General features: G+C 64.8%; 51 protein-coding genes (2 of these 51 cut by a window edge). 15 read left to right on the top strand and 36 right to left on the bottom strand.

Translation table 11 applies throughout. The features are described 5' to 3' along the window. A protein-coding gene (locus tag WF331_RS14520; protein WP_016499496.1) for a helix-turn-helix transcriptional regulator crosses the window boundary here: on the top strand, positions 1–82 show its end. 737 nt of this gene lie to the left of the window's left edge; only the last 82 of its 819 coding nucleotides appear in the window; its start codon lies beyond the left edge, outside the window; its stop codon occupies positions 80–82. 198 nt (positions 83–280) lie between these two features. Beyond that, positions 281–895 (top strand): LysE family translocator, encoded by a 615-nt coding sequence (locus tag WF331_RS14525; protein ID WP_016499495.1) that lies wholly within the window; start codon positions 281–283, stop codon positions 893–895. Here WF331_RS14525 and WF331_RS14530 read toward each other — a convergent pair. Next, positions 843–1574: a metallophosphoesterase gene (locus WF331_RS14530; RefSeq protein WP_041167703.1), complete on the bottom strand. Its 732-nt coding sequence runs from the start codon at positions 1572–1574 to the stop codon at positions 843–845. The genes WF331_RS14525 and WF331_RS14530 overlap by 53 nt on opposite strands. A 75-nt stretch (positions 1575–1649) precedes the next feature. Here WF331_RS14530 and WF331_RS14535 point away from each other — a divergent pair, with 75 nt between their 5' ends. From WF331_RS14535 to WF331_RS14545, 3 genes are all read left to right on the top strand, one after another. Further along, positions 1650–2165: a DUF3016 domain-containing protein gene (locus tag WF331_RS14535; protein ID WP_059395346.1), complete on the top strand. Its 516-nt coding sequence runs from the start codon at positions 1650–1652 to the stop codon at positions 2163–2165. Between the two features lie 76 nt (positions 2166–2241). Next, positions 2242–2985, top strand: a complete 744-nt coding sequence (locus WF331_RS14540; RefSeq protein WP_016499491.1) for a carbon-nitrogen hydrolase family protein — start codon at positions 2242–2244, stop codon at positions 2983–2985. Then, positions 2982–3224 (top strand): hypothetical protein, encoded by a 243-nt coding sequence (locus WF331_RS14545; RefSeq protein ID WP_016499490.1) that lies wholly within the window; start codon positions 2982–2984, stop codon positions 3222–3224. The genes WF331_RS14540 and WF331_RS14545 overlap by 4 nt, the downstream gene beginning before the upstream one ends. Before the next feature lie 3 nt (positions 3225–3227). Here WF331_RS14545 and WF331_RS14550 read toward each other — a convergent pair whose 3' ends face one another. Together WF331_RS14550 and WF331_RS14555 are read right to left on the bottom strand one after the other, a co-directional pair. After that, a complete protein-coding gene (locus WF331_RS14550; protein ID WP_340623032.1) occupies positions 3228–3728 on the bottom strand; it encodes a methylated-DNA--[protein]-cysteine S-methyltransferase in 501 nt (166 codons plus the stop codon). A gap of 72 nt (positions 3729–3800) precedes the next feature. Beyond that, positions 3801–4601, bottom strand: a complete 801-nt coding sequence (locus WF331_RS14555) for a hypothetical protein (RefSeq protein ID WP_016499488.1) — start codon at positions 4599–4601, stop codon at positions 3801–3803. 369 nt (positions 4602–4970) lie between these two features. On the opposite strand from WF331_RS14555, the gene WF331_RS14560 reads away from it, so the two are divergent. Continuing rightward, on the top strand, positions 4971–5177 hold the full coding sequence (locus tag WF331_RS14560; RefSeq protein ID WP_041167701.1) for a hypothetical protein: 207 nt from the start codon (positions 4971–4973) through the stop codon (positions 5175–5177). A gap of 92 nt (positions 5178–5269) precedes the next feature. On the opposite strand, the gene ilvA is transcribed toward WF331_RS14560, so the two are convergent. Next, complete coding sequence (gene ilvA, locus WF331_RS14565) at positions 5270–6829, bottom strand: threonine ammonia-lyase, biosynthetic (protein ID WP_080889223.1); 1560 nt, start codon at positions 6827–6829, stop codon at positions 5270–5272. 180 nt (positions 6830–7009) lie between these two features. Continuing rightward, positions 7010–7441, bottom strand: a complete 432-nt coding sequence (locus WF331_RS14570) for a PACE efflux transporter (RefSeq protein WP_016499485.1) — start codon at positions 7439–7441, stop codon at positions 7010–7012. 192 nt (positions 7442–7633) lie between these two features. On the opposite strand from WF331_RS14570, the gene nfrB reads away from it, so the two are divergent. The 4 genes from nfrB to WF331_RS14590 all read left to right on the top strand — a co-directional run bounded on the left by nfrB (position 7634) and on the right by WF331_RS14590 (position 14860). Further along, entirely contained in the window at positions 7634–9808 is a 2175-nt protein-coding gene (gene nfrB, locus WF331_RS14575; RefSeq protein ID WP_284364294.1) for a cyclic di-3',5'-guanylate-activated glycosyltransferase NfrB, read from the top strand. Beyond that, positions 9805–12810 carry a phage receptor gene (locus tag WF331_RS14580; protein ID WP_340623033.1) on the top strand — a complete coding sequence of 1002 codons (3006 nt, stop codon included), beginning with the start codon at positions 9805–9807 and terminating at the stop codon, positions 12808–12810. Before nfrB ends, WF331_RS14580 begins: the two co-directional genes overlap by 4 nt. Then, complete coding sequence (locus WF331_RS14585) at positions 12810–13649, top strand: DUF4434 family protein (RefSeq protein WP_340623034.1); 840 nt, start codon at positions 12810–12812, stop codon at positions 13647–13649. The genes WF331_RS14580 and WF331_RS14585 overlap by 1 nt, the downstream gene beginning before the upstream one ends. 119 nt (positions 13650–13768) lie before the next feature. Continuing rightward, positions 13769–14860, top strand: coding sequence for a GGDEF domain-containing protein (locus WF331_RS14590; protein ID WP_016499481.1), 1092 nt, complete (start codon positions 13769–13771; stop codon positions 14858–14860). A 116-nt stretch (positions 14861–14976) separates the two neighbouring features. Here the strand turns inward: WF331_RS14590 and WF331_RS14595 are convergent, their stop codons facing one another. Both WF331_RS14595 and WF331_RS14600 read right to left on the bottom strand, forming a co-directional pair. Next, positions 14977–16275: an ATP-binding protein gene (locus tag WF331_RS14595; protein ID WP_016499480.1), complete on the bottom strand. Its 1299-nt coding sequence runs from the start codon at positions 16273–16275 to the stop codon at positions 14977–14979. Positions 16276–16281: 6 nt separating this feature from the next. Next, complete coding sequence (locus tag WF331_RS14600) at positions 16282–16983, bottom strand: response regulator transcription factor (RefSeq protein WP_016499479.1); 702 nt, start codon at positions 16981–16983, stop codon at positions 16282–16284. 216 nt (positions 16984–17199) lie between these two features. On the opposite strand from WF331_RS14600, the gene WF331_RS14605 reads away from it, so the two are divergent. The 3 genes from WF331_RS14605 (at position 17200) to mobA (ending at position 22152) form a co-directional block, all read left to right on the top strand. Next, a complete protein-coding gene (locus WF331_RS14605) occupies positions 17200–18375 on the top strand; it encodes an efflux RND transporter periplasmic adaptor subunit (protein ID WP_016499478.1) in 1176 nt (391 codons plus the stop codon). An 11-nt stretch (positions 18376–18386) separates the two neighbouring features. Next, entirely contained in the window at positions 18387–21515 is a 3129-nt protein-coding gene (locus WF331_RS14610; RefSeq protein ID WP_084967046.1) for an efflux RND transporter permease subunit, read from the top strand. A gap of 61 nt (positions 21516–21576) precedes the next feature. Then, positions 21577–22152, top strand: coding sequence for a molybdenum cofactor guanylyltransferase MobA (gene mobA / locus WF331_RS14615; protein ID WP_340623035.1), 576 nt, complete (start codon positions 21577–21579; stop codon positions 22150–22152). A 129-nt stretch (positions 22153–22281) separates the two neighbouring features. Here mobA and WF331_RS14620 read toward each other — a convergent pair whose 3' ends face one another. The 5 genes from WF331_RS14620 to peaA form a co-directional block, all read right to left on the bottom strand. Next, on the bottom strand, positions 22282–23955 hold the full coding sequence (locus tag WF331_RS14620; RefSeq protein WP_340623036.1) for a fatty acid CoA ligase family protein: 1674 nt from the start codon (positions 23953–23955) through the stop codon (positions 22282–22284). A gap of 140 nt (positions 23956–24095) precedes the next feature. Beyond that, a complete protein-coding gene (peaD, locus tag WF331_RS14625) occupies positions 24096–25217 on the bottom strand; it encodes a quinohemoprotein amine dehydrogenase subunit beta (RefSeq protein WP_340623037.1) in 1122 nt (373 codons plus the stop codon). Between the two features lie 32 nt (positions 25218–25249). Further along, positions 25250–25573, bottom strand: coding sequence for a quinohemoprotein amine dehydrogenase subunit gamma (qhpC, locus tag WF331_RS14630; RefSeq protein WP_016499473.1), 324 nt, complete (start codon positions 25571–25573; stop codon positions 25250–25252). 1 nt (position 25574) lies between these two features. Next, entirely contained in the window at positions 25575–27005 is a 1431-nt protein-coding gene (gene peaB / locus WF331_RS14635) for a quinohemoprotein amine dehydrogenase maturation protein (RefSeq protein WP_284398543.1), read from the bottom strand. Between the two features lie 48 nt (positions 27006–27053). Continuing rightward, entirely contained in the window at positions 27054–28619 is a 1566-nt protein-coding gene (gene peaA / locus WF331_RS14640) for a quinohemoprotein amine dehydrogenase subunit alpha (protein WP_016499471.1), read from the bottom strand. Positions 28620–29112: 493 nt separating this feature from the next. Here peaA and WF331_RS14645 point away from each other — a divergent pair, with 493 nt between their 5' ends. Continuing rightward, positions 29113–30606, top strand: a complete 1494-nt coding sequence (locus WF331_RS14645; protein ID WP_016499470.1) for an aldehyde dehydrogenase family protein — start codon at positions 29113–29115, stop codon at positions 30604–30606. Positions 30607–30732: 126 nt separating this feature from the next. Then, positions 30733–32046, top strand: coding sequence for a hypothetical protein (locus tag WF331_RS14650; protein WP_061204102.1), 1314 nt, complete (start codon positions 30733–30735; stop codon positions 32044–32046). A gap of 37 nt (positions 32047–32083) precedes the next feature. Here the strand turns inward: WF331_RS14650 and qhpG are convergent, their stop codons facing one another. From qhpG to mnxG, 24 genes are all read right to left on the bottom strand, one after another. Continuing rightward, positions 32084–33376, bottom strand: a complete 1293-nt coding sequence (gene qhpG / locus WF331_RS14655; RefSeq protein WP_284398547.1) for a flavin-dependent monooxygenase QhpG — start codon at positions 33374–33376, stop codon at positions 32084–32086. After that, positions 33369–34046: a subtilisin-like serine protease QhpE gene (gene qhpE, locus WF331_RS14660; protein WP_340623038.1), complete on the bottom strand. Its 678-nt coding sequence runs from the start codon at positions 34044–34046 to the stop codon at positions 33369–33371. Before qhpE ends, qhpG begins: the two co-directional genes overlap by 8 nt. After that, positions 34036–35769: an ABC transporter ATP-binding protein gene (locus WF331_RS14665; RefSeq protein ID WP_340623039.1), complete on the bottom strand. Its 1734-nt coding sequence runs from the start codon at positions 35767–35769 to the stop codon at positions 34036–34038. Before WF331_RS14665 ends, qhpE begins: the two co-directional genes overlap by 11 nt. A gap of 2 nt (positions 35770–35771) precedes the next feature. Next, positions 35772–37682 (bottom strand): sigma-54-dependent Fis family transcriptional regulator, encoded by a 1911-nt coding sequence (locus WF331_RS14670; protein ID WP_284361094.1) that lies wholly within the window; start codon positions 37680–37682, stop codon positions 35772–35774. Between the two features lie 281 nt (positions 37683–37963). Continuing rightward, entirely contained in the window at positions 37964–38200 is a 237-nt protein-coding gene (locus WF331_RS14675) for a hypothetical protein (protein ID WP_029380666.1), read from the bottom strand. 505 nt (positions 38201–38705) lie between these two features. After that, positions 38706–39557, bottom strand: a complete 852-nt coding sequence (locus tag WF331_RS14680; protein WP_016499464.1) for a CsgG/HfaB family protein — start codon at positions 39555–39557, stop codon at positions 38706–38708. A 34-nt stretch (positions 39558–39591) separates the two neighbouring features. Then, the gene (locus tag WF331_RS14685) at positions 39592–40005 is read right to left on the bottom strand and encodes a curli assembly protein CsgF (protein WP_016487339.1); all 414 of its coding nucleotides are present in this window, start codon (positions 40003–40005) and stop codon (positions 39592–39594) included. Then, complete coding sequence (gene csgE, locus WF331_RS14690) at positions 40002–40403, bottom strand: curli production assembly/transport protein CsgE (RefSeq protein WP_063423783.1); 402 nt, start codon at positions 40401–40403, stop codon at positions 40002–40004. Before csgE ends, WF331_RS14685 begins: the two co-directional genes overlap by 4 nt. Continuing rightward, positions 40400–40927 (bottom strand): type II secretion system protein, encoded by a 528-nt coding sequence (locus WF331_RS14695; protein ID WP_174371291.1) that lies wholly within the window; start codon positions 40925–40927, stop codon positions 40400–40402. Before WF331_RS14695 ends, csgE begins: the two co-directional genes overlap by 4 nt. Then, positions 40902–41276 carry a type II secretion system protein gene (locus WF331_RS14700; protein WP_012272103.1) on the bottom strand — a complete coding sequence of 125 codons (375 nt, stop codon included), beginning with the start codon at positions 41274–41276 and terminating at the stop codon, positions 40902–40904. Before WF331_RS14700 ends, WF331_RS14695 begins: the two co-directional genes overlap by 26 nt. 5 nt (positions 41277–41281) lie before the next feature. Beyond that, on the bottom strand, positions 41282–41761 hold the full coding sequence (locus tag WF331_RS14705; protein WP_174371292.1) for a type II secretion system protein: 480 nt from the start codon (positions 41759–41761) through the stop codon (positions 41282–41284). Continuing rightward, on the bottom strand, positions 41758–43623 hold the full coding sequence (locus WF331_RS14710; protein WP_156858793.1) for a secretin N-terminal domain-containing protein: 1866 nt from the start codon (positions 43621–43623) through the stop codon (positions 41758–41760). Before WF331_RS14710 ends, WF331_RS14705 begins: the two co-directional genes overlap by 4 nt. Further along, positions 43620–44129, bottom strand: coding sequence for a hypothetical protein (locus tag WF331_RS14715; protein ID WP_156858794.1), 510 nt, complete (start codon positions 44127–44129; stop codon positions 43620–43622). The genes WF331_RS14710 and WF331_RS14715 overlap by 4 nt, the downstream gene beginning before the upstream one ends. Continuing rightward, a complete protein-coding gene (pilO, locus tag WF331_RS14720) occupies positions 44129–44692 on the bottom strand; it encodes a type 4a pilus biogenesis protein PilO (protein ID WP_016499458.1) in 564 nt (187 codons plus the stop codon). The genes WF331_RS14715 and pilO overlap by 1 nt, the downstream gene beginning before the upstream one ends. Next, positions 44679–45221: a pilus assembly protein gene (locus tag WF331_RS14725; RefSeq protein WP_340623040.1), complete on the bottom strand. Its 543-nt coding sequence runs from the start codon at positions 45219–45221 to the stop codon at positions 44679–44681. The genes pilO and WF331_RS14725 overlap by 14 nt, the downstream gene beginning before the upstream one ends. Before the next feature lies 1 nt (position 45222). Beyond that, positions 45223–46002: a hypothetical protein gene (locus tag WF331_RS14730; RefSeq protein ID WP_016499456.1), complete on the bottom strand. Its 780-nt coding sequence runs from the start codon at positions 46000–46002 to the stop codon at positions 45223–45225. Next, positions 45986–47659 carry a GspE/PulE family protein gene (locus WF331_RS14735; RefSeq protein WP_016499455.1) on the bottom strand — a complete coding sequence of 558 codons (1674 nt, stop codon included), beginning with the start codon at positions 47657–47659 and terminating at the stop codon, positions 45986–45988. The genes WF331_RS14730 and WF331_RS14735 overlap by 17 nt, the downstream gene beginning before the upstream one ends. Before the next feature lie 184 nt (positions 47660–47843). Beyond that, positions 47844–48377 (bottom strand): response regulator, encoded by a 534-nt coding sequence (locus tag WF331_RS14740; protein WP_049273640.1) that lies wholly within the window; start codon positions 48375–48377, stop codon positions 47844–47846. 249 nt (positions 48378–48626) lie between these two features. Further along, a complete protein-coding gene (locus tag WF331_RS14745; RefSeq protein ID WP_340623051.1) occupies positions 48627–49268 on the bottom strand; it encodes a SurA N-terminal domain-containing protein in 642 nt (213 codons plus the stop codon). 12 nt (positions 49269–49280) lie between these two features. Next, positions 49281–50765: a cytochrome c/ABC transporter substrate-binding protein gene (locus WF331_RS14750; RefSeq protein ID WP_340623041.1), complete on the bottom strand. Its 1485-nt coding sequence runs from the start codon at positions 50763–50765 to the stop codon at positions 49281–49283. A gap of 209 nt (positions 50766–50974) precedes the next feature. After that, on the bottom strand, positions 50975–51640 hold the full coding sequence (locus WF331_RS14755; RefSeq protein WP_016499451.1) for an SCO family protein: 666 nt from the start codon (positions 51638–51640) through the stop codon (positions 50975–50977). Beyond that, positions 51637–52293 carry an SCO family protein gene (locus WF331_RS14760; protein ID WP_016499450.1) on the bottom strand — a complete coding sequence of 219 codons (657 nt, stop codon included), beginning with the start codon at positions 52291–52293 and terminating at the stop codon, positions 51637–51639. Before WF331_RS14760 ends, WF331_RS14755 begins: the two co-directional genes overlap by 4 nt. Beyond that, positions 52290–54266 carry a cytochrome D1 domain-containing protein gene (locus tag WF331_RS14765; RefSeq protein WP_016499449.1) on the bottom strand — a complete coding sequence of 659 codons (1977 nt, stop codon included), beginning with the start codon at positions 54264–54266 and terminating at the stop codon, positions 52290–52292. Before WF331_RS14765 ends, WF331_RS14760 begins: the two co-directional genes overlap by 4 nt. 18 nt (positions 54267–54284) lie before the next feature. Further along, on the bottom strand, positions 54285–57671 hold the 3' portion of the coding sequence (gene mnxG, locus WF331_RS14770; protein ID WP_016499448.1) for a manganese-oxidizing multicopper oxidase MnxG. The gene runs 2463 nt beyond the window's last position; 3387 of the gene's 5850 nt are visible here — the last part of the coding sequence; its start codon lies off the right edge, out of view; its stop codon occupies positions 54285–54287.

The following is a 57671-nucleotide window of genomic DNA, read 5'->3' on the forward strand; positions in this document are numbered from 1 at the left end:
CGACCAAAGCCATTTCCAGCGGGTATTCAAGGCCCATGTGGGCGTGACGCCAGGCCAGTATCGGGATGTGCGCAGCCCTTGACATCCTGGGGGCGCTCTGCGCCCCGATCGCGACGCAAGGCCGCTCCCGCATTGAACGGCATACGCAGTACCTGTGGGAGCGGCCTTGTGTCGCGATAGGGCTGCGCAGCAGCCCCAAGGCACTACCACGCAATATTCTTCAATACGCCTGACAAGCCCGGCAGCAGACTGCGGTTTTTCCCGCAGAGCCGCGCCGCCCATGCAACAGTTCCTGATCATCGCCCTCGCCCACTTCCTCGCCCTGCTCTCACCTGGCCCGGACTTCTTCCTGGTCGCACGCAGCTCGATCAACAGCGGCTGGCGCATCGCCAGCGGCGCCTGCCTGGGCATTGCCCTGGCCAATGGCGCGTTCATCGCCATCGCCTTCACCGGCCTGTCGGTGTTGCAGGAAGGCAGCCTGCTGTTTACGTCCCTGCAACTGGCCGGCGCCAGCTACCTGCTGTACATCGGCGTGCTGTTCCTGCGCCATGCGGGGCAAACCAGCCTGCGCTCAGTCACGGACAACCAGCGGGTTCAAGGCTGGTGGCACAATCTGGGCATGGGCTTCTTGTCCGGCATCCTCAACCCCAAAAACGCGCTGTTCTATGCCAGCCTTGCCAGTATGGTAGCCAGCGCCAGCACCGGCTGGAAATCGGCCTACGCCGTGTGGATGTTCAGCATCGTCCTGCTCTGGGACCTGCTGGTGGCCGTGGCCATCGGTAACCAGCGGGTACTGCGGCGTTTCGCTCGCAGCCTGCCGTGGCTGGAGCGGGCCTCAGGGCTCATGTTGGTGATATTGGCTGCGGCGCTGGTGCTGCATCTGGCCCGGGGCTGACCAGTTGCAAGGTGCGCATGTCCATCAAGGTAAAGTGGCCACTCGCCCACCCCCCCGTGTCCAGGTGCCAGACATTACCCAGCAGCTTTGCCTCCAGCACCGGCGTGTGCCCGACCAGCAAAGCACGCAGGCCCTGCACCGGTTGGGTATCGCCTTCCTTCAGGCGCCGGCGCGACCACTGGCATACCTCGCGTACCTTCGGGTCGTGATCCAGCTCCAGCTCCAGCCATGAACGCAGCACTGCCCAATCAGCAAACGGGCTGTCTGCATGCAGCAACCCGACCAGGCCGGCCGCGCTTTCCACTTCGATGGCAATCGGTAACTGCTCGAAGCGCTCCACGAAGCGCAATTGTGCGGCCCGCGGCAGGTCCAGGAACCAGCTGCCACCCGCTGCGCGGTACATGTCCAGGTCAAGCCGCCCCCCACGCACGCGAGTGATTGCCAGCGCCTCATGGTTACCTTGCACCGCATGGAACCAAGGCTGCGCGAGCCACTCCAGCACGACCTCGCTGTGCGGCCCCCGGTCGACCAGGTCACCCACACTGAACAGGCGGTCTACCGCGGGGTCGAACCCCACCGCTTCAAGGCACTGTTCCAGGCGCTGGAAGTGACCATGGATATCGCCCACCGCCAGGTCACGCCCCCGGATATTGGCGAGCAACCGCCGAAACCGTCCCATTACAATCTTCCTCTGCAGGTGCTGCCATGGCGGGCGTAAAATGGAAACACCCCCAATCTACCCCGGAGGTGCATCATGCGTACCGCCCTCGTGTGTGCCGTGCTCATGGCGCTATCACTGAACAGCATGGCACAAGGCTCCCCGGCCGCGCAGGTCGAGGTGCGTTTCGACCACCCGGAACAATTCCGCGACGCCAGCCTGGACAGCCACGGTTATGAGCGTGGCGCCGACGCCTATGTGATGAAATCCCTTACCCAGTACCTGCAAAAGCTCGGTCAGCGTTACCTGCAACCGGGCCAGCAGCTGGTCATCGATATCCGCGACATCGACCTGGCCGGGCGCTTCGAGCCCTGGCACAGCCAGGCCTACGATGTGCGTTTCATGCGCGAGATCACCTGGCCGAGCATCGACCTCACCTACACCCTCAGCCAGCCGGGCAAACCCGCCCAGCAGGCCGAGGAGCGGGTCAGCGACAAGATGTACCTCAGCCGCCCCGGCCGGGTCGCCAGCAGCAGCGACCGCCTGTATGCCGAGAAGGCCATGCTCGACGACTGGTTCCGCCAGCGCTTCGCGACGCACCCGGCAACCTGAAAAAGCCTTCACTGGTGCAGGCGTTGGTGCCGATAGTATGCTCGACCCTTCAACCTGTACCAGGGAAGGGTATTTCATGAAACTGTGCGCCGTACAACTGGCGTCGCTCAAGGGCGATTTGCCAGGCAACCTCCAGCGTCATCTGGCCTGCATCGAGCAGGCCGCGGCCCTTGGCGCGGCGCTGGTGGTGTTCCCCGAACTCTCGCTGACCGGCTATGAGCCAAGCCTTGCGCGCCAGGCCGCCTTGCCGGTCAGCTCCGAGCGACTGGGCCCGCTGCAGGCAGCCTGTGACCGCCTGGGTATCACCGTGGCCGTTGGCCTGCCGTTGCCGACACCCGACGGTATTCGCATTGGCATGCCCATCTTCAGCCCCGGGGCACCGCGCCAGGCCTATGCCAAACGGCGCCTGCATGATGACGAGCTGCCCTACTTCACCCCTGGCGATCAGGCACTGCTGCTGCAAGTAGGCGATCATCGGGTGGCACCGGCGATCTGCTACGAATCGATGTTCATGGCCCACGCGGCCGCCGCCCGCGAGCACGGCGCCGACCTGTATCTGGTCAGCGTGGCGAAAACCGCCAAGGGCATCCGCGAGGGATACGCACATTACCCGGAGGTGGCACGTGAACTGGGCATGCCGATACTGATGGCCAACTGCGTGGGGCCAGCCGACACCTTCATCGGTGCGGGCGGTTCGGCAGCGTGGGACAGCCAGGGGCGCTTGCTGGCCAGCCTGGACGACCACAGTGAAGGGCTGATCATGCTGGACACTGGCAACGCCAGCGCAATGGCCCTGCCTTTGGACCCACACCCGGCATGATCTATCTGTTTCTGGCGTTGCTGAGTTACACCTGCACCTACTACCTGGTCGGCTTGCTGATCCAGGGCCAGCTTGCCGATGTGGCCGAGGGTTTGCGCCATCGGCCCGATGCACCGACACCGGGCGAGTACCTGCGTGCGGTCAAGGCCCATGCACGTCGGGCCCATCGGCAGTACACCCTGATGGCTGGCTCGGCGCTGGCGTTGCTGGCCTGCCTGGTCGCCAGCTGGTTCAGCTGACGCCTACAGGTCCAGCGCGAGGCTTTGCCGGCCCTCCAGCGCCAGCAAGTACTGCTTGGCCGCCAGGCCACCGGCAAAGCCGGTCAGGCTGCCCGAAGCGCCGATCACGCGGTGGCACGGGGCGATGATCGAGATCGGGTTGCGGCCATTGGCGGCGCCTACCGCCCGCACCGCGCTGGGGTTGCCGATCTGCCGGGCGATGTCGCCGTAGCTGCGGGTTTCACCGAAGGGTATCGCCAGCAGCGCGGCCCACACCTTGCGCTGGAACTCGGTACCGGCGAAATCCAGCGCCAGCTCGAAGCGCTGGCGTTTGCCCGCAAAATATTCGCCAAGCTGCCGCGCGGTGTCCAGTAGCACCGGGCACTGGTCGTCACGGTGCAAGGCACCGAGGCGCACGCGGTTTTCCCGCTCCTCTTCCCACAGTACGGCTGCCAGGCACTGGCCCCGGGCAACCAGGGTCAGGGTGCCGACGGGCGAATGCATGAAGGTGAATGCGCTGGACATGAGCGGGTTCCTGCCTGTTTGCGTTCGGCGTACTGTACGCATCCACAGCCCTGCACGCACCCGCTTTCTTGCTCAGGTAATTGCACAACCGGCAATCCGGCGCGCCTCCCTGAGGTTGACCCTGGGGATCAGCTCGGCTGGAATCCGCGAGATCGACGACAGGTTGTAAACGTGGAAGTGCTCGTTCACGACCTCCCTGGCCATCAGCGTCAACGACGGCAGGATACGGCTGTCCCAATGCTGGTCGAGCCCACAGGGCGAACACTGCCCCTGGCCGTTCTCGTAGAAGCGGCCGACGCTCTGATCCAGGTCCACCCCCACCAGCAACACTTCTTCGAAGCCCAGGTGGTAGGCCAACTGCAAGGCCACGTACGCCACTGTGCGGGCGTCGAAGAAACCCTGCGCCAAGTCTTTGCTGAAGGCAATCGAGCGGCTGCGTTTGCTCCACAGGGTGCGGTTGCACACGCAACTGTCACCATGGCCACGCAACCCGTCCAGCAGGCCCGGCGTATCCGCTTTATGCAAGGCATAGCACTCGGTGCCTACCGGCACATCGGCACCCGCATACTGCTCGGGCCAGAGCGCCAGGCGCTCGCTGTCGCGCAAGGCAGTGGCGAACAGGGCCGGCTGTTGCTGGCGAAAGCTTTTGTCGGTGCACACGTAGAAGAATGGCTGGATGCCGTGTTCGGCGGTCATCGCAACCGAACCGTTCATGGCGATGATGGGTAAATGGGCGAATTCGCCCAGCGGAAAATGCTTGGCAGAGGCGCCAGAGGCAAGGATCACCACGGGGCCCTGTTGGGTGTTGCGACACGCCTCGAAACTGGAGAACGCCCCGCGTTCAGCGCTTGGCTGCGACGGAAGTGTGTTCATCAATGGCATCTTTAACTGGACAGTACAAACCACAATACTGATCCGTGTATATGCCGTGGCCGCTTTTACCTAACTTTACCTACCTGAACATAATCGACCGCCATGTCCCTGACTGGCGGGGTTCTGAAGCGCTGCAAAGCGCTCAGACGGTGCATGTTCAATGCCGCCTGGTTCGACTTAGGCCATCTCAGCAGACCACTTGGCCCAAGGGTTGTTCCCCCCACTTTGGATCAGGAATACCGATTACCACTCTGGAGGCGACAGACGGGCCGCCGCCTTTTCATCAAACGCGGTTTTATTCATGAGCCTGCTTGATGCTTATCACGGGCGAGACTAATACTTAAGTCTCTGCCTGGGGAGGCACAAAACATGCAAACCAGATTCGTTATCGTTCCTGCGGTGCCGATAGAAAAGGAGTCGTTCCGCGTGGGTAGCCGCTACTACGCCGCTACCGTGTGTGGAGGGTTCGACATTTATGACAACCAGGCGAAGGAGCGGCTCACGCCGAGCTACCCGAGCCGGACGGATGCGCAGGTGCAGTGCGAGCAATTGAACAAGCGAAGTGAAGTGGGGTGATCGTGGGCGCTCGACATACAGGCGCCCGTGCGATCCCTGCGGGCGCAACCGGGGGCCGCACAGCGGCCCCCGGTGTCTACTCAAATTAACTGTCAGCCCAGGAACAGCTGGTACGCCGGGTTGTCAGTCTCATCCCAATACCGATACCCCATCTCGTCCAGCGCCAACGGCAAGCCTGCCAACTCATCCCCGGGCACCTCCAGCGCGGCAAACACCCGCGCCTCCGCCGCGCCGTGGTTGCGGTAATGGAACAGGCTGATGTTCCAGCGCTTGCCCAGCCGCTCCAGGAAGCCCAGCAACGCCCCTGGGCGCTCGGGAAACTCGAAGCGCAGCACCCGCTCATCAGCGCCCGGCGCTGCGTGGCCGCCCACGGTATGGCGCACATGCAGTTTGGCCAGCTCGTTGTCGGTCAGGTCCAGCACGCTGTAGCCCTGCTCACGAAGGTTGGCCAACAGCTGATCACGCGGGTCGTGCACCGGGTGAGTCTGCACCCCGACGAACAGGCGCGCTTCCTTGCCTGGGTAGTAGCGGTAGTTGAATTCGGTGATCTGACGCTTGCCCAGCGCCTGGCAGAAGGCGCGGAAGCTACCTGGCTGCTCGGGGATGGTCACGGCGATGATCGCCTCGCGCTGCTCGCCCAGCTCGGCCCGCTCGGCCACATGGCGCAGGCGGTCGAAGTTGACGTTCGCCCCGGAGTCAATGGCCACCAAGGTCTGCCCTTGCACGCCTTCGCGTGCCACGTACTTCTTGATCCCGGCTACGGCCAGGGCACCAGAAGGCTCGGTGATCGACCGGGTGTCGTCGTAGATGTCCTTGATCGCCGCGCACAACTCGTCACTGCTGACGGTTACTACTTCGTCGACAAAATGCCGGCACAGCTCGAAGCAATGAGCGCCGATCTGCGCCACCGCTACACCGTCGGCGAAGGTGCCGACCTGCGGCAGGATCACCCGCTCGCCGGCGGCCATGGCGGCCTGCAGGCAGTTGGAGTCCTCCGGTTCGACGCCAATCACCTTCACCTCGGGGCGCAGGTACTTCACGTAGGCAGCGATACCGGCGATCAGCCCGCCACCGCCCACCGGTACGAAAATGGCGTCCAGCGCGCCCGGGCGCTGGCGCAGGATCTCCATGGCCACGGTGCCCTGCCCGGCGATCACGTCCGGGTCATCGAACGGCGGCACGAAGGTGGCGCCTTCGCTGTCGGCCAGCGTCAGGGCATGGGCCAGGGCGTGCGGGAAGCTCTCACCGTGCAGCACCACATGCCCGCCGCGCGACCGCACCCCCTCCACTTTGAGTGACGGCGTGGTGGTCGGCATGACGATGGTGGCCTTCATGCCCAGGTGCGACGCCGCCAGGGCCACGCCCTGGGCATGGTTGCCCGCCGAGGCGGTGATTACCCCACGCTCGCGCTGCACAGCACTCAGGCGTGACAAACGGGTGTAGGCGCCGCGGATCTTGAACGAGAAGGTAGGTTGCAGGTCTTCGCGCTTGAGCAGCACCTGGTTACCCAGGCTGGCAGACAGTGCAGGCGCGGCTTGCAGCGGCGTTTCGATGGCCAGGTCGTACACCGGCGCGGCCAGAATGCGCCGCACCTGCTCCGACAGCAGTTGCTGGGGGGTGACGGTAGGACGAGGGACGCTGAAGCTGGTCATCGATGACTCCTTGGCTTTTTTATGTTGCCCAGGAGTCAGAGAGAAAAAACCCGCCTCCAGGGCGGGTTCGGTGCACGTACGCGCTAGCCCGCCAAGCTGATAATGGCGGTAATAATAATGGCGTTCACATGCGGGAATGTATTCATGGGGTAGGAACTTAGCCGTTAGTGCGGCACAAAGTCAACACTTGGCTTGCTGCGCCGAAAGCGGCACATCGAACACCTTGTCGAAGCCCCACTGGAAGGCAAAGGCGTAGACGAAGAAGAACACGAACAACGCCAGGTTGGTCAGCAGCGCCGCCCACAGGCTCACATCCAGCCAGTACGCCACCAGTGGCAGCAGGATCACCACCAATCCGCCCTCGAAGCCCAAGGCGTGCAGCAAGCGCCGCATGAATGTGCGCTCACGCTGGCGCTGGCGCGCTTCCCAGCGCTCGAACACCCAGTTGTAGCCCATGTTCCAGCTCATCGCGATGCCTGACATCAGCACCGACAGCACCGTCGACTGCGCCATGCCGGCACCGAACGCCAGCTCCAGCGCGGGCGCCACGCAGGCAACCGCGATGGCTTCATAGAGAATGGCCTGGACGATCTTGCGGGCCTTGCCTTGCATGTTCAGCTCCCTGAATGAACGACCTGTAAAGCTACAAGATGTAGCTCACAAGAAAAAGCCCGAAATTTGGACAACAGCGTATAGGGCTGCTTGTATCTATCCCGTACAGAAGTGACATTTCGTACAACTTCGTCGAGGGAAGCGAGCGAGGATAAAGACGATGGCCCACTCTGCCATGCCGGTGCCTGCCATATGAGCCTGGCATTCATCGATTTTCTCACCTACGTGCTGTTCGGCCTGAAGATCCTGGCCATCATCCTTGCCTCGCTGATGTTCCTGCTGGGCCTGGACGACCTGTTCATCGACCTGTGCTACTGGGTCCGCAAGTTGATCCGGCGCTTTCGCGTGTATGACAAGTACGAAAAGGCCGACGAAAAGCGCCTGTACGAAGTGCCGGAAAAACCCCTGGCCATCATGGTCCCGGCCTGGAACGAAGTGGGCGTGGTCGGTGAAATGGCGCGCCTGGCGGCCTCCACCATCGACTACGAGAACTACCAGATTTTCGTCGGCACCTACCCCAACGACCCACAAACCCAGGCCGACGTCGACGCGGTGTGCCTGCACTACCCCAACGTGCACAAGGTGGTGTGCGCACGCCCTGGGCCCACCAGCAAGGCCGACTGCCTGAACAACATCATCGACGCCCTGCTGCGCTTCCAGCAGGACGCCGGCATCGAGTTCGCCGGTTTCATCCTGCATGACGCCGAAGACGTGATCTCGCCCATGGAGCTGCGCCTGTTCAACTACCTGCTGCCGAACAAGGACATGATCCAGATCCCGGTCTACCCCTACGCACCGGAATGGAAAGGTTTTACCGCCGGCCACTATGTCGACGAGTTTGCCGAAAACCACGGCAAGGACGTCATCGTCCGCGAAGCGCTGACCGGCCAGGTGCCCAGCGCCGGTGTCGGTACCTGCTTCAGCCGCCGCGCCATCAGTGCGCTGCTGGAGGACGGCGACGGCATTGCCTTCGACGTGCAGAGCCTCACCGAAGACTACGACATTGGCTTTCGTCTGAAGCAAAAGGGCATGAAGTGCATTTTCGCCCGTTATTCCATCACCGACCCGGCGCTGACCCTGAAGCAGGAGTGGCGCCCGGGCATGAGCCGGGAATTCTCCCAGGTGATCTGCGTGCGCGAGCACTTCCCGCGTGACTGGCAGCATGCCATCCGGCAGAAGTCGCGGTGGATCGTCGGCATCGTGTTCCAGGGCACCAGCAACCTCGGCTGGAGCCGCAAGGGCGCACTCAACTACTTCCTCTGGCGCGACCGCCGTGGGCTGTTCGCCTACCTGCTGAGCTTTTTGGTCAACATGTTGCTGCTGGTGTTGCTGGCCATGTGGCTGGTCACGATGATTGCGCCGGACTCGTGGCGCTTCATGTCGATCCTTAGCGACAGTTGGCTGCTGTCTACCCTGCTGTGGCTGAACGGGCTGATGCTGTTCAATCGCCTGTTCCAGCGCGGCTGGTTCGTCACCCGTTTCTACGGCATCGGCGAAGGCCTGCTGTCGGCACCGCGGATGATGTGGAGCAACTTCGTCAACTTCTTCGCCAACCTGCGTGCCCTGCGTCAAGTGATGGAAATGGGCGACTCACGGCGCGTGGCCTGGGACAAGACCACCCATGAATTCCCCGCCATCGCAGCCCCTGCCCGCACGCCGCTGGGCCAGCGCCTGGTGGCCAAAGGGCTGATCAGTGACGAGCAGCTGCAACAGGCAATCACCAGCCCGGTACGCCGGCGCCTGGGCCGCGAACTGCTGCTGCGGGGCTGGGTGAACAGCGAACAACTGGTGGCCACCCTGGCCGAGCAGCTGGACCTGCCCTGGGCGCCGCTTAACCCGTTCAAGCTCGACCCGCAACTGATTGCCACACTGCCACGCAAACTGGCGACGCACTATGGCGTGCTGCCCGTTGCCGAAGACGGCGACACGCTGATCCTTGCCAGCGAAAGCCCGGTCAGCCAAGTGTCGCTGGGGGTGATCAGCCGCTACCTGAAACGCCCGGTCCGCGTGCGACTGGCGCCGCAGGGCCGGGTAACCCTGGGCCTGCGCTACCACTACCCAAGCCCTTGGCAGAAGCCGGAAACCCGCGACATGCTGGCCATTCTGGAGCGCCATCAGGACGATGAAGCGCTGCTGGAGCGTGTCAGCCACCACCAGATCATGCTCGGTACGCTGTTGCAGGTGCGCGGCATGGTCCCGGTCACCCTGTTCAACCAGGCGCTGATCGACTTCGACCCCGAGCACCAAAGCCTGGGCGAGCACCTGATCGCCCGCGGCATCATCACCGCACAGGTGTTGCAGCAGGCGCTTGACGAACAGGCCATCGAGCAGCAGGCCGCCCTTGACCTGACCCGGGAGGTGGCATGAAGCCGCGCTTTTCCCTCACTTTCACTGGCCTGTTGCTGTGCTGCGCCGCGCTGCCTGTCGACGCCTCGGCACCGATGACCGACTTCCAGCGGTTCACCAGCTTCCCGTTCATGGACCGCGGCTATCGTGAGGCCAAGAAAGACAACTGGGCCGAGGTCGAGCGCCTGACCCGTCACGTGCTGGGCCGGGTGCCGAACAACGACGAGGCCCGCGCACTGCTGGTAGAAGCCCTGGCCCATCAACGCCGCTACGAGGAAGCCGAAGCGCTGGCCGCACAGCTCGACGGCAGCCCCGAATACGCCGACGCCCTGCTCGAACTGCGCCTGACCTGGATCGAACAGGACCCACCGCCGGCAAGCCAGGTGGAACAATGGCTGGCTGCCAGTGAGGGCAATCAACGCGTGCGCCTGTGGCAGGCCTACAGCCTGAGCCTGGCCAAATTCGGTGGCGCGGGCAAGGCGCTGGACTGGCTCAGCCAGTTGCCGCCCAGGGATGATGGCCAGGTATTGCGCCTGGTCCGGGCCAACTTCGCCGAACAACTGCGCAACTGGAAGGAAACCATCGAGCAACTGCAGCCGCTCGCCGACAAGGGCCAGTTGCCCGCCGAAGACTGGCAACGCCTGGCCAATGCCTATGTCCAGCAGGTGGATGAAAAAGGGTTGAACAAACTGCTGCCCAGCGCGCCCTCTCCTCAAGCAGCTGACCAGGCGCGCCTGGCCATGGCCAACCGCGCCATTGCCATGGGCCACAACCAGCAAGCCCAGCGCTGGCTGCAGTCGCTGCCGCCAGATCAATTGAATCAGCCCGACCAGCGCCAGCAACTGTGGGAGCTGGCCCGCGAAGGTAATGATGCGGCACTGGTGCGCCGCCTGAGCAACGACCTGCAACGCCCCTGCCTGGACACCGTCGACTGGCTGTCACGCCATGACCCGGACCTGGCCCGCGAACAGTTCAAAGGCTGCACACCCACTACCGACACGCGCGCCTACGCCGTGCTCAAGCAACGCCTGTATGGTGACCCGCCGCAACCCCCACAACCGCGCACAGCCAGAGAATGGGAAGACCGCTACCGGCAAAGTGGCGACCTGGCCGCATTGGAGCAAGCTACGTTCCTGCTGGTGGAACAGGGCCAGACCGGTCACGCCCGGCAACTGCTGGAACAGGCCTACGAGCGCCGTCAGGGCCGCCTCAGCCCATCGCTGTTGCAGCGCCTGGGCAACCTGTATGCCCGCAACGATGGGCCTCTGGACAGCCACCGCATGCTCGGCCTGATCCCGCGGGTCGATGCCAATACCCGTGCCCAGTTGCTCGGCCGCCTGGCCGAGGCCGGCCAGTGCGACGCCGTTCGCCAGGCGGTGCCGTCCACCCCCCGCGAGCCCGGCCAGTACCGCGCCCTGGGCCGCTGCGCCATGCCCGACCAACCCGGTGAAGCGGTGGTCTACTACCAGGCCGCCGAGCGCCTGGGCGACGCCGGCAACCGCCTGGCGTTGGCCTATGCACTTGAAGCGGCCGGCGACTCCGAGGCCGCGCTGCCTATCTGGCGCAGCCTGCCGGACAGCGCCTGGACCGACAACGCCCGCCTCACGGCCGCCGGTGGCGCGCTGAACGCAGGCGACGCTGACGCGGCCCGGCGCTATTGGGACGCTGCCGCACACCACAGCGCCGATGACTGGGCACTGGGCGCAGCCATTGCCCAGCGCCAGGGCAATTACCAGGCGGCCTTGGGTTTCCAGCGCCATGCCTTGGCAAGCAACCCCCGGGCCGACCACTACTACGCCGCGGCCAGCACCGCGCAACTGGCCGGCGACAGCGCCCAGAGCATGGCCTGGCTCGCCGAAGCCGTGCGCCTGGCCCCCGATCAGCCGCGTTACCGGGCCGACTACGGCATGCGCCTCGCCGGCTCGACAGACAGGGCCCAGCGCCGCCAGTCGATCCCCTACCTGGAGCGTGCCACGCATGACTTCCCCGAGGATTACCGCCTCGGCGAAACCCTGGCCTTGCGCTACGACGAAGCCGAAGACAGTGCCTCGGCACGCCGCGAGCTGCGCCGCATCCTCGATGTGGAGCAGAACCTGGTCGACGGTGACGACGAATACGGCAGCCTGGAAGCCCGCAAATACCGCCAGCGCCGAGCCCACGAAAGCTTGTCACGGCGTGACACCATCACCCTGGCCAGCACCTGGTCACCCGCCGGCACCTCGACCAACGACAAGTTCCTCGACAACGGCCAGCGCAGCGGCAGCTCACGCCGTGCCCAATCGCAGAACGTGCAGTTGGCCATGTGGGACCATGCCCTGGGCGAAGAACCCAGCCGCAACGGCAGCACCCTGTCGGTGTATGGCCGGGTACTGTTCGGTGGCCAGAGCCGCACCGACTATGCGCAAAGCATGGGTACCGGGGTCGGCCTGCGCTACAAGCCGCTCGGCCAGGCCAACCTCAACCTGTACGCCGAGCTGTACCACCAGCGGCAGATCGACGAAGCGCACTACCGCGGCCTGAGCCTTGGCCAGCTGCTGAGCCCGGCCAAGGTCGGTGGCAACTGGGGCGACCTGCGCCACCATGCCGAATCGAGCAACGACCTGCTGTTGCGCGCCACCGCCTCGGTCCTCGACCAGGGCGACTGGCGCAATGACTGGCGGGTGGATGAAGACGACTGGAACGAGCGCTTCCTCTACCTCGACGCGGCCTGGTGGACCCGCGCCGGCGATCACGCCTGGCTGTCGCGCTACCAGCAAGGCCATGCCTGGAAACTTCCCGGCAGTACCCCGCAAACCCTCATGCCCTATGGCTTTTTCGAGTTTTCCAGCCAGGACCCGAGCAACGACTGGCGCCAGGACGCCCGGGCCGGGGTTGGCGTGCGCTGGCAATGGTGGTTCGATGACGACCGCTACAACGCCTACCGCGGCTCGCTGAAAGTGCGTGCCGAGTATCAGCAGTCGCTGGGCGGCAATCTTTATGAGCGCGCCAACGGCGTGCTGGTCGGTGCGGAGATGACCTTCTGATGCGTACGTTCCTCGCCGTCTGCCTGCTTGCCCTGTGCCTGCCCGCCACGGCCGACCAGCGCCTGTTCTACCAACCGCTCAACCGCGACGCCAATGTCAGTCCCGCCCAGTGGCAACAGCTGTGGCATGCCACCGTGGCCCAGGGGGGCAAGGCCCTGATCGTGCAATGGAGCGCCTATGGTGACAGCGACTTCGGCGGCGCCCAGGGCTGGCTGGCCAACAGCCTGCGCAGCGCACGTGCCCAAGGCCTGCAGGTGGTGCTGGGGCTGTACATGGACCCGGCCTACTACCAGCGTCTGGATGAACTGGACGGCGAAGGCCTGAGCAGCTATTGGAAAGCGCAACTGGGGCGCTCCCTCACCCAGTACCAGCAACTGCGCCAGGCCTGGCAGTTGTCGGTGGAGGGCTGGTACCTGCCCATGGAGCTGGACGACCAGCATTTTCGCGACCCCGCGCGGCGCGAAGCGCTGTTCAGCCAGTTACAGGCTTTCAACCGCCAACTGGACAAGCCTCTGCACATCAGTGCCTTCAGCGCAGGCAAGCTGTCGCCTCGGGTCAACGCCGCCTGGCTGGATCAACTGGCAGGCCTGGGCTTGACTGTGTGGTGGCAGGATGGCGCCGGCACCGGGCGATTGCCGCCGTTGGTGCGCCAGGGTTACGAACAGGCCTTGCCGTGCCGAATAGGCGTGGTGCGCGAGGCGTTCCGCCAGGTGAGCGCACCTGGGCAGGTATTCAGGGCTGAGCCTACGGAGCCGAAGCTGGTTGGCGGGTGCCATCTCGAGGCGGTGTTTGACTTGCGCTACCGGCCCTGGGCCCAGGGTGTTTTGCCACAGAATTGAGTCGCCAGGGCTGGCCCTTTCGCAGCACGCTCCTGCAGATAGCGCACGCCTCCTGTAGGAGCAGCCTTGTGCTGCGAAAGGGCCGGGCCTGGCAAAGCAGTACCCCCAGGAGCTCACCCATGTTCAAAACCATCGAGGAGCACGTACGCAAGCAGGTCGCCCCCGCCGCCCTGCGCGCCGAGTTCCGCCAGCACGAATTCGAGTCCATGCGCCCGTTCTGCCTGCTGGTAATCTGCGTCAGTATCCTGGTCTGGCTGGTCTTCGACCTGATCGTCAGTTTCCTCGCAGGCCAGGGCTTCACCTGGCTGTCCTACCTGTTCATCTCCCTGCTCGGCTGCCTGGCCGTCGTGCTGAACTTTACCCGCCGCAGCCATCACTTCGACGTGCTCAACCTGCTGTTCATCACCGTCATCACCTTGGGCATGCGCCTGGTAATCGAAGGCCTCCCGGTGGCCCTGCGCCCGGTATGGCTGATCCTCGGGGTCTCCACCGTGCTGTATGCCATGTCGGTGCTGCCGGTGCGGCGCTGGTCATTCTTCTGCGCCATGGCCATCACCTGGGTGATGCTCAGCCCGTTCTACCACACCCGCATGGAGCCCGACGCGGTCGAAGGCGCCATGTTGATCAGCTACGCGGTGTTTCTCAGCGGCCTGGTCAGCTACAGCTACCTGCAGATCCGCAAGACCAAGCTGCACAACTTTTACCTGTCCAAGGTACTGCTGGAGCAAGCATACGTCGACGCCCTGACCGAAATCCCCAACCGCCGCTCGTTCATGGCCAAAGCGGAGCAACAGTTGCATCAGGCAACCCCCGGGCAGTACCTGGCGATGGTCGACATAGACAACTTCAAGAAGGTCAACGACCGTTTCGGCCACGACATCGGTGACGAAGTACTCAAACGCGTTGCGCTACACATCAAGGCAGCCATGGTCGACGCCGAGTTTGCGCGGTTGGGCGGCGAGGAATTCGCAATTTTTCTTGAGGGGCTGGACCAAAAAGGCGCTGAACAGCGGGTGGAGGCATTGCTACGCAGAGTGCGTGAAGATCCAGGTGCTCATCCGGTGACTATCAGCATCGGCCTGGCACAGGTGAGCGCGGGCGATACGTTAACCATGGCGCTGATCAAGGCCGACCAGGCGTTGTATGAAGCCAAACACACCGGCAAGGACCGGGTCGTGCTGTGGACTACACAGTTGGCGGAACAGGGTTAGCAGGCCCGGCCTCTTCGCGGGTGAACCCGCTCCCACAGGGACCGCACAGATTTTGAACGCTGTGGCGTACCTGTGGGAGCGGGTTTACCCGCGAAGAGGCCGGCACAGGTACCCCATCACCCCGCAGGCAAGCGAATCCTGAACTGCGCCCCACCCAGCGCCGACTGCGCCACAGTCAGGGTCCCGCCCTGCCCTTCGATCGCCCGCCGGCTGATCGCCAGCCCCAGGCCAAAACCGCCGGTGTTGCGGTCGCGGCTGCGGTCCAGCCGGTAGAACGGCTGGAAAATCCGCTCCCGTTCCTCCACCGGAATACCAATCCCGTCATCCTCCACCGTCAGCAGGCAAGCGCCATCGTCCTCCAGACGCAAGCGCAGCAACAGGCTTTCGTCGCAGTAGCGCATGGCATTGCGCACCAGGTTCTGCACCGCCCGCGCTGTCAGCCGTGGGTCCAGCACAAACCGGGGCAAATTGCCCTCGGCCCGGACTTCCCACTGGATACCCCGGCCATCAAGCTCTTCGGCAAAACCGCCGAGTACGCTGTCGACCAGTTCCAGCAACGACACCTCGACACGCTCGCGGGCCTGGTCGGCGTTATACAGGCGGCTGTAGGACAACAGTTCAAGCACCAGCTCATCCAGCTCGCGCACATGCCCCACCAGCTCCAGCAGCCGCTTGCGGCTGGCCTGCGGCACTTCGTCGAACAGCAGCACAAGGCCGAAGTCCAGGCGGGTCAGCGGCGTGCGCAGCTCATGGGACACCGCATTGAGCAGCTCGCGCTGCTGGTTGACGTGGCGCTCCAGGTCACTGGCCATGGTGTCGAACACCCCGGCCAACTCACCAATGTTGGAATGCGGCGAAATGTGAGTGCGCTCGGCCATCTGCCCCTGGCCCAGGCGCCGGGCGGTTTCCTTCAGGCGCTCAAGGTCGCGCCAGTGCGGCCATACCCATAACAGCAGGCAGCCCAGCATGGCCGCACCGATCAGCACGGTCACGCCCCACGACAGCACATTGATGTCCAGCGGGTCTGGCGGTGCATGCAGGCGCACCAGCCACTCCTTGTCCAGCGGTGCCAGCACCGTTTCGTAGTAGCCCCACTCGGCAATTCTCACCGCGTACTGGCCGTGCTGCAGCCGCGCTTGCTCATCCGCGCTGAGTTCGGCCTGGCCCATGCGCAGCAGCTTCACCTCCAGCGGGGCGAACGCATTGGCCAGGTCTTTCTCCACGGCCGGCCACTGCTCGCGCGGGGCTTGGTGGAACTGGCGCACGATCAACGATTGCACACCTTTGGCCTGGTCCAGGTTGTAGGCCATGAAGCGTTCCTGGAACAGGCCAACGATGGTATCGGGAATGAACAGCAACGCACCGGCGTAGGCGACGATGATCACCAGATACAACCGCACCAGGATTTTGAGCATGGCCGGTCAGCACTCCCACTCGACGCGGCTGAACAGGTAGCCCTTGCCCCACACGGTCTTGATCTTGCGCGCTTCGCCGGCGTTATCGTCGAACTTGCGCCGCAGCTTGGAGATGGCCACGTCCACCGAACGGTCGGTGCCGTTGAACTCGATGCCGCGCAGCTGCTGCAAAATGCGGTCGCGGTTCAGCACTTCGCCGGCATTGCGCGCCAGTACCACCAGCAGGTTGTACTCACCGCTGGACAGCTCCACCTCTTCGCCGCGCCAGCTGACCGTGCGCTCGGCCAGGTCGATGCGCAGGCCTCCGATCAGGATCAGGTCGTTATCCAGCCGCGGCTCGTTGACGCTGCTGCGGCGCAGCAGGGTACGCACGCGGGCCAGCAACACGCGGGGCTCGCAGGGCTTGGTCACGTAGTCGTCGGCGCCCATTTCCAGGCCCAATACCTGGTCATGGCTGTCGTCGCGGGCGGTCAGCATCAGGATAGGCAGGGTCTGTGACTCCTGGCGCAGCAGGCGGCACAGTTGCAGGCCATCGATACCCGGCAGCATCAGGTCGAGGATGACCAGGTCGGGCTTTTGCCGACGATATTCGTCCAGCACATGATCGCCCCGGGCGATCACCTGGACATGGAAGTCGTTGCGTTGCAGGTAGCTGGCGATCAGCTCGGACAGGGCGCTGTCGTCTTCGACCAGGAAAATATTCGGCATAGGTGCTTGGGAATCTGGGTTGAGGTAGGCCTGTACGCGATCCCTGTGGGAGCGGGTTTACCCGCGAAGAGGCCGGCACAGGCATACGCAGAATATAGAACCCAGCCGCACGAAAGGATTGTTCTTCACACTTTTTCACACTCGCCCTACAGGTGTTAACAGCCGCATGGGCAGTACCTGCCGTACCATAGGCGCGGTCATCATCGGAAGATCCGCATGCCTACTACCCTCCCCCCTCGCCTGCGCCCATTGGCGCTCATGGCGTTTCTGAGCCTGTCCCTGGCCGGCTGTGGCGACAGCGCCGAGCAAGACGAAAAAGCCCCCACACCGCAAGTGCGGGTAGAAACCCTGCAACTGCAGCCACTGGCCATCAGCAGCGAACTCAGCGGCCGCATCCTGGCGCCGCGCACCGCCGAAGTGCGCGCGCGCGTCGAGGGCGTGGTGCTCAAGCGGGTGTACCGCGAAGGCAGTGACGTCAAACAGGGCGATGTACTGTTCCTGATCGACCCAGCGCCATTCAAGGCTGACCATGACAGCGCCCGCGCCACCCTGGCAAAGGCCGAGGCCACCTTGTACCAGGCGCGTTTGCAGGAGCAGCGCTACCGCGATCTGGTCGACGACAAGGCTGTCAGCCGCCAGGAATACGACAACGCCAAGGCCAGCTTCCTGCAGGCCGATGCCGAAGTGGCCGCCGCCAAGGCTGCCCTGGAACGCACCCGCCTGAACCTCGGCTACGCCACCGTAACGGCACCGATTTCCGGCCGTATCGGCCGTGCCCTGGTCACTGAAGGCGCACTGGTCGGCCAGAACGAGACCACCCCGCTGGCGACCATCCAGCAGCTGGACCCGATCCATGCCGACGTTACCCAGTCTACCCGCGAGCTCAACGCCCTGCGCCGCGCCTTGCGCGCAGGCGAACTGCAGCAGGTGGGCGACGGCCAGGCCCGCGCCACGCTGATCCAGGACGACGGCAGCGCCTACCCGCTGCCCGGCAAGCTGCTGTTCTCCGACATCAGCGTCGACCCCACCACCAACCAGATCACCCTGCGCAGCGAGTTCCCCAACCCGGACCTCGACCTGCTGCCCGGCAGCTACGTGCGCGTACGCCTGGAGCAGGCCGTGCAACCCAAGGGCCTGAGCGTGCCCCAGCGCGCCATCCTGCGCGACAGTGCCGGCGTGCCCAAGGTGCTGGTGGTCGACCAGCAGGCCCGGGTCAGCGATCGCCAGGTGGTACTGGGCAGCGCCCAAGGCGACCGCTGGGTCGTCAGCGAAGGCCTGGCCCCCGGCGAGCGGGTGGTGGTCGAGGGGCTGCAACACGTCAAGGCCGGTGACCAGGTGCAGGTCGACAACGCATCCGGGGCACCGCCCATCGCACAGCACACCGGCCAGTGAGGGCCTGATTCATGCCGCAATTCTTCATCGACCGCCCGGTGTTCGCCTGGGTGGTCGCGCTGTTCATCCTGCTGGCCGGTGCGCTGGCCATCCCGCAGCTGCCGGTGGCCCAGTACCCCAACGTGGCACCGCCGCAGGTGGAAATCTACGCCGTGTACCCGGGCGCCTCGGCGGCGACCATGGACGAAAGCGTGGTGAGCCTGATCGAGCAGGAGCTCAACGGCGCCGACAACCTGTTGTACTTCGAGTCGCAGAGCAGCCTGGGCAGCGCCACCATCACCGCCACCTTTGCCCCGGGGACCAACCCGGACCTGGCCCAGGTCGACGTGCAGAACCGCCTGAAGGTGGTCGAGTCGCGCCTGCCGCGCCCGGTCACCCAGCAGGGCCTGCAAGTGGAAAAGGTGTCCACCGGCTTCCTGCTGCTGGGCACCCTCACCTCTGAAGACGGCAAGCTCGACGAAACCGCACTGTCGGACATTCTCGCGCGCAACGTGATGAACGAAATCCGCCGCCTCAAGGGCGTCGGCAAGGCCCAGCTGTACGGTTCGGAGCGCGCCATGCGCATCTGGATCGACCCGGGCAAGCTGATCGGTTTCAACCTGACGCCCAACGACGTGGCCGAGGCCATTGCCGCGCAGAACGCCCAGGTCGCGCCTGGCAGCATCGGCGACCTGCCCAGCCGCGACACCCAGGAAATCACCGCCAACGTGGTGGTCAAGGGCCAGCTGAGCACCCCCGAAGAATTTGCCGCCATTGTCCTGCGCGCCAACCTGGATGGCTCCACGGTCACCGTCGGTGATGTCGCCCGGGTCGAGATCGGCGCCCAGGAATACCAGTACGGCACGCGCCTGAACGGCAAGCCGGCCACCGCGTTCAGCGTGCAGCTGTCGCCGGGTGCCAATGCCATGGAAACCGCCACCCTGGTGCGGGCGAAAATGCAGGAACTGGCGCGTTACTTCCCGGAAGGCGTCAAGTACGACATCCCCTACGACACCTCGCCGTTCGTCAAGGTGTCCATCGAGCAGGTCATTACCACCCTGTTCGAAGCCATGTTGCTGGTGTTCGCGGTGATGTTCCTGTTCCTGCAGAACCTGCGCTACACCCTGATCCCCACCCTGGTGGTGCCGGTGGCGCTGATGGGCACCTTCGCGGTCATGCTGGCCATGGGCTTCTCGGTCAACGTGCTGACCCTGTTCGGCATGGTGCTGGCCATCGGCATCCTGGTCGACGATGCCATCGTGGTGGTGGAAAACGTCGAGCGCATCATGGCCGAGGAAGGCCTGCCGCCCAAGGAAGCAACGCGCAAGGCCATGGGCCAGATCAGCGGTGCAATCGTCGGCATCACCCTGGTGCTGGTGGCGGTGTTCCTGCCCATGGCCTTCATGCAGGGCTCCGTGGGGGTGATCTACCAGCAGTTCTCGCTGTCGATGGCAGTATCGATCCTGTTCTCGGCATTCCTGGCCCTCAGCCTCACCCCGGCGCTGTGCGCCACCTTGCTCAAACCGGTGGCCAAGGGCGAGCACCATGAACGCAAAGGCTTCTTCGGCTGGTTCAACCGGCGCTTTGAAAGCATGAGCAACGGCTATCAGCGCTGGGTGGTGCAGGCGCTCAAGCGCAGCGGCCGCTACCTGCTGGTTTACGCGGTGCTGCTGGCGGTGCTGGGCTATGGCTTCAGCCAGTTGCCCACGGCATTCCTGCCCACCGAAGACCAGGGCTACACCATCACCGACACCCAGCTGCCACCCGGGGCCAGCCGCATGCGCACCGAGCAGGTGGCCGCGCAAATCGAGGCACACAACGCCGAAGAACCCGGCGTGGGCAACACCACCGTGATCCTCGGCTTCAGCTTCTCTGGTAGTGGGCAAAATGCGGCGCTGACGTTCACCACCCTCAAGGACTGGTCCGAGCGTGGTGCCGACGACAGCGCCCAATCGATTGCCGACCGCGCCAGCGCGGCCTTCTCCCAGTTGAAGGACGCCGTGGCGTTTTCGGTGCTGCCGCCGCCTATCGACGGCCTGGGTGAGTCGACTGGCTTCGAGTTCCGCCTGCAGGACCGCGGTGGTATGGGCCACGCCGAGCTGATGGCCGCCCGCGACACGCTGCTGGCCAATGCCGGCAAAAGCAAGGTACTGACCAACGTGCGCGAAGCCTCGCTGGCCGAAAGCCCGCAGGTGCAACTGGAGATCGACCGCCGCCAGGCCAATGCCCTGGGCGTGTCGTTCGCCGACATTGGCTCGGTACTGGATGTGGCGGTGGGCTCCAGCTACGTCAACGACTTCCCCAACCAGGGCCGCATGCAGCGGGTGGTGGTGCAGGCCGAAGGCGACCAGCGCAGCCAGGTCGAAGACCTGCTGAAAATCCACGTACGCAACAACAGCGGCAAGATGGTGCCACTGGGGGCATTCGTCCAGGCCAAGTGGGTCAGCGGCCCGGTGCAGTTGACCCGCTACAATGGCTACCCGGCGGTGTCGATTTCCGGTGAGCCGGCTGCCGGCCACAGTTCGGGCGAAGCCATGGCCGAAATCGAACGCCTGGTGGCGCAGCTGCCGCCCGGCGCCGGCCTGGAGTGGACCGGCCTGTCGCTGCAGGAGCGTTTGTCCGGCAGCCAGGCGCCGATGCTGATGGCATTGTCGTTGCTGATCGTGTTCCTGTGCCTGGCAGCGCTGTACGAAAGCTGGTCGATCCCGACCGCCGTGCTGCTGGTGGTACCGCTCGGTATCCTGGGCGCGGTGCTGGCCGTGACCCTGCGCGGCATGCCCAACGACGTGTTCTTCAAGGTTGGCCTGATTACCCTGATCGGCCTGTCGGCGAAGAACGCCATCCTCATCATCGAGTTCGCCAAGCACCTGGTCGACCAGGGCGTGGACGCCGCAGACGCCGCCGTACAGGCCGCCCGCCTGCGCCTGCGGCCCATCGTGATGACCTCGCTGGCGTTCATCCTCGGGGTGGTACCCCTGGCCATTGCCAGCGGCGCCAGCTCGGCCAGCCAGCAGGCCATCGGCACCGGGGTGATCGGCGGCATGCTCAGCGCCACGTTGGCGGTGGTGTTTGTGCCGGTGTTCTTCGTGGTGGTGATGCGCCTTGCGGGACGGCGTCAGGCGCGTGAAGCCAACGCACAAGGCGGGATCAGCGAAAGCTGACTGGACAAGCCCCGTGTGAAATGGGAGGGTTCCCGGCAATGACTGCCCGGAGCCCTTTTTCATGCCTGATGCACTGCCCCCCTGCTCCATCCTCATTCTCGCCGGCGGCCGTGGCCAACGCATGGGCGGCCGTGACAAAGGCCTGGTCGCGTGGCAGGGCGAACCGCTTGTTGCGCATGTACGGCGGGTGGTGCGACCGCTAAGCGATGACCTGGTGATTTCCTGCAACCGTAACCAGGAGGCTTACCGTACGTACGCTGACCAGCTGGTGGGCGATGCCGAAGCGGACTTCCCCGGGCCGTTGGCGGGGGTGATTGCCGGGCTCAAGGTGGCACGCCATGAGTGGATGGTGGTACTGGCCTGCGATGCACCACTGGTTGACCGCGATTTGATCGAGGCGCTGTCAAGGCTGGCGGTGGCCAGCGACAGTGCGGCGATGGTACGTCAAGGTGGGTTTTGGCAGCCGATGTTCAGCGTGCTGCCACGGCGGTTACTGCCAATGCTGGAGCAGGCCTGGGCGACGGGAGAGCGAAGCTTGCAAAAGGCCTTGCTGCGCGAGGCGGTGCAGGGGTTGGAGTGTGTCGATGATGATCGCCGGTTGAGCAACTTCAACAGCCCGGAACTGCTGCAAGGCTGAGATTCTCTGCTGCCTGTACCGGCCTCTTCGCGGGTAAACCCGCTCCCACAGGTTCATTACCGTGTTCGAATTCCGTGCGGTCCCTGTGGGAGCGGGTTTACCCGCGAAGAGGCCGGTACAGGTAATGCATCATCCAGCAGACAACTCCGCGACACTGATCTCGCGCATCCTGAACTTCTGCACCTTGCCGGTCACCGTCATCGGGAACTCGTCGACAAAGCGGAAGTACCGGGGCACCTTGTAGTGCGCAATCCGCGCCCTCGCCCACTCACGCAGCGCTTCTTCACTGGCAGTATGCCCCGGGTGCAGCCGCACCCAGGCCACGATTTCTTCGCCGTACTTGCTGCACGGCACGCCAATCACTTGCACATCCGCCACCGCCGGGTGGGTGAAGAAGAACTCTTCCAGCTCGCGCGGGTAGATGTTCTCGCCGCCGCGAATGATCATGTCCTTGCTGCGCCCGACGATGCGCACATACCCCTGCTCGTCCATTACCGCCAGGTCGCCGGTGTGCATCCAGCCCTCGGCATCGATGCTGTCGGCCGTGGCCTTGAGGTTGTTCCAGTAACCGAGCATCACGCTGTAGCCGCGGGTGCACAGTTCGCCGATCTCGCCACGCGGCACGGTATTGCCGTTGGCGTCCACCACCTTGTTCTCCAGCCGTGGCTGGGTACGGCCAACACTGGTCACCCGGCGCTCCAGGTCATCATCGGGCCCGGTCTGCAGCGACACCGGGCTGGTTTCGGTCATGCCATAGGCAATCTGCACCTCGGCCATGTGCATTTCGCCGATCACCCGGCGCATCACCTCGATCGGGCAGGTGGCGCCGGCCATGATCCCGGTGCGCAGGCTCGACAGGTCGAACTCGCCGCGTTGCGGGTGGTCCAGTTCGGCGATGAACATGGTCGGCACACCGTACAGCGCGGTAGCCTTTTCCTCCGCCACCGCACGCAGTGTGGCCAACGGGTCGAACGCATCGTTGGGGTAGATCAGGGTGCTGCCGTGGGTCATGCAGCCAAGGTTGGCCATGACCATGCCGAAACAGTGATAGAGCGGCACCGGCACCACCAGCCGGTCGTGCTCGGTAAGGCCCAGGCTTTCGCCGACCATGTAGCCGTTGTTGAGGATGTTGCTGTGGCTGAGGGTGGCGCCCTTGGGGAACCCGGTTGTGCCGGAGGTGTACTGGATGTTGATCGGGTCATCGCAGCGTAATTGCGCCTGGCGCTCGGCCAGGGCCTCGCGGCTGACAGCGTCGGCGCGGGCTTGCAACGCGGGCCAGGCCAGGAAGCCTGGGGGTGGCGAGACGGCCAGGCTGACCACGCCGCGCAGCTCCGGAAAGCGCTCGCAGATCAGCGCGCCGGGTTGGCCGCTGGCCAGGCCTGGGATCAGCCCCTGCAGCATGGCGTGGTAATCGGAGGTCTTGAACGCGTCGGCACAGATCACCCAACGGCAGCCAGACTGCCCGAGGGCGTAATCCAGCTCGCTGGAGCGATAGGCCGGGTTGATGTTGACCAGGATCGCGCCCACCTTGGCGCTGGCGAACTGGGTGATGCACCACTCGGCGCAGTTGGTTGCCCATATACCCAGCCGGTCACCGGGTTGCACGCCCAGTGCCATCAGCGCACGGGCGTGCTGGTCGACGGCCTCGGCCAGTTGCTGCCAGGTGTAGCGCAGGGCCTGGTGGCGCACCACCAGCGCCTCGCGGTCGGGGAAGCGGGCGACAGTGGTATCGAAGGCGTCGCCGATGCATTGGGTAAGCAGGGCTTTGTCTGGATTGCCCTGGGAGTAGCTTGGCTGGGGCATGGGCACTCTCTTGTTGTTTTTGTGGTGTCTGGGCCGGCCTCTTCGCGGGCTTGCCCGCTCCCACAAAGACTTCCACAGGATTGGAATACGGCGCAAATCCCTGTGGGAGCGGGCGAGCCCGCGAAGAAGGCAACGCCGATCTAGCGGATAAACACCTGTGGCGTAGTGGTAGACATGTCACCACCGGGCAACTTGATGTTCTTCACCTTCTCCAGCGTATCCGGGTTGAACACTGCCAGGTCGTTGAAGGTGCCGCCCAAGTACAGCTTGTCGCCCTTCTTGTCGAAGGTGACGCAGTAGTAAGTGTGCTCAAGGTTAGCCGCCTTGATCAGCTTGCGCAGCTTGATGTCGTACTTGGCCAGGCGGTTGAGCACGCCGTAGATCTGGTTCGGGTCTTTAGGCGAGCGCAGGCCGGTGAAGTACAGCTCGGTCAGGTCGGCGAACTCCTGGGTGTGGGTCTTGCCGGTCTTGAGGTCGACGCTCAGGTAGCCATACAGTGGCTCGGCGGTGGCCGGGTCCTGCTTGTCGTCCTTGAACCTGGCAATCGTGTACAGCATGGTGAACTCGTGCCGCGGGCTCTGGTGCGGCCAGAAGTACAGCACGTCCGGGGCGCTGTAGCCTTTGCGGTTCCAGTTGCGCAGCGGCAAGGCCACCGTGTACTTGCCGGTTTTCACATCCATCTTGTAGATGTCCGGCCCTGCGACAAACAGGCTGCCATCGTCGGCAGCACGCATCAGGTACACCTGGCGCGGCATCGGGAAGGTGCGCACCGGCTTGGCCTGCAGGCCATCGTCGGTGCTGAACACCTCCAGCCGTGGCGGCTTGACAACGTAATGGTCGTTCAGCATCTGGGTCGGGTTGACCGTGGCGTACACTTCCTTGCCATCCGGGCTGATGGCGAACGAGTACATCGACCGGCCCACTTCACCCGCCACGCTCGACAGGTTGGCCCGGAAGGTGTTCTTGCAGGTATCCAGGTCGATGCCGTAAATGTCGCCGTAGTGATTGTTGAGCACGTAGGCGGTACGGTTGTCCGGCGCCATCATCGCAGTGCCAGGGCCGAACTTGTCGGGCATCTGGCAGCTTTTGTACACCGTGTCGGTGGCCACATCGACTACATGCAGGTTGTTCGGGTAGTTGGTCACGATCATGTATTCGTGGCCAGCCTTCAGCGCAGGCACGGTGTCGTCAGCCTGAGCCAGCCCGGCGCAGGCCGTGGCGGCGATGGTGAGCGCGAGTTGCGCGCAGCGTCCAGCTTTCATGCGGTTTCCCCTTGTCATTCTTGTTGGGCCGGTCACTTGTCTTTCGGGAACACAGTGCCCAGGTTGCGCCAGTCATCCGCCGAGTTGGTCGCCTGGGCGTTCCAGTCCTGATAGGTGCTCATCATGTCCGGCACCTGGGCCGGCCACCAGCAAGGGTCGGAGCAGCCATACAGGTCGGCCTCCATCGGTTGGCACAGCGAGCTAACGCCACCAAAGGCATCCACTTCCCAACCCGGGTCCGTGGTGGCCGTGCAGCCGGCCACCGCACTCATGGCCATGACTTCTTCGATGCGGTCTTCGGCAGCGGCCTGCTCAAGGATGCGCGCCTTGTTGTTCAGAGGCTTCAAATGCTTCATGTCAGTGCGCCTTCCGCGGGGTGATGTAGCGGTCGATGAAGGCCGGGTTGGCGGCCATGATGCGGCTGTAGACTTCGATGCCGAAGTCGACCCAGTCGCGCATCAATTCGCAGTAGTGGTAAGTCGGGTGCTGCGGGTCGCCGTAGCGGGCGTAGCTTTCGTGGTAGCAGCCGCCAGAGCACAGGTTGCGAATGCGGCAGCTCTCGCAGCCGGTGTTGCTGCGGTCCAGGCGCTGCGACAGGAAGTCGTTGAGCTCCACCTGCTTCACCCCCTGATGCACGTTGCCGAAGGTCGGCAGGCTAGAGCCGGTGAAACGGTGGCACAGGTTCAGCTCGCCTTCATGGTCCACCGCCAGCATTTTCAGCCCGGCACCGCATGGCAGGGCCTTCTTGTGGCCCTCGTGAATGTCGGTGATCAGCTGGTGCAGGTTGGAGAAACCGATGTTGCGGTGTTCCAGCGCTGCGTCCAGGTAACGGCGGCCCAGCGCCTTCATGTTGGCGAAGACCTCAACCAGTTCTTCGCCGGTGAGGTTGAAGGCCGCCATGTCGCCGGAGGTGACCGGGGCAAAGCCGACTTCGGCAAAGCCCATTTCGTTGAACAGGTGGTTCCAGATGGTCTCGATATCGGTGATGCCGCGGGTCAAGGTTACCCGCGCCCCCACCGGGCGACTGTTGTAACGCGACAGCAGCATGTCGGCCTTGCGCCGCACCACGTCGTAGGTACCCTGCCCGCCCACGGTGATGCGGTTGCGGTCATGCACGGTCTTGGGGCCGTCGATACTGATCGACAGGCCGAAACGGTGGGCATTGAGCCAGTCGACAATTTCTTCGGTCAGCAACGTGGCATTGGTGGTCATGATGAACTCCACCTGCTTGCCCGCCTCGGCGAAACGCCGCTCGCAGTAAGCCACCATGTGCTCGATCAGCGGCCGGTTGGACAACGGCTCGCCACCGAAGAACACCACGCTGTAGCGCTCCTCGTCGGGCGACTCTTTGAGCAGCATTTCCACCGAGGCTTCGGCGGTGGCGGTGCTCATCTTCTTGCCGGCAGAAGGCTTGTCCAGATCTTCCTTGTAGCAATAGGTGCAACTGAGGTTGCAACCGGTGTTGACGTTGAGCACCACGGTATTCAGCGCGGTGCGCTCGACCCGCTTGACGCCGATTTCCGGGGTCAGCGGCGAGCCGTCACTGACCAGCTCCAGCGCGATCAGCTCGCGCAGGGTGTCCTGGATATCATTGCCGGCAAACTGCTGGCCCAGGCGCTGCATCAGCTCCTCGGCCGAACAGCCTCGCTGGCGCAACATGTCGATGATGCCCCCGGTCACCGCGTCGGCGGTGAACAGCGAACTGCTGGGGATATGGAACAGCATGCGGTCGGCATCAACCTGCACTTCATGCAGGTTGCGTTCGACCAGGTTCAGTAGTGCGCCCATGGCGACCTCCCGGTAATCGATCCGATGGAAAACCGTTGCACCCTGCCGTTACGGCAGCGGCGGGTTGTTCCAGCGCTGAACGGTGACGATCATGTGCCCTTCGCCGGTCTGGCCACCGTCGGCCAGCGTGGCGATAACCTTCAGGTTGCCCGCGTTGTTGGTCATCATCTTGCGTTCAGGGTTAGGGCCGGCACCGCCTGGAACGAACACGCCATCGGCCTGCATTTGCCCGGCGAACTTGACGTCCTCGTCCTCGACCGCACGCTCGTTGAACGGCTCGACCTTCCAGGTGGCCGGCAGGTAGCCGATGCGCAGCGGCTGGCCACTGGCATCCTTGCCCCAGGCTTCGGCCTCGAAGCGGCCTTGCACCTTCGGCACCGAAGCGCCGTTTTCGCCGATGCGGGCAATGGAGAACGCCGGCACGACTTTCACTTCCTCGACCTTGTCGTACACCGCCAGGCTCACGCCTTTGAGCGCGCCCACTGCAACTTCGCGCTGCCCTGGCTTGGCGTCGGCCGCCGCGCGGGCCTTGACCCGTACCAGCGTCGGGGTCTGCTCCAGTACCTGGGTCACCTCTACCCCGGCACCCAGGTCGGGCTTGCCGTCCAGGCCGCTGCCCACCAAGGTGATCTCGCTCTCGCCACCGGCCTTGATGAATGCCGGTTGCACCGCCAGCAGGCGCGCCTTGCCTTCCTTGGCTGCCATGAAGTCCAGGCCACGCTCGTCGTGTTCGGCCTCGAACATGCGGCCTTTCATTTCGCCATCCAGCGCCGCGAATACCTGGCGCAGATTGGTGTCGCCAACCTTGACGTTGCCGCGCCATTCATAGCCGTTGTACAGGATCGCAGTGCCGCTGCCGTTGAAAGGAGTACCGTCGGCATAGGCGCCCTTGACCTCGACCTTGAAGGTGTCGCCCTCCCCGGCCGAAACGCTCATAACACCGCGCACATCGCCCTTGGCCAGCATGTGGCCGCTGAACGCCCACTGCCCCGGCAGCACGTCGGCCTTCGGTTTTGCCTGCTGCCATTCAGCCCAGGCCGGGTTGTCCAGCGGGTAGCGCCTGGCGAGTTCCGGCACCACCTGTTGCAGGGCAATCGGCAACCAGTCGCGGTCCCGCGCCTGGGCCTGGTATTCGAGGGACGGCCACTGGCCGAGGTGGAAGTTGACCAGGTGCTCCCACTCCTTGGCGGGGCGGCGCTGCAAGGCGACGCGAGCACCAGAGTGGCAGCGGCCACAGGTTTCGCTGAGCTGGGTGTCGAAATGCTCGACCGTGTTCAGCCGGCGCTCCATGGCGTAGCGCACGCCATCGGTTTCGCTGGGCGCCAGGCCCTGCTTGTCGGCCAGGTACTTGACCAGCGTGCGACGGTCGTCGTCGCTGATCTGCAGGCCGTGCATCACCTGCATGCGAGCGATGCTCATCAGCCAGCCTTCCGGCGTTTTACGCTGATGGCTGATGCGGCTGTAGGTATCGTTGCCTTCGGGGATATGGCACCCCATGCACTTGTTCTGCAACAGGCTCGGGCCCTGCTCGGCCGCCATGGCCTGGGTGCTCAGCAGCGCGGCGGCGACCAGCGCCAGTTTGCCCGCATGCCGCCGGAGTCGAGTCGTCTTCAAGGTCAGACCTCCACGGTTGTTGTTCTTATCGTTTTTCGCACGCTTTGGTACAGCAGGTGTGCATGTGGCAGATGTGATACAGGAACTGTGCCAGTTGCAGTAAAAGCGTGGCCTTTCAACCTCTTAGGCAGTTTGCTGGGGTTGGCCAGCAGCGAGGATGGCCAATTGCAGCGTGCCATTTCGCGACAGGGTGTTTCATCATGAGACAGGGGCCTGCCATGCAGGCCTTCGCGGGCATGCCCGCTCCCACAGGTAACCATTGCCTTGAAGGCCTGCGCTGTACCTGTGGGCGCCGGCTTGCCGGCGATTGGTCCTTGAAGCCACTGTTTCACCACGGTCTCACACCGTCTCAATGTGCAACAGCGCACGGCTGCAACTCGAACCTTGCATCACGGCAAAACCCAGTCAACTCAATGCCTTGCTGGCATCTGCCCACCTTGGCACGCCCATTGCGCCTGTGCCCTTTACACCCAATGACAAGAGGCACAGCCCCATGCTTTGTGAACTGCCCATCCTGCCCGCCACCCGCGCCTTTCTCGAACGCAAGCTGAAAATGCGCATCGGCGCCGACTGGCAGGACGCCGCCAGCGGTCGCACCCTGTCGTTCCGCAACCCGGCCACCGGCGAAGTGCTGGGCGAAGTGCCCGCCGCCGACGCCGAGGATGTCGACCGCGCCGTGCGCGCAGCACGCCAGGCCTTCGACGACTCGCCGTGGAGCCGCCTGCGCCCGCGGGAACGCCAAAACCTGCTGTGGCGCCTGGCCGACCTGATGGAGCGCGACGCTCGCCAGCTGGCCGAGCTGGAATGCCTGAACAACGGCAAGAGCGCCGCCGTGGCCCAGGTGATGGACGTGCAGCTGGCCATCGACTTCCTGCGCTACATGGCGGGCTGGGCCACCAAGATCGAGGGTAGCACCGTAGAAGCCTCCATGCCCTTGATGCCCAACGACCAGTTCCACGGCTTTGTGCGCCGTGAGGCCATCGGCGTGGTCGGCGCCATCGTCGCCTGGAACTTCCCGCTGCTGTTGGCCTGCTGGAAGCTCGGCCCGGCCCTGGCTACCGGCTGCACCATCGTGCTCAAGCCCGCCGATGAAACCCCACTGAGCGTGCTGAAGCTGGCTGAACTGGTAGACGAAGCTGGCTACCCGGCAGGCGTGTTCAACGTGGTGACCGGCACCGGCCTGAATGCCGGCGCCGCGCTCAGCCGCCACCCCGGCGTCGACAAGCTGACCTTCACCGGTTCCACCGAAGTGGGCAAGCTGATCGGCAAGGCGGCCATGGACAACATGACCCGCGTCACCCTGGAGCTGGGCGGCAAGTCGCCGACCATCGTCATGCCCGACGCCAACCTGCAGGAAGCTGCTGCCGGCGCCGCCACGGCGATCTTCTTCAACCAGGGCCAGGTCTGCTGCGCTGGCTCGCGGCTGTACGTGCACCGCAAGCACTTCGACAATGTGGTGGCCGACATCGCCGGCATCGCCAACGGCATGAAGCTGGGTAACGGGCTGGACCCGGCCGTGCAGATGGGCCCGTTGATCTCGGCCAAGCAGCAGGACCGCGTCACCGGCTATATCGAGCTTGGCCGCGAACTGGGTGCGACCATCGCCTGCGGCGGCGAAGGCTTTGGCCCGGGTTACTTCGTCAAGCCGACGGTGATCGTGGATGTCGACCAGCGCCACCGCCTGGTGCAGGAAGAAATCTTCGGGCCGGTGCTGGTGGCAATGCCGTTCGATGACCTGGACGAAGTAATCGGCATGGCCAACGACAACCCCTATGGCCTGGGTGCGAGCATCTGGTCCAACGACCTGGCGGCGGTGCATCGGATGATCCCGCGCATCAAGTCCGGCTCGGTGTGGGTCAACTGCCACAGCGCGCTTGACCCGGCGCTGCCGTTTGGTGGCTACAAGATGTCTGGCGTTGGTCGTGAGATGGGCGCAGCGGCCATCGAGCACTACACCGAGCTCAAGTCGGTGCTGATCAAGCTCTGATCCTCTGCCTGTACCGCCCTCTTCGCCGCACACAAGCGCAAGCGGTTCCTGTAGGAGCAGCCTTGTGCTGCGAAGAGGCCGGCCCAGGCAACCCAAAAACAACAATAAAAAACCATGGAGCCCCCCATGAGGCACACACTCGCCTGCACATTGGCCCTGCTGCTCGCCGCGCCCGCTAGCCAGGCCTACGAGCTGTACAACCAGAACGGCACCACCCTCAACGCCGACCTCGAAGCCCTGTTCGGCACGTTCCATAGCGACGAAAGCTTCAACCAAGCCGGCAACCGCCAACCCGGCAGCACCGCCTGGCAGGAAGGCTACGTAAAATACGGCCTCAGCGGCAGCCAGGCCCTGGCCGATAGCGGGGCCGCGTACGGCGCCTTCAACCTGCTCAGTTCCGCCACCTGGGGCGACGGCGATGCTGCCGGCCTGACCCTGGGCGATGAGCGCCGTACCGCCATCGAAGATTTGTACCTGGGCTGGCGCTCGGCCAACCTGTTCCCGGCGCTGGGCGAAGACGGCGTGGATATTTCTGGCGGCCGCCAGGTGGTGACGCTGGGTGACGGCTTCCTGATCCAGGGCGACCCGGTGAACCTGGGCAAGGTCGACCTGGGCGCCAACTTCGACCGTGGCGGTGCCTACTACCTGGCTGCCCGCAAGGCCTTCGACCGCACCGCCGTGCTGCGCCTGGGCGGCAAACAGGGCTGGCGCGGCGACCTGATGTGGCTGAAGTCCGACAACCACTACCAGGCCGACACCTCGATGGCGGTGGCCAACCTGGAGCACGTCGCCGACGCCGGTACCCTTGGCCTCAGCTGGATCCGCGGCCTGGACGTGGACCAGCGCTACGCGCAGATCATGGGCCTGGAGCACCGCGACGGCATGAACACCGCCAGCCTGCGCGGGCGCGGCAACCTGGGCGTGAAAGACCTCGAGCTGGCTGCCGAGTACGTGACCCAGGACAAGACCGGCGGGCGCGAGAATGCCTGGTACCTGGAGGGCAACTGGACCTTCTCCGAACTGCCCTGGTCACCCACCGCCACCTACCGCTACAGCCGCTTCTCCGAAGGTTTCGACCCACTGTTCTACGGCCTGAGCCGAGGCTATGGCACCTGGTTCCAGGGTGAAGTGGCAGCCAACTATGCCGGGCCGTTCAACAAGAACAGCCAGGTGCACCACATGGCGCTCAAAGGCAAGCCACGGGACAACCTCACCGTCGGGGCGCTGTACTTTGACTTCGATACGCTGGACACCGACCAGGGCAACCTCGGCGGTCGGGAGCTGGACCTGTATGTGGAGTGGATGGTCAACGACCACTTGCTGATCAGCCCGTTGGTGGGGTTCTACCAGCCTGAGCGCAGTGCGGCGAATGGTGGTACGCAGTTGGGCGGGCGGGATACCGGCACCTACATGCAACTGGTGGTCGGGACCTTCTTCTGATTCAAGATTCTGGGGCTGCTTTGCAGCCCCGGCAATCTCAAGCCAAGCCCTGCTCCATCAGCCACCGCCGCACCATCCTCTGCTGTTCACCCGCAAGCCCCGATAACACTGCCTCAACAGGCCGGCCACTACGTATTTTCCGCAGTACAGGCGCCAACTCTACGCCCTGCAAATGCCACACCCCCAACGGCTGATCTGGCGTTACCACTACCTCGGCCGCATCCACCAGCCCATCACGCAGCACCGGCCGCCGGTCAACCCGTACTGCTTGCCAATCAGCCGCCTGATGCAGTGGCTGCGTATCCGGCCAGCCCTGGCGCCTGGCCCAGAACGGCTGCCCCGCCCGCCCCTGCTCCTGCCCGTAGAAATCCCGCCCGATACGGGCAAAGCGCAAGAACAGCTGCTCGACCCGCTGCTGGTGAAACTGCCGCGCCAACTCGGCCCGTTCGGGCCTGCGCAGCAACGTATTGATCACCACCGGTGCCTGTAACGCCGAAGATAGAGACTGGAAGATACCGTTGCCCGACAGCGGATCAACGGCCATCGCGGCATCTCCCACCCGTATCCAGTCCTGCCCGACACATTCGCCCGCCACAATCGCCGTACTGCTGCGGGCATGCACCTGTGCTGGCACCCGCGCCCTCTCATCGAACAGCTCGGCTACCAGTGCACTCTGACATCGGCGTTCTGCGCAGTAGGCCGCCAGCTCGGACTTACCCGGCAACCCGGCGGCGTCCAGCGTGACTTGCCAATAACAGCGGCCATCCTCCAGCCGCGCCATCCACGCCCAACCATCCTCCAGGCTTTCCACCGCCGACGCGGGCGCCCCGGGGCTACCCTGCCAGGCATTGAGCAGGCTGACCGTCTCTGGCCCACGCAGGCGGTCTGCGGCAAGCGGCGCCTGGCGACCACGAGCCTCGACGAGGAAGTCAGCGATCAGTACCTGCCCATCGTCCAGACGGACATGGTGAACGTTCTCCTGCACAACCTCGCGCACCCGCCCCTCGACCACACTCACGCCCGCACGCTGAAGGTCGTCGCGCAGCGCCCGGTCAAACCGTTGCCTATCCAGCAGGAATTCCTGGTTCATGTGCAGGTGCTGGCCATTCCAGTGCACCTGCCGGGTAGCCGGCATGGCCGCGTGGCCCAAGGCCCCGCCAAGACCCGCATGCCGCAAGCCCTCCAGTACCCGCTGCGAAACCCCTTCCACTGCCGCGAAACGGCGCCATTGCGACACCACCGTCACGGTGTAGCCAAGCCGCCGCAAGCCGATGGCGGTGGCAGCACCTGCAGGGCCGGCGCCCAGTACCACAATGCGCGGTTCAGGCATGGCTGGCACCCCGTCGCTCAGGGCCAGTAAACGCTGCATTGCGGCGCAACCAGTCATAAACCTGCTGGCGGTCCATCCCCGGCTCCTCACGCATCAGCGCCGCGATCCTGCCGCTCAAGGCTGCGCAACCCAAACTCGCGCCCGCCCTGCCGCCTGCCCCGACATAACCGCCAAAATCTGCCTGCCGGGTGCCCAGCCAGGACCACTGGCCGGGCGCGCAACGGGCATCCCCGGTAACCCGGAGCACCCCGGGGTAGCTGGCCGGGTACACCGGCTCACCCTGCGCCGGGCTGGATGCACACAACAGCACGCCAGCCGCCAGCGCTTCGGTGCAGGCCTGGTGCAGCACAGGCCGGTCCTGCTGCAACCCCAGGCTGAGGTTGACCAGCGTGGCCCCTGCCTCCACCAGCCACAACAGCCCGGCCGCCACCTGCAAGGCGCTGGTGCTGGCCTGGCCACCAAACACCTGGGCCACCAGCAACGGTACCGGGCCGGCCTCGCGTTGCAAGCCGGCAAGCACCGCACTGCCATGTCCAAGCTGGTCCGGCCGTATTTCTCCTTCACGCAACTGGCCGTCTTCCAGCCAGAATCGGCGGGCACGCAGCAAACCGTTGGCCTGCTCCGGCGAGCAGCCACTGTCGATGATGCCAACGCGCACGTCAGTGCCCATGCTTGATCACCTCCTGCGGCAGCACCTGCAACTGGCCGTCATGCAGCTGCAAGTGCAGGTCGGCGTCGGCCAGGGTCGAAGCCCGATGGCTGATCAGGATGCGCGTGCGGCCAGCAAACAGTTGGTCGATGGCCGCAATCACTTCGCGCTCAGTGGCTTCATCCACTGCCGAGGTAGCCTCGTCCAGCACCAGAATGGCCGGGGCCTGCAGCACCGCACGAGCGATGGCAATGCGTTGCTTCTGGCCGCCGGACAACTGCTGGCCACGTTCGCCCAAAAGGCCGTCCAGGCCCAACGGCAGGCTGTCGACCAGGCTGTCCAGCCGCGCCAGGCGCACCACCCGCTCCAGCTCCGCGCGGCTGGCTTCCGGCACACCGTAGGCAAGGTTTTGCGCAAGGGTGCCACGGAACAGCACGATGTCCTGGCTGACAACGGCTATGCGACGGCGCAGCGCGGCCAGGTCCAGTTCGCGCAGGTCGGTGCCATCCAGCAGGATGCGCCCGGCGTCCGGGTCATAGAAACGTTGCAGCAGGTCGATGAGGGTCGACTTGCCCACCCCCGAGGCACCGCTGATGGCCACCTTCAGGCCACCCGGCACGCACACCTGCACGTTGTCCAGCACGGCGCCTTGCCGCCCTTCATGGGCGAAGCTCAGCACCTCAAGGCGCAATTCGCCCGGCCCGTCGGGCATGGGCAGCGGGTTGGCCGCCGGGCGCACGGCCACGGCCTCGCGCTTGAGCTCCATCACCCGCCCCAGGCTCACCGCCATGCGCTGTACCGCCACGTACAGGCCCAGCAGGCTCTGCACCGGGCCTACCGCCATGCCCATATAGGTGGAAAAGGCGATCAGCGCACCCAACTGCCACGTTCCCTGGATCACCCACCAGCCGCCCACCAGAAACGCGCAAGCGCGGCACCAGGAAGTGAGCGTGCCGGGGATGGCCTGGGTAAAGAACTCTGTCACCTGTACCTTCAGCAACTGGCGCATGTAACCCTGGCCAAGCTGATCCAGCCTACCTGCCTCGCGGCCTTGCTGGCCGGCTGCCTGAATGAACTTCATCGCCGGCAAGGTCTCCACCAGGAACGAAGACACATCCGCCGAACGCTCGCGCAGGCTGCGCACCTCGCGCTCCACCTTGCGCCGCATCCAGCGCAGCCACAGCACCTCGATCGGCACAAGCAACGCCAGCAACAGCGACAGCTGCCATGACAGCATCAGCATCAACGCCACCGCGCCCACCAGGCCAATGACGGCAGATACAGCCGAGAACAACGAATCCACGGCAAACCGCTGGATCTCCGCCACATCGCCATCCAGGCGCGAAAGAATGTCGCCCATGCGCCGCCGCCCGTAGAATGTCGGCGACAACTGCTGCAGGTGACGGTACAGGTCATCACGCAGGGCAAACAGGATGCGCCCCGACAACCGCGTATGCAGGTAGCGGTTGACCCCGGCCAGCACCGTGCCCAACAGGCCCGCGCCGATCATGATCGCCGCCATGTGCCAGAGGGTCTGGTAGTCCTTGGCCAACAGCCCCTCGTCAATCAGTGTCTTGACCAGCCAGGGCTGTGCCAGGGCCAGCAGCGAGGCGCCCAGTGACAAGCCGAGCAACAGGCCGATGGCACGCCGATGCGGGCGTACGAAACCATACAGCCAGGCCAACGCCTGGCGCATGAGCGCAGGGTCGCTGGAGTCCACCAGCCTTGCGAACAATGGGCCCATGGTTAGCCGCGCAACTGTTTGAGCTTGCGGTACAGCGTCGCCCGGCTGATCCCCAGAGCCTCGGCCGCGGCGGAAACGTTGCCCTGGTGGCGCGCCAAGGCGCCGCGGATCAACTCCAGTTCGTTGTCCTTGAGGCTGCCGGAGGGCGCGGTGCCGCTGGCCAGTTCGTCCAGCAGGCAATCGGTGAGGTGGTCCACGGTCAACACCTGCTCGCCGTCCTCGCGCATGGCCAGCGCCGTGCGCACTACCATTTCCAGCTGGCGGATGTTGCCCGGCCAGTCGAAACCTTCGAGCAACGTGGCCAGAGCCGGGTCCAGGGTTACACCACGGGCATCGGACTTTTCCAGCAGGCTTTGGATGATCTGCGCCAAGTCGTCACGCTCGCGCAGCGCCGGCAAGCGCAGTGATACGCCATTGACCCGGTAGTACAGGTCTTCGCGGAAATGCTGTTCCTGCACCAGGCGTTTGAGGTCGCGGTGGGTGGCGCAGATCAGCGCCACATCAATGTCCTGCTCGTCGCCGGCACCCAGCGGCGCCACCCGGCGTTCCTGCAATACCCGCAACAGGCGCGCTTGCAGGGCCAGCGGCATGTCGCCGATTTCGTCGAGGAACAGCGTGCCACCATGGGCCTGCATCAACCGCCCGACCATGCCGCCCCGGCGCGACCCTGTGAACGCGCCCTCGCGGTAGCCGAACAACTCGGATTCGATCAGCCCTTCGGGGATGGCCGCGCAGTTGACTGCCACAAAGGGTTTGTCGGCACGTGGGCTGGCCTGATGCAAAGCACGCGCGACGACCTCCTTGCCCGTACCGGTTTCGCCCAGCAAAAGCACTGGCAGGCCATTGCCCAGCCCCTGACGGGCCATGCGTAAATTACGCGCCAGCCGTGCGTCACCGCCGGCCAGGGCGTCTAGTGCGGGTGACTGCTTGCCCAGCGCCGGTTTGCTGACCGGTGTGCTGCCGTTGACCCGGCCGTGGCGTGGCAGTTGCAAGGCGCGGAAGTAGAACTCTCCCTTGGCCGTTTGCACGCTGCTTACCCCACCCTGCCACAGGCGCGCAATGAAGGCTGGCGAGCGTTCGCCCAACAGGTCGCTGCTGTGCCGGCCGATCAGTTCATGGCGCGGCACCTGCAATAGCTGGCAGGCGCTGTCGTTGGCCGCCAGCACCTCACCGTCCAGGCTCAACGCCAACAGGCCATGCCAGGCACTGTTGAGGTATTGCGGGCGGCTGTGGAAGGCCAGCACCAATTGCTCTGGGTGGCACAGGCCAAACATACGGCTCTCGATGTTGCCGGCGGCCAGCATCAGCGTCGACAGGCTGTCCTGCGGCTGTGCCATCACCCCTTCGCGAGTGATGTCGAGCACGCCGATCACCTCCCCACGCGGGTCGCGCAGGGGCACGGAAGTGCAGGAGAACGGGCTGAGGCGGTCAAGGTAATGTTCGCCGCAGTTGATCAGCGTCGGCCGGCCTTCCACCACGGCGGTGCCGATGGCATTGGTGCCGCGCAGCGACTCGCTCCAGCAACTGCCCGGATGCAGGTCGCGCAGGCCCTCGCGCTGCAACACATGCTTCTGCCCTTCGATGGCCAGCACGTTGGCCTGGGCGTCGCCGAGGATGACAATACCGGCCTTGCCCTGACGTGCTACCAGGTAGTCCAGTTCCGGGGTGACGGCGTCGACCAACAGTCGGTTGCGCTCCAGCAGCATGCGCAGGTCGTGGCCCTGCTCCAGCCCCAGGCCGACCTGTTCGCCCTGCAGGCAATCCAGGCCATGGCCCAGGCTGCGGCGCCAGGACGCGTCGATCTCGTCGCGCAGCATGCCCAGCGGTAATTCGCCTTCGCTGGCCAGCTTCAGGCGGGCCTGGCGGGATTCGTGCAGCGGGTCGTGGGCGTTTGTTATTAGTTGTCGCGCCATTTTCTACTCCGGCTGTGCCCCGCAATGTGACGGGGTACGGGCTTGGGAATTTTCCGCAGTGTGCGGGAGAAATGGCTGGCCGTCATCTGGTAGTGGATGGATTGGGGTGCAGCTGGCCGGGTTACTTGAAGCTGGCGCAATCCCTGTGGGTGCTGGCTTGCCGGCGATCACCGGCGTTGCCGGTGCGATCCACCGCGTCGCCTGCTTCGCGGGCGAGCCCGCGAAGAGGCCCTCGAGGTCAATCAGGGATATCGATCGATATCACCACTCCCCAAGCCCCGTCAGGCACTCGACGCCGCCTTCCGCCCAGCCAGCTGCTGCCTCTCCACCCCATCAAGCAACGCCTCCACCACCGCCTTGGCCGAGTCCAGCCCATGGTCATTGCTCAACAGCAGGTCACGGCAGGTCCCCTTGGCCAGTTCCAACGCCTTGAGATTGGTTGCAAATGCACCCTTGAGCAGCGTGGACAGGTGCACCAGCGCATCTTCGTAGTCCACTCCCGAACGTACGGCAAACAATGGCGGGTGGCTGCATTCACAGGTGGAAAAACTGGAGGCCGCGGTGGTGGCGCGAACGGGAGGATCAGGTAAGCCTTTTGTCATTGTGTCGCTCCTTGATTCACTGGAGCCGCCACAAATCGCTACCAAACGAAAGGGTGACGGCTGTACGCAGGTTGGTAGACCGGGAATCAAGGAAACCGGCGCGCACGGAGGCGCCCTACGCACAGCCGCCATAAAACGAAACAGCCGGGCACAAAAAAGCGCCAACTGTATCGCAGAGCGGGCGCTTGTGCGCCTTGATTGATCGCGGGCTACCAAACCCCGCTGCTGGATTGACAGCAGCGGGGAAAGACTACCGAGGTCAGGGAAGGGTTTCAAGCTGAGGGCATGCGCAGTAACACTTCTGATAGCTGCACCGGCCTCTTCGCGGGTAAACCCGCTCCTACCAGGGACCGCGTCAAGCCTGAGGCCAGCGCTGTACTTGTGGGAGCGGGCGAGCCCGCGAAGAGGCCCTCCAGACCAATCACGGCTGCTGATTCTGGCTCAGGTACTTGTCCACCGTAGCCTTGCCCTCCCCCGCATCCCCCGCCACCTGCCACAGCCGCCGTTCAATCCCCTGCGCCAGCAAATGCCCCACCGCCGATTCAATCGCCGACAGCACGCACAGCTGCGCCGGTTCGTTGGTGGTATACCCCACCTCGGCTTCCAGCAGCTTCTTGAACTCGATGAACTTGAACACGCCGGCACTGCGCCCTACCGAGTAGATCGTCTTGCTGGTCATCACGTTGGCCAGCACCTGCCCGGTGCGCACGTCCACGGCGCGCAGGTTGACGGTTACCTGATCCACCCGGTACTCGCGGGAGATGTCGATGCCCAGGTAGCGGGCACCCTCGCCGCCGCTGCGCACGTTGGTGTCGTAGGCGATGATGCCGCCTTCGAGCATCAGGTTGGCGGCCTGCAGCGGTGGCAGTTCGCCCATGATGTTTTCGGCTACATCCGGCTTTTTCTGCGAAGCACGGATGATCTTGCGCTCGGTCAGCAGGTTCTGCAGGCCTTCACGCTCCAGCACCACGAACCAGCCGCTGGCACTGAGGGCGTCCATCAGCATGCTGGCCGCGCCCTGAGTGACGCTGGTGGAGAACGAGCTGGCCGGAGTGGGCTTGTACTGCCCGGTCTGGTCGCGGAAGCCGTACACCACGGCCATCAGCCGGCCTTTGGGCCGTGGCATGTTGATCAGGTCGTAGTAGGTCGAGGCCCGAGGGGTCAGGGTCGGGGTTTCCGAGTCCTGTTCGGCCGACATGGGTTCGCGCAGGCTGCAACCAGTTTGCAGGCCCAGGGCGGTGAGGATCAGCAGCGTGCTCAGCAGACGTTTCATGGTGTTCTCTCCCCAACATAAAAGCCTTTCCCTCTCAGGGGTTCAGGCCGCTGACCTCAATGATCGAAATTTCTCCTGTGGCACGATCGGTGACCTTGATGCTCAAGGCCCCGGAATCGTCGATGACGTCGATGAGAAACGCATCGGTCGCCATGCTGCCGGTGCTGCCGTTGCTGATGTTGTCCAGCAACTGCGACAACATCCGCGACTCCAGCTGGTTGCTGAAGCGCTCCAGGGCCGTGGTGCCGGTAAAGGCCGAGGCACGGTCCTTGAGGTCGGGGTCGTCGTAATCGTTTTGCGCCTGGGCGTTGTTCAGCAGCCACGTGCCGTTCAACGGGTTGCCGCCAAAGGCCGGGTTGACCGGGGTGTACACCAGCTCGGTGGCCTGGGCAGCGCAAGCGCTGGCCAGCAGGCAGGCGGCGATGCAACGTGGAATGCGGTGGTTCATAGCTCGTCCCTCTCCAAGTCGGTGGTGTCCTGTAGCAGGCGTTGCAGCTTGCGTTGAATGATTTGCTGCTTGACCAGGTCGGCGGCTGCCACGGCCTCGTCTTTGAGCTCGGTGGTGTTTGGTGGCAGGAAGCGGCGGTACATCACCTCACGCTCGAACTCCACGGTGACCAGGCTGCCCCAGCGGGCATCCGGGCGTTCGCGTACCACCAGGTTGAAGTCCAGGCGGCTGGTGGCGCGCAGGCGGTCGGCGAAGTAGTAGTAAAAGTCGTGGCCGATGTGCGAAATGGTGTTATCGACGATAAAACCCTGCATCTCGTCCTCAACACCCGCCTTGGCCGAAGTGGCCACCCCCGCCATCAGCAGCAGGCACAGGTACAACGCAGCCAGGCGGCTCATGGCGTATCTCCCGGGCCTGCATGCGTCTGCACGCCGCCTGCACTTTCGGTAAACGCCTGCTCGGCAACAAACTGCCAGTCGCTGTAGTGTTCCAGCCCTTCGAAACCGCTCCATTCGGCGCTGAAGCCACTGCGCTTGAACGGGGTGGCGTCCGAGCGGCTGTACACGCCGGTGATGCGGCCGTCGATTGCACGCAGCAGGCCCCACTCGTCGCTGTTGGTGATGGGGTCTGGGTACAGCCGACGAATGTGCCGCTGGGCCTGCGGGAAGCGGTTGTCCTGCAGCAGGTCGGCCAGCGCCTGCGGGTATTGGGCCAGGCCCGGCGAGGCACGGTAGTAGCTGCGCAAGGCTTGGGCGTACTGGCTGCCCACCCACAGCAACTGGCGCTCGCGATCACGCTGGGCGGCGCTGGCCCAGATCGTGCCAGTGGCGGCCAGGGCCACACTGCTGACCGCAATCAGCAGCAGCACACCCAGGTAGGTAAAGCCACGCTCGGCCTTACCACTCAGCGAAGAGGCTGCCATCACGCGCCCTCCCTGTGGCACCGCTCTTGATATCCGCCACGCCGCCGGCCACGCCTTCGGGCGGTGGCACCAGCTGCCAGGCATCGCTGCGCTCGGTGATCGGGTCGACCGGGGTGTTGCGCAGGTAACGTTGCTCCACCAACTGCTCCAGCGAGTCCGGGTAGTGACCTGTGTCGCCGTAGTAGTGGTCCAGCGACTCGCGCAGCACCGCCAGGCTTTGGCGCAGCGTGGCTTCACGGGAGCTTTCCAGGCTGTTGAAGTAGCGCGGCATGGCGATGGTCATCAGCGTGGCGATGATCGCCATGACCACCAGCAGTTCGATCAGGGTGAAGCCTTTGCTGCGTTTCATGGCTGTCACCATTGCCCGTAGGGGATGCTGTTGAGGCCTTTGCCACGGGCCCTGGAATACACGTCGAACACGTCTTCGCCTTCGCGCGGGTTGTCGGGGCTGCTGTCATAGGCGCGCAGGCCCCAGCCGCCTTCGTCTTCATCCTTGGCCGCCACCAGCGGGTCACGCGGGATGCGCCGCAGGAAGTAGAACTTGGCGCCCTTGGCGCTGCGCACATCGCGCACGCCGTCCACCAGCACCTGCAGGTTCGGTGGATAGCCGCTGGCGTCCAGGCGCTTCTCGATGTAGCCAGCGTCGAAGGCCCGCTTGTAGGCGTCGATGGCATCACGAATCTGGTACAGCGCCTCGCGCAGTTGCTGCTCCTTGCCGCGGCGCACCACGGTTTCGGTCAGTGGCGCGGCCATGCTGGCCAGCAGCCCGAGCAGTGCCAGGGTCAGCACCACTTCGATCAGGCTGAAGCCCTGCATGCGGCGCCGGGCTTTCATGGCCGTGGGCTCCCGTTGGCCGGGGCCACTGCCATCTGGCTGTCCACGACCGGTGCGTCGGTAGCCGGCGCGTTGCCGGGCACGTCCATTGGCGGTAGCGGGGCCATCTGACGTACCTGCATGGCCGACTCGGTGCCGGTGGAGAACTCCATGTCCGACGGGCTCTGGTACGGCAGGTTGCGCACGATGCGCGGGGTAATCGCCAGCACCAGCTCGGACTTGCTCATGTCGTCCTTGTTGCTGCCGAACAGCCGGCCCAGGCCGGGGATGTCACCCAGCCCCGGGATCTTGTTGCCGCTGGCGTTGTGGTCGTTGCGCACCAGGCCGGCCAGTACCTGGGTTTCGCCATCGTGCAGGCGCAGGGTGGTCTGGGCATTGCGGGTGTCGACCTGGACCGGGATGGTGCCCTGGCGGGTAGCCTCCAGCGGGGTGGCGTTACTGACTTCCAGGGCCACCTTGATCGCCACTTCGTTGTTCAGGTGCACGGTGGGTTGCACTTCAAGCTTGAGACCCACGTCCAGGTAGGTGACGCTTTCAGTGATCACCGGGCCCTGGGTGGACGGCACCGAAGTGGCGCTGATGATCGGCACTCGCTGGCCGATGTGAATACGTGCCTGCTCGCGGTTGCTGACGCGGATCACCGGGCTGGCCAAGGTGTTGATGTCTTTGTCCGAGGCATTGATCTTGGCCTGCGGTGCCGGCCCGATGCTGATGCGGCTGGAGTCGATGCCCCTCAGCTGGTCGAGCACGCTGACCGGTTTGCCGTCGGAAGTCAGCACGCCGAACGTGTTGGGCCATTGCAGGCCAAGGTCGAGGATGCGTGAGGTTGCCACTTCCATCACCTCCACTTCCAGCACCACTTCGGGGTTGGACTGGTCCTGCGATTGCAGCAGCTTTTCGGCCATGCGCACGGCATCGGGGGTGTCGCGCATGGTCAGGGTGTTGAGGCGCTCGTCGACGAACACGTCGCGGGTCTTGAGCATGGTCTTGACCATGTTCAGCGCGGTGTTGGCGTCGATGCTGGTCAGGTAGAAGGTGCGCATGACCAGTTCCTGGTAGTCCTTGGTCTTCTGCGGCGAGTCGGGGTACACCATCAGGGTGTTGTCGTTGACGATCTTCTGGCGCAGCTGGTTCTGCTCCAGCAGCAGCGCCACGGCGTCTTCGATGCGCACTTCACGCACGAAGATGGTGGCCTTCATGTCCGGGCGAAGGTCTTTGTCGAAGATGAAATTGATACCGGCGACCTGGGACAGCACTTCGAAAATGGTCTTCAGGTTGGCATCACGAAACTCCAGGGTGACCGGCCGGTCCAGCTTGCTGCGCAGCTGCGGGAAGGGTTGCGCGGTGCGCGCCTGGACATTCTCGATGTCGCTGCGCAGGGCCATGCCCTTCTGGTTTTGCGGGTCCAGGCGCAGCACTTCGCGCATGTAGCGCTCGGCGCCGAACAGGTCGCCCTGGCGCAACGCTGCCTGGCCCAGGGCCACGCGCTCGTCGAGGGTACGAATCAGTTCCAGCTGGCGCGTACCTTCCTGGGCGCGGCGGTTGTTCGGCTCCAGGGTAAGCACCCGGCCATAGCCCATGCGGGCGTTGGCAAAGTCGTGGCGGATGCGGTCGGCATCGGCCTGGGTGATCAGCGCCTCGACTGCTGCCTGACGGCTGTGGGCCAGGGCGATGTTCAGCTCGGTATCACGCGGGTCATCGCGCAGGGCTTCTTCCAGCCGGGCGATACCGGCTTCGTACTGGCCCTCCTTCATCAACTGGTCGCTGTCCTTGCGTACCGCACTGGAGCCGCAGCCGGCAATGGCCACGCACAACGCCAACAGCAGGAACGGAGCAGGCTTGCACAGCTTTGACGACTTCATGGTGCGCTCCCGACAGACAAGGTCTGCGACTGGTGCAAAGGCAGGTAGACCAGGCTCAGCTCGCTGGCCGATACCCGATCGAGGCGATACGTGTCTTCGATGACGTCGCCCTGGCGCACGACGTAGAGTTTTTCGCCGCTCTGCAGGAAGATCTGCAGGTCGTTGTCGTTGCCCATGCGGCCGATGAACTGGAACGGCAGTTCCGGGGCGGTCGGCGCTGCGGCCACGATGGGCGCGACAGCCACGGGTTTTTCGGTGACGGTGGCCAGGGCTTGGGGTTTGGTCCATTGCTGGGTTGGGAACAGATCTCTGGAGGCCTGTTCCGGCCCTTTCGCGGCTAAAGCCGCTCCCACAGGTTCGGCGTTGCCCACAACTCCTGTGGGAGCGGGCGAGCCCGCGAAGGCCGCGACGCTGTCTTCCGTGTCAAACCAGTGCCCTGGTGCCCAGGCGAGGACTGCGCTCACGCCGAGGAAGCTGGCCCAGATGACTGCACGTTGTGTGTTCATCATGACCTCGACAGGTAAAGGGTCATGCGCAGGCGGGCATTCAGCTCGCTGTCGCCGATGCGTTTGCGTTGCAGCTCGAGGTCTTCCAGCACCAAGGTCGGCAGCTGCTTGAGCAGGCCTTTGATAAAGGCGCGAATCTGCGGGTAGCTGCCGCGTACCGGCAGCACGATCTGGTAGCGCGCCAGCTGGGTCTTGGGATCGACGCCCAAGGCGTACTCACCGCGCGCCAGGCTGATGTGCTCGGCGCTGGCCAGGTGGTACAGGCGCTCGATCAGCTCGCTGGCCTGGGGCTGCCCCGGCAATTGCTGGCGCAGGCTGTCGAGGGCCTGCTGCTCGGGCTTGACGGCGATCTTCACCTCGCCACGCTTGACCCGCCCGACCTGAACGCTGGCGTCCGCTTCGGTGGCGCGCAGTTCACGCACGCTCTGCCACTGCGGCAGCAACCCGGCGCACACCACGCCCAGCGCCAGCACGCCCACGGCGACGGCGGCCAGGCCAACCGGGCCGACGCGGCGCAGGCGTTCCTGGAGGATCAGGCTGTTCAGCGATTCAAGGGCGCGCATGGCCAGTCTCCCAGGTGGCGATGAGCGTGAAGCGCACCGGGTGCTCGGGCTGCGCGGCCAACACCTCATGGTTGAGCAGCGATACATCGCTGAGCTCATCGCTGGCTTCCAGGCGCTGGTGGTACTGCAGCATCGCTTCCAGGTTGCGTGCTTCCGCGGCGATACGGACCTGGCCTTTGCGCGCGTCCGGGGTCAGGCCGAGCAGCGCCACATCGTCCTGCGGCAAGGCTTCGAGCATGGCGAACAGCTGCTGCCAGGGGCGTTGCAGTTGTTGCGACACGCTGCGCATCTGGGCCAGCCGCTCGGCCTGCTCACGGCTGGCAGCAGTACTTTGCGGGGCCACGGTGGCAGGGCGGCGGCCCAGTTGCAGCTCCAGGCTGTGCACGCTGGCCTCAAGGTCTACCTGCTCGGTCTGCAAATGCTGTTGCAGCAATACGAGGCCGGCGACCACGGCGCAGCCCAGGGCCAGCAGCGACCAGGCCAGTGGGCCGCTGCGCCGGGGTTGGAATTCCAGTTCGAGGCGGCGCATGTCAAGCCACCGCCCGCCACATGGCGCACAGCGGGTCGGCTTCGCTGGCCGGCTGGCACAGCTGCACCGCCGCCAGTTGCGGCACGTCGCCCCGGCCCGGGGCATGCAGGTACACCCGTGGCAGGTGCTCGCCATACAGCTCGCAGGTGCGCTCGATCAATGCTTGCAGGGCCTGGTCGCTGTCGGCGCAGCCTTGCGTCAGCACTTGCTGCCAGGCGCCGCCAGCGGCCAGCAGCAGCACGCTGCGGCGCGGCTCGGCCAGCACGAACAGGAAGTCGCCCTGCTCCAGCTGCGGCGAGCAGCGGTTATAGGCAGCCATCAGGTACGGCTGCACCGAGCGCAGGCTCAGGCGGGTTTCCCGGCCCAGCCCCTGCAACCGTTGCAGCAGGGCTTCGGGCAGCGCCGTGGCGATGCGGGCGGCACCGGCAGGCTCAGGCGACAGCACGATACGCCAGTCGTCCAACGGCTGCCCGTAGAGGTTTTCGAAGCAGGCCCGGGCATAGGCGTCCAGCTCGCGCGGGTGGCCGATGGCATCACTCCAGGGCACCAGGCAGAAGCGGCTGTAGCGGGCCGACAACAGCACCCGCAACTGGGCGCCCCGTACAGCATGCTCGGCCAACAGCCCGGCCAGCGCGTCGACGGCGGCGTCCCAGGCAGGCTGGGCGGCGTCGCAACTGAACTCGCGGCTGCCCAGCCACTGGTGTTGGTGTTTGTGCCAGCAACCCAAGCCGACACCCTCGGCGCCGACCACGGCACAGAAACGATCAGATGAATGTGACACGGTTGATCTCCTCAAGGGTGGTGCGGCCATCGCGGACCAGGTCCAGGGCCGAAGCCCGCAGCAGGCGCAGGCCACGCTGGCAGGCGAGGGTCTTGATTTGCGAGAGGGGGCGGCGCTCGACAATCATCTGCCGCAGGTCGTCGTCCAGGTGCAGCAGTTCGGCGATGGCGCTGCGGCCGCGAAAGCCGCTGCCCCGGCACTGGCCGCAGCCCTGCACGCGGACGAACTTCCAGCCGGCCACGCCCTCACGGGTCAGGCCCGAGCCGTACAGGGTGTCGTCATCCACCTCGCAGGGGCTGGAGCAATGGGTGCAGGCCAGGCGGATCAGGCGCTGGGCCAGCACCGCGTTCAGCGCGGAAACAAAGCTGTAGGGGTCGACCTGCATCTGGCTGAAGCGGCCGATCACGTCGAATACGTTGTTGGCGTGGATGGTGGTGAACACCAGGTGGCCGGTGAGCGCCGACTGCACGGCAATTTGCGCGGTGTCCGGGTCGCGGATCTCACCCACCAGGATCTTGTCCGGGTCGTGGCGCAAGATGGAGCGCAGGCCGCGGGCGAAGGTCAGGCCCTTCTTCTCGTTGACCGGGATCTGCAACACGCCGGGCAGTTGGTACTCGACCGGGTCTTCGATGGTGATGATCTTGTCCACGCCGTGGTTGATCTCGCTGATCATGGCGTACAGGGTGGTGGTCTTGCCGCTGCCGGTGGGGCCGGTGACCAGGATCATGCCGTAGGGTTCGGCAGCCAGCCGGCGCAGCGCGCGCAGGGTTTCGTCGGCAAAGCCCAGGGCCTGCAGTTGCACGCCGCTGACCCGGTCGGACAAGTCCTGCTTGTCGAGCACCCGCAGCACGGCGTCTTCGCCAAAGATGCTGGGCATGATCGATACCCTGAAATCGATTTGCCGGTCGCCCACGGCAACCTTGAAGCGGCCGTCCTGAGGCACGCGTTTTTCGCCAATGTCCAGTTCGGCCATGACCTTGATGCGCGAGATCACCTGGTCGGCGAAGGCGCTGCCACTGGCCTTGCCGGCGCCGTTGAGCACGCCGTCGATGCGGTACTTGATGGTCAGGCCCTGGCCGGTCATGCCCAGGTGGATGTCGCTGGCGTGCAGCTTGAGGGCGTCGTACAGGGTGGAGTTGACCAGCTTGACCACGCGGCTCTGGTCTTCGCTGATGCTGGCCAGCGAAAGGCGTTGCAGCGGGTCGCCTTCGCTGCTGGCCTCGGCGTCATGGTCAAGGGCATCGACGGCGTGGAAGCTTTCTTCGTGGCGGGCAAGGAAGGTGGCCAGTTCGGCGGCGTGGGCCAGGTACAGCGGCGCGCCTTGCAGTACATCATCGATCCAGGCCAGGCGGGCGGGGTCGAAGGGGTCGGCGAACACGCCCAACAGCTGGCCGCCCTGCTCGATCAGCACGAATTCGCGCTTCAGGCACGCGGCTAGGCTGACCTTGTCAAAGCGTGGGCTGCTGGCCAGCAGGGTGTGGCTGTCCAGCACCGGGTAATGCAGGGTCAGGCCCAGGCGACGGGTGAAGGTAGCGGGGTTGTCGCAAGCAAGGCGTTCGAGGCAGTTGAGCAGGCGCTCGTCGCTGGCTTGCAGACGGGCCTGGGCCAGCAGGTCGCGGGGGTAGGCCGAGAATGGTGCCGGATTCTTCGCGGGCATGCCCGCTCCCACAGGTTCACTGCAAACCTGAAGATCGCGCGATTCCTGTGGGAGCGGGTTTACCCGCGAAGAGGCCGGTGCAGGCTGTTGCAAATCCCGGGTTGCATCGAATGCTTCTGGCATGGCCTGCGACTCCGCTCAGGGGGCGCGTCGCAGGCTGGCTCAGCCAGGGGTGCGGGCGCCGCTATTCCCCTGTGAGCAGTTGATCGTCGTCGGGCCCTGGTGGCTTGGCGCCATTGCGGCGGCGGTCAGCCAACACCCAGCTTCCATCGTACAACTGCAGGGGGAACGATTCGTTCCTGTTCTGGCGTCGTTCGACGAACCCTTCAGCCGGGTTGTCCGTGGCCCTGCGCCGGCGCTCGATGCCCATCAGGTCGAAGATTGCACGGGCCAGTTCCACCAAGGGGAACGGCTTGAACAGGACATGGCTCACCCCCAGCTCCGCGGCCCGCTCACGCACCTCGACGGTGGGGTGGGCGGTGATCAGCATGAAGTGGCACTGCCTGTTCTTGCGTACAGCCTCCAGAACCTGAAAACCTTCCATGTCGGGCAAGCGGTAATCCAGCACGATCACTTGTGGCGCCAGGCGCTCAGCCTGTTCGATACCACTAGCACCGTCGTGGGCAACATGAACTTCCAGGCCTTGCGCCTGCAAGTACGCTTGCAGGTTCTGCGCAAGGGTCTGTTCGTCATCGACTACCAATACTCTGTTCACCAAGGTCGACTCCCAAGAACTGCCCGGTTTCCCGGTCTGCGAAGTGCGCCCTTGTACAGGCTTGAGCAGGCTTCGTGCCAGGCGTGAATAGTCATGTTGCACCGCTGTAAGTCATTGATTTGCAAAAGGTGCCAGCCAGCACCCAGCACACGGCGGGCAGGCACACCCGCCCTCTTCCCCACAACCGGGGAAACTGATGGCACATTGCCAAACCCTAATTCCCCAGCTTTGGGGGGAACGCCACCAGGGGCTTCAGTCAGCGATCTCCACTTTAGCGGAATTGCGCAAACGTTGGCGCACAGACTTGCGCGCTTGCGCCTCGCGCTCACTGATGAGCGCGGCCCTGGCCAGGACCAGGCCCTGTTCGTGTATGACCGAAGGGTTAACACTTTGGTTCTGCGCTCCTTGCAGTGTTTCTCGGTTGGCATCATAGAATGCTTGCACTTCGGCCGGGCTCGGCGCGTCGACTGCGCTGAGCTGGGCATACACCTGCTGGGCCGCCATGTCTTGCCGGGTGTACTCAGTGTACTGTGCCCTGTCAAAGCCCGCCTCTGCCAGACGCCGTTCAAAAATTGCCGGGCTGCCGAACGCAGCTTCTACCTCGCCGACATGCGCCGACACCTGCGCGTCGCTGATGGCGACGCCTTGTCGCCGGGCCTCCTGCCACAGCAGCTCCTTGTCGATCAGCTCATCCAGCGCCTGATCGCGCAGGCGCTTGTAAAGCCCCGGGTTGCGGATGCTGGTCACCGCGCGGCCCTGGGCGGCCAGGTATTCGCTGAAATAGCGCTCCAAGCGCGTCAACCCAATCTCCACGCCATTGACCCGTGCAGCAGGTACATCGGCCCAGCTCGCCTTGGCCATTACCAGCAACAGGCACAGCAACATAATACGCATGGCAACCTCCACTCAAAGGCTGTCCGGCACCGGCCGGTAAGGGGTAACTGCGGTGAAACGCGGCCCGGGCAGGGCCACCGCCACTACATGGGCACCGGCCATGCCCTGACGGCGACCGGGGCCAAAGCCCAGCGCCGGGGTCAGGCCGGTAGACACATCGTGCAAGCCTTCCAGTGCGCCAATCAGTTGTTCACGGCTGGCATCACGGCCAATCTGTTTCAGCGCTTCGCTCAGCAGGCGCAGGGCGCACAAGGTATTGACCTGCAACGACGCCTGGCGTGGGTCCAGGCCCTGGCGCTGCTGCAGCCCGGCGAGGGTGGCCAGGCCCTGCTCGGTCCAGTCTTCGGGGACATAGGGGTAGGCCAGAAACACCCGTTGCGACCATTGCTCGGGCAACCGCGCCACGGCGCCGGCCACCTGGCCGGACGCAGCGAACAGGTAGGGCTGGCGGCCTGTGGCCTGCAACGCCGTCGCCAGCTCGACAAATGCCTGGGCGCGGCCAAGGAAGACGATGCCCTGCCCGTCCACGGCCTGGCCCTCGAAGGCCTCGATGGCGGGCGGCGCCCAGCCTTCCTGCAACAGGCGCTCACGTACCTGCTCGGCCGCCTCTGCCTGGTCGGTGCCGGCGTACACCACGCGCAAGTCGCCCGGTGCCAGGCCCAACCCTGCACGGGCGTGGCCCGCCAGGCTCAGCAATTGCGCAGGTAAGCCGGGCAGCGGGTCGAAGATCTGCGCGCTGCCGCCGCTGCGCGGGGTACTGCCAATCAGGGGTACATTCTGTGGTGCCAGCAAGGTTGTCAGGCGCAGGTCGAGCATCGGTGCCAAAGGCGAAATCAGCGCGAACACGCGCTCCTGCTCCAGCAACTGCTGCAAGGCCCGCTCGGCGCTGGCCGGGTCGAACCCAGGGTCCAGCACAACCAGCTGCAGGTGCCGCCCATGAATGCCGCCTTGCTGGTTGAGTTGCGCCACCCCGTCTTCCAGTACCGCACGTACCACCTGCCCGGCTTCGGCCAGCGGGCCGGACGCCGGCAGCAAGGTGCCCAGGCGCAGTACGCCCTCCTCTATGCCGGGGTCGCGTTCCTCGGCCAGGCGTTTCAGGTAGGCGGTAAGGTTGCGCTGGTCGGCCATGGTCAGTTCGAAGCGTGGCATGGCCGGGTCCAGCCGATTGCCCGCCGGGTCTACGCCATGCTGGATGGCCCGGGCCAGGCTGCGCTCGGTATACGCCGGGTAGCTGCGGCCATTGGCTTCACGTGCTCCCTGGCCTTGTGCCAGGCGTTGCCAGTCCAGGTTGGGTGGGCGCACGCCGCCTTCGGCCCGGCCACGGCCGTCGTTGCCGTGGCAGCTGGCGCAGGGCAGCACGCTGGCGGGCACACTGATGTCGCTGGCACCGACCCGGGCCTGCAATTGTGCATCGCTGCTGGAGACGCCCTCGCGGTAGAGGCGTTTGCCGGCTTGTTCGTGTTCGGTCAGGTCCAGGGCTGAGGCAAAAGGTGCCATGCCCAGCAAGCATGCCAAGCAGATCGAAAGCCCGGTGCGAATACCTGTGGGAGCGGCCTTGCGTCGCGAAAGGAGCGCGCAGCGCTCCCCGCTTTCTGGGTTGAGGCTGCCATTGCCGGGGCTGCTGCGCAGCCCTTTCGCGACGCAAGGCCGCTCCCACAAAGGCTGCCCTCTCAGTCGTTGACTCCACGGGGATCGCACCATGGCAATCACCGGCCTGCCAAGGGCTGGGTCAGCAGTTGCATGCGCTGGGCTATGGCCGCGGGTGGTGCATCCGGGCGGATCTTGCTCCAGCGTTTGCCCGCCACATCGCCGGCAATCAGCTGCGTGGAGTGCTGCTCGGGGCTAGGCAGGAACTGGCCAATACGGCCAAGCACCAGGTCGACATTGGCCTTGTCACCGGTCAGGAACAGCCAGTTCGGCCCATCAACCCCCTGCTTCGCGGCAAACGCCTTGAGTGCTTGCGGGGTATCGTTGAGCGGGTCGCTGCTGATCGACACAAAGGTCACCTGGCTGGCCAGTTGCTGGCCCATGGCCTCGCGCACTTCGCGCAGCTTGCGGGTGATCAGCGGGCAGGCGTCGGTGCAGTGGGTGAAGATCACGTTCAGCATCACCACCTTGTCCTTGAGTACATCACTGTAAAAACGCAGCTCGCGGCCGTTCTGGTCCTTCAGCACGGTATCGGTGAACCAGGTCTGGGCATCGCGGGTGCCGCCGCCACTGGTCATCGCCTGGGGGGCGGGCTGTGGCTCGGGGGCCTGCTCCAGGTGGCCTTCATGGGCGAACGCGACAGAAGCGAGAATCCACAGGCAGCCGCCCAGCACCAGCCAGTCGAAAGCGCGCATGCCGCCGCGGCGGGAGGTTACAGAGCTCATGGTTGCACCTCATGGTGGTCGGCAATGGCCGTACTTTTGGCATGCACCCGGCGGGCGCTGAGACGGTTGATTTCTTCAATCAGTACGGTGGGGTCGGTGAAGCCGTAGTAGCGGGTCCAGTGCCCGCTGCGCCCGTCACCCACCAGGATCAGCGGCGGGTGCTGGCTGAGGTCGGCGCTGAAGCTGCCCAGGCCCTTGAGGGTTTCGGTGACAGCGTACGGGGTGCCGGTCAGCCAGCTCCAGCCTGGCCCCTTCTGGAAGGCCTTGGCGTAGTCTTGCAGGCGCTTGGCGTCGTCACGCTGCGGGTCGACGCTGATCGACACCATGTGGATTTCTTCGCCTACCCGGCCACCCAGCTGTTGCTGGACCTTGCCCATGATCGACGACACCACCGGGCACACCGTGGTGCAGCTGGTGTAGATGAAGCCCATGACCACCAGGTGGTCACCGACCAGGTCCTTCTCCAGGCGCACCGGCATGCCGTCCTGGTTCAGCAGGGAAACGTCGGCAAAACGTACACTGGTCTTTTCCTGGCGCGCCGCCGGTGGCTGTTCGGCGTGGCCCTTGTGATCGTGGCCGGCGTGGGCCAGGGCCAGGTTGCTGGCCAGTGCCAGGCTCAGGGCCAGCAGTTGGAAAGAATGCTTGGCGTTCATCGCACACTCCTCATTTCAGTCTGGGAAGCGTTGGTTGCTGCGGCCGGCAGGATGCGCAGGCTGGTGTAGTTTTCTTCGGCAAACTTGCGCCCCAGCGATGGCGACTGCACATGCAGGTACCAGGCGCCGGCTTCGGGCAGTGTCAGGGCTGCCTGATAGACACCCTCACCCACTTCCTGCAACTGCAGGTTGCGCGGCATCGACGACGGCGCCAGGAAGTAGCGCAGGCTCAGGTCGTTCAGGCCCAGCCGTGGCTGGCCGTCGTCACCGACGATACGCACCCGTGCGGTAATGGCGCTGTGCTGCGGCATTGGTTGGTCCAGGCCGATGAACTCGGCATGCGCGGCCTTGCGCTTGCCGGCATTGGGCGCTTCGGCGACATCGGCGCTGAAGCAGTGGATGATCTGCGGCTGGTTGAGCAGGAAGGCCACGTCGAACTTGCCGGCAGCGGGCAGTTTCACCGTCGAGCCGTACACCCCGGGCGCCACCTCGCGCAGGCTGCGGTCAACGACCAGGGCAGCGCGGGCCTGGTGACCACGGTTGTTGTAGCCGGACATCGGCGCGTTCATGCCCTCGGCGTAGAAGTAGGTGGTGTTGTCCACCGGGTTGACCACGAACACCGAATTGTCATCACGCGACACCGACAACCCCTGGGCCAGTGGCAGGTCACCGGCCTGCCGCGGCGCTGCCGGGCCAGCCTCGAAGCCCTGCACGATCGGCGAGCGCCCTTCGCCCAGGCTGGACAGGTTGATCATGGTCACTTTCGGCGAGGCCAGACCACGCACATAGGCATAGCCCTTGGTAAAGGTCAGCTGGTAGGGTTCGGCCGCTACCGGGATGTGGTGGATCAGCTTGTCGGTACTGGCATCGATCACCAGTGCCTGGCTCTCAAGGGTGTTGAGCACCACGCCGTAGCGGCCATCGCTGCTGAAGCGCATCGGCCCCAGGCCCTGCTCGGCCTTGACCATATGGCGCAGCTCGTGGCTGCGGGCATCGAACACCCGCACGCTGCCTTCCTCGCCATCGACCACATAAACGGCCTGGGACAGCGCCGAGTAGCTGACCGACAGCGGGTGCGGGCCAACCTTGATGGTTTTGGCAAGACGCATTTGCGGGATATCAATGACGCTCAGGGTGCCGCTGTCTCGGTTGCTGACGTAGGCAAAACGCGAGTCGGCGCTGAAGGCAATTTCGTGGTGCCCGGTGCCGGTGTTGAAGCTTTTCAGGGTGGTACGCCCTGGCACGTCGATCACCGTCACCCCCCCCTTGGCCGGGTCACTGCTGTTGTTGCCCACCCACAACCGGTGCTGGTCGGGTTGCAAGGCCACGCGCAGCGGCTGGTCACCGGCGTCCAGGTCGGCCACGCGGGTGAAGGTTTCGGTATCGATCACCGCCACCTTGCCGCGCTCGGGGATCGACACGAACACCTGCTTGTCGTCGCTGGTGGCCACCCAGTCCATGGGCCGCCCAGGCAGGTCGATGCGGGCCATGGTGCTGGTCACGCCGCCCACCGAAACGGTCGGGTCGATCACCGTCAGGCTGGCGTCGTTGTTGAGCATCAACAAGAAGTAGCTGTTCAGGTCGAGCAGCGGCCGGGCGCCGATGCTGCTCTTGAGAAACAGCGCAACCCGCGCCTTGCAGCTTTGGTTGCGGTCGCCTACCGGCGCCGACTGCGCCGGGTCGATCCACGCCCCCGGGGCCATGCCCGACAGCGGCTGGCCACTGGTCTGGTCGCTGACCTTGAAGCGGATATTGGCGAAGGCGCCTTCCTTCAACTCGCCCCCGGCCAGCGGCCGGGCCTCGAACTCCACGGTCACGCCGTCCCGGCTGAGGCGGTGCAGGGCCTGCGGGTCGGCAGGTTCCTGCAACAGCTCGCGGGGATCGCACCAGAGCTTTTCATACGCCACGCCCAGGCCGATCAGCGCTACCCCCAGCAATACCCCCAAGTAAGCAGGGCGAGTCTTTTTGTTCATGCTCGCGCTCCCCTTCCGTCACTGCGCCGGGGCCGTTGCCGGCGGCGCTTCGTTGGTCACCCGCAGAATCCCCCACAGCCCCGAGAGGTTGCCGTAGGCGGCGTAGTCGCGGAACAGGTAGTCACCTGCCACCGCGTTTGCACCACCGGCACTCGGCAGCATGAAGCTGAAGTGCGCCGCAGGCAGTACGCTCTCCTGGGCACCGATGTACATGGCCATCGGGTTGTAGCCAAAGCGCACCGAACCGATGCCAGGCAGGCTCATCGGGTAGCCGTCCGCGTCATTTTTCTCGGCCTGGTAGTTGTGTAATGGCCACAGGTGCCCGTCCAGCTGGTAGACCATGCCGCGGCTGCCACCACTGGGCATCACGATATGGTTGCGCACCGGTTGCCCAGGCTTGGCGTACAGCACCGGGGTTTGCGGGTCGCCGCCGACCAGGGCGTTGGCGTAGGCCATGTGGGCGTTTGGTACATCACCAAAGCCCAGGCCATTTGCACGGCCGAACGGTGAGTCAGGCGCCATGCCGAAGCGCAGCCACAACGGCTCGGTCTTGTAGTTGACCGCCATGTTGCCGTTGTCTTGCGGGTCACCGGCAGCACCGTTGCCTTCGGTGTTGATGCCTTCTACCGGACGACCATCGGCCCAGCGCATGTTCAGTGCGCGCTGCCACACCGTGACGAAGTCCCGGTAGTCCGGCTGCCCGCTGACCTTCACCGTGGCCTGGGTACGAGACGCGGCGTCCTCGGTCCAGGTGGCAGTTTGCGGCAGGATGCTCATGGCGCCCACCAGGCCTTTCTGCGGCTGCTTGATGAAGTCTGACGGGGTCAGGTTGAGGCCGCCGAACTCGATGGCAGTGGAGTTGATGTTGTCCACCGTGCGACCTAGCTGCGACACAGGTTTGCCTTCCCGCTCCAGGTGGCCGGCGTAGTACTGGTACACCTTGGTCGGGTAAGCACCACTGGTGCCGGCACGTGGAGGTACGGTCTGCACCGGGTTCAGGCCAACGTTGGCGCCGTCGGACTTGGTGATGTCGTAGGCCAGCAACTGCGCATGCAGGCCCACGTGGCTTGACGGCCGCATCAGGTTGTTGGCAAAGGCGGTGGAACCCTCGCTGTCGAAGCGGTCACGCTTGACCACGTTATGCATCACTGCAGTGCTCGGCAGGTCTGGCATCACCAGTGGCAGGCGGTTCTCCAGGGTAACGCTGATGCAGTCGCCGGCGTTGGCCCGCAGCACCAGAGGCTCAACCGGCACACCCGCCTTGAGCTTGCCGGTGGTGGCGTCCAGGTCGGCCTTGCGCACGTACAGGATCGCGGTCGGGTCATGCAGCGGCGCACTATGCCCCCCGATGGTGAAGGGTTCCCCATCTTCGGGGTCTACCCCACTTACCAGCGGGATCGCGGTTTTACGGCTGTTGAACACCAGTGTGCCACCGTTGGCCTTCAGCGTGCCGCCGACATGCTGACCGATGCCCGCCGGGTCATTGATACTGACCCCATTACGGTTCTCGAGGATGTCATTGGCCAGCGCTGCGACGATTTCGTAGTTTCGCTTGACCGTGGTGCGGGTGCCAATGCCGTTGGGGTTGGCCGTGGTTTTCGGGCAGATGCCGTCAAAGTTCACGGTGTTGCGCATGGCCACCGGTTGCGGGTTGTTGGGCAGCGGGAACAGGTCGGCACGCTGCGCGGTGTAGTTGCGCATGATGCCCCAGATACCGTTCCAGTAGCCTTCCAGCGCGGCGTCCAGCGAGTACAGGTAGTCGCCATTGGTGGCGGCGGAACTGGAGATCATCGACACCGGTGCCATGAAGCCCATCTGCTCGGAGATGCCGATCATCTGCGACGATTTCCAGCCCGAGTTGGAACTGTTACCGAAGCCTGTGCCGTTTTGCAGCCACTTCACGCCATGCAGGGTGACGTTGTGCTCCTCTTCATGGCCACCGGCGTGCATGCGCAGGCGTACATTGTCACCCGAGTAGGTGCGCAGCAGCGGGGTGAAAGGGTCGCCCGGCTCGGCGCCAGCCTTGTTGATGTGTGGCGGAAACAGCGTGGTGCCGCCGGTAGGGCCAACTGCCGAGGTTATTGCCGAGGGTGACAGGTTCATTGCCGGAATGGCGCGGTCGGTTCGAGTTTGCATGGCAAAGCTGAGGTCCCCGGCCAGGCCGTCGGCCTGCATGCCACGCTTGCCGTCCGGGCCGACCTTGTTCGGGTCGTACACGCGCAGGGCCAGCGGCTCGTTGCGATAGTTGACCACGAACATGCCCGGGTCATCCACCGAGATCGCCTGCGGGCACGGACGGCTTGGGCAGCCCGGGTTGATACCGCCGCGCTCCTCGACAATGGCTTCCAGCAGGTTCGACGCCTTGCCGCGCACTGGCGGGTTGATGGCGTAGCGGAAGCTGTCTGCGGTGGCCGGGTACGACTGGGCATTGGGGATGCCGTCCGGCCCTGCACCTACATACACCCCAGCTTCATAGGCATGCTGGAAGTCACTGTATTCCAGGAAGAACTCACGGTAGCTGTCGTTCTTGCCATCGCCATCGTGGTCGCCAGTCTGGATTACCGCCTGCCACGAGGTCGGGCCGCCATCCTGGCGCGTGGCCGGGTTGTACAGCTGCTCGCCGGTTTCGGCATGGTACCAGGTGGAGCCGGCCGGTTCGGCCAGCACGGTGGCATACAGGCCCAGTTGCTGGTGGGTCGATGGGCCAAGGTGGTCGTGGGTGAAGATGGTGCCCAGGCCACGGTCGACGTTATGCACGTTCACCAGCGGGTCAGCGAACCAGCGCTGCATGGCCGTACGTGCGCCCAGCCAGTCGGCCCGGCCGAAGCGGCCAAAGTACGGGTGCTGCCTGGCTTTCGGGCAGGCAGCGGTGCCATCGCGGCTATCGCCCTCGGTGCAGCCGTTGTAGGCACGAATGGCTTGCACCCGCTCGACCACGCTGCCGGGCGATAGAATGCCGTCTTCGTAGTTCCAGCCGTTGGCCGAACCGTCGGCAGCGGTCAGGTCCCACTTCGGCAAGTGGATGTGCTGACCGATCACGTCGGTCGGGGTGCGCACCTGGTAGTCGTCCATCTCGTAGATGTTCGGGATCAGGTTGGTGTGCTGGTACATGGTGCAGTCAAAGGTGTTCATGCGCATCACCAGTGGCTCTGGCGCACGCTGCTTGTTAATCACTGCCCAGGCATCTTCCCACAAGGCGATGATGCGAGCCTGCGGGAAGTGGTAGCCGACCTTGTTGTACACCGCGTCGAACTGGATATTGGCACCCTTGTAGATGCGTGGACGGTCGGCGGTAAAGGCGGAGGAGCCACGGAAGTTGACGCCGGTCAGGCTCTCGCCGCTGAAAAACTCACCCACACCGGAGGACTGAGTGAGGCGCTTGCCGCGGTCATCCATGCACGGCTC

The sequence above is a fragment of the Pseudomonas sp. YNh genome (assembly GCF_037993085.1).
In the GTDB taxonomy this organism is placed as follows: Bacteria; Pseudomonadota; Gammaproteobacteria; order Pseudomonadales; family Pseudomonadaceae; genus Aquipseudomonas; species Aquipseudomonas putida.

Excerpts from the sequence above, each read along its gene's own strand:
- WF331_RS14745 (WP_340623051.1), bottom strand. The coding sequence starts at position 49,268 with ATGCGTATTATGTTGCTGTGCCTGTTGCTGGTAATGGCCAAGGCGAGC.
- WF331_RS14650 (WP_061204102.1), top strand. The coding sequence starts at position 30,733 with ATGAGGCACACACTCGCCTGCACATTGGCCCTGCTGCTCGCCGCGCCC.
- WF331_RS14685 (WP_016487339.1), bottom strand. The coding sequence starts at position 40,005 with ATGAACCACCGCATTCCACGTTGCATCGCCGCCTGCCTGCTGGCCAGC.
- WF331_RS14670 (WP_284361094.1), bottom strand. The coding sequence starts at position 37,682 with ATGGCGCGACAACTAATAACAAACGCCCACGACCCGCTGCACGAATCC.
- qhpE (WP_340623038.1), bottom strand. The coding sequence starts at position 34,046 with ATGGGCACTGACGTGCGCGTTGGCATCATCGACAGTGGCTGCTCGCCG.
- WF331_RS14525 (WP_016499495.1), top strand. The coding sequence starts at position 281 with ATGCAACAGTTCCTGATCATCGCCCTCGCCCACTTCCTCGCCCTGCTC.
- WF331_RS14535 (WP_059395346.1), top strand. The coding sequence starts at position 1,650 with ATGCGTACCGCCCTCGTGTGTGCCGTGCTCATGGCGCTATCACTGAAC.
- WF331_RS14610 (WP_084967046.1), top strand. The coding sequence starts at position 18,387 with ATGCCGCAATTCTTCATCGACCGCCCGGTGTTCGCCTGGGTGGTCGCG.
- WF331_RS14590 (WP_016499481.1), top strand. The coding sequence starts at position 13,769 with ATGTTCAAAACCATCGAGGAGCACGTACGCAAGCAGGTCGCCCCCGCC.
- WF331_RS14765 (WP_016499449.1), bottom strand. The coding sequence starts at position 54,266 with ATGAACAAAAAGACTCGCCCTGCTTACTTGGGGGTATTGCTGGGGGTA.
- pilO (WP_016499458.1), bottom strand. The coding sequence starts at position 44,692 with ATGCGCGCCCTTGAATCGCTGAACAGCCTGATCCTCCAGGAACGCCTG.
- WF331_RS14645 (WP_016499470.1), top strand. The coding sequence starts at position 29,113 with ATGCTTTGTGAACTGCCCATCCTGCCCGCCACCCGCGCCTTTCTCGAA.
- WF331_RS14695 (WP_174371291.1), bottom strand. The coding sequence starts at position 40,927 with ATGGCAGCCTCTTCGCTGAGTGGTAAGGCCGAGCGTGGCTTTACCTAC.
- ilvA (WP_080889223.1), bottom strand. The coding sequence starts at position 6,829 with ATGACCAGCTTCAGCGTCCCTCGTCCTACCGTCACCCCCCAGCAACTG.
- csgE (WP_063423783.1), bottom strand. The coding sequence starts at position 40,403 with ATGAGCCGCCTGGCTGCGTTGTACCTGTGCCTGCTGCTGATGGCGGGG.
- WF331_RS14620 (WP_340623036.1), bottom strand. The coding sequence starts at position 23,955 with ATGCCCCAGCCAAGCTACTCCCAGGGCAATCCAGACAAAGCCCTGCTT.
- WF331_RS14530 (WP_041167703.1), bottom strand. The coding sequence starts at position 1,574 with ATGGGACGGTTTCGGCGGTTGCTCGCCAATATCCGGGGGCGTGACCTG.
- WF331_RS14545 (WP_016499490.1), top strand. The coding sequence starts at position 2,982 with ATGATCTATCTGTTTCTGGCGTTGCTGAGTTACACCTGCACCTACTAC.
- WF331_RS14595 (WP_016499480.1), bottom strand. The coding sequence starts at position 16,275 with ATGCTCAAAATCCTGGTGCGGTTGTATCTGGTGATCATCGTCGCCTAC.
- peaD (WP_340623037.1), bottom strand. The coding sequence starts at position 25,217 with ATGAAAGCTGGACGCTGCGCGCAACTCGCGCTCACCATCGCCGCCACG.
- WF331_RS14605 (WP_016499478.1), top strand. The coding sequence starts at position 17,200 with ATGCCTACTACCCTCCCCCCTCGCCTGCGCCCATTGGCGCTCATGGCG.
- WF331_RS14550 (WP_340623032.1), bottom strand. The coding sequence starts at position 3,728 with ATGTCCAGCGCATTCACCTTCATGCATTCGCCCGTCGGCACCCTGACC.
- WF331_RS14715 (WP_156858794.1), bottom strand. The coding sequence starts at position 44,129 with ATGAACACACAACGTGCAGTCATCTGGGCCAGCTTCCTCGGCGTGAGC.
- peaB (WP_284398543.1), bottom strand. The coding sequence starts at position 27,005 with ATGGGCGCACTACTGAACCTGGTCGAACGCAACCTGCATGAAGTGCAG.
- WF331_RS14540 (WP_016499491.1), top strand. The coding sequence starts at position 2,242 with ATGAAACTGTGCGCCGTACAACTGGCGTCGCTCAAGGGCGATTTGCCA.
- WF331_RS14760 (WP_016499450.1), bottom strand. The coding sequence starts at position 52,293 with ATGAACGCCAAGCATTCTTTCCAACTGCTGGCCCTGAGCCTGGCACTG.
- WF331_RS14580 (WP_340623033.1), top strand. The coding sequence starts at position 9,805 with ATGAAGCCGCGCTTTTCCCTCACTTTCACTGGCCTGTTGCTGTGCTGC.
- WF331_RS14560 (WP_041167701.1), top strand. The coding sequence starts at position 4,971 with ATGCAAACCAGATTCGTTATCGTTCCTGCGGTGCCGATAGAAAAGGAG.
- WF331_RS14665 (WP_340623039.1), bottom strand. The coding sequence starts at position 35,769 with ATGGGCCCATTGTTCGCAAGGCTGGTGGACTCCAGCGACCCTGCGCTC.
- WF331_RS14600 (WP_016499479.1), bottom strand. The coding sequence starts at position 16,983 with ATGCCGAATATTTTCCTGGTCGAAGACGACAGCGCCCTGTCCGAGCTG.
- WF331_RS14680 (WP_016499464.1), bottom strand. The coding sequence starts at position 39,557 with ATGAAACGTCTGCTGAGCACGCTGCTGATCCTCACCGCCCTGGGCCTG.
- qhpC (WP_016499473.1), bottom strand. The coding sequence starts at position 25,573 with ATGAAGCATTTGAAGCCTCTGAACAACAAGGCGCGCATCCTTGAGCAG.
- WF331_RS14585 (WP_340623034.1), top strand. The coding sequence starts at position 12,810 with ATGCGTACGTTCCTCGCCGTCTGCCTGCTTGCCCTGTGCCTGCCCGCC.
- WF331_RS14750 (WP_340623041.1), bottom strand. The coding sequence starts at position 50,765 with ATGGCACCTTTTGCCTCAGCCCTGGACCTGACCGAACACGAACAAGCC.
- qhpG (WP_284398547.1), bottom strand. The coding sequence starts at position 33,376 with ATGCCTGAACCGCGCATTGTGGTACTGGGCGCCGGCCCTGCAGGTGCT.
- WF331_RS14755 (WP_016499451.1), bottom strand. The coding sequence starts at position 51,640 with ATGAGCTCTGTAACCTCCCGCCGCGGCGGCATGCGCGCTTTCGACTGG.
- WF331_RS14735 (WP_016499455.1), bottom strand. The coding sequence starts at position 47,659 with ATGCCCGCGAAGAATCCGGCACCATTCTCGGCCTACCCCCGCGACCTG.
- WF331_RS14725 (WP_340623040.1), bottom strand. The coding sequence starts at position 45,221 with ATGCGCCGCCTCGAACTGGAATTCCAACCCCGGCGCAGCGGCCCACTG.
- WF331_RS14700 (WP_012272103.1), bottom strand. The coding sequence starts at position 41,276 with ATGAAACGCAGCAAAGGCTTCACCCTGATCGAACTGCTGGTGGTCATG.
- WF331_RS14710 (WP_156858793.1), bottom strand. The coding sequence starts at position 43,623 with ATGAAGTCGTCAAAGCTGTGCAAGCCTGCTCCGTTCCTGCTGTTGGCG.
- WF331_RS14555 (WP_016499488.1), bottom strand. The coding sequence starts at position 4,601 with ATGAACACACTTCCGTCGCAGCCAAGCGCTGAACGCGGGGCGTTCTCC.
- mobA (WP_340623035.1), top strand. The coding sequence starts at position 21,577 with ATGCCTGATGCACTGCCCCCCTGCTCCATCCTCATTCTCGCCGGCGGC.
- WF331_RS14570 (WP_016499485.1), bottom strand. The coding sequence starts at position 7,441 with ATGCAAGGCAAGGCCCGCAAGATCGTCCAGGCCATTCTCTATGAAGCC.
- nfrB (WP_284364294.1), top strand. The coding sequence starts at position 7,634 with ATGAGCCTGGCATTCATCGATTTTCTCACCTACGTGCTGTTCGGCCTG.
- WF331_RS14705 (WP_174371292.1), bottom strand. The coding sequence starts at position 41,761 with ATGAAAGCCCGGCGCCGCATGCAGGGCTTCAGCCTGATCGAAGTGGTG.